The 49,389-nt window shown below is 70.7% G+C and carries 42 protein-coding genes and 1 riboswitch (1 of these 43 cut by a window edge); of the genes, 25 read left to right on the top strand and 17 right to left on the bottom strand.

Features of this window, described 5'->3' with window-relative positions; genetic code table 11:
* The 3 genes from ACVCAG_RS37840 to mgrA form a co-directional block, all read left to right on the top strand.
* The coding region (locus ACVCAG_RS37840; protein ID WP_440087804.1) for a hypothetical protein at positions 1-205 on the top strand (205 nt) is incomplete at its 5' end.
* A 451-nt stretch (positions 206-656) separates the two neighbouring features.
* Positions 657-2,717: a S9 family peptidase gene (locus ACVCAG_RS37835; RefSeq protein ID WP_447191299.1), complete on the top strand. Its 2,061-nt coding sequence runs from the start codon at positions 657-659 to the stop codon at positions 2,715-2,717.
* The gene (gene mgrA, locus ACVCAG_RS37830) at positions 2,714-3,742 is read left to right on the top strand and encodes an L-glyceraldehyde 3-phosphate reductase (protein WP_440087802.1); all 1,029 of its coding nucleotides are present in this window, start codon (positions 2,714-2,716) and stop codon (positions 3,740-3,742) included. The genes ACVCAG_RS37835 and mgrA overlap by 4 nt, the downstream gene beginning before the upstream one ends.
* A gap of 123 nt (positions 3,743-3,865) precedes the next feature.
* On the opposite strand, the gene ACVCAG_RS37825 is transcribed toward mgrA, so the two are convergent.
* Positions 3,866-6,292: a flippase-like domain-containing protein gene (locus ACVCAG_RS37825; protein WP_440087801.1), complete on the bottom strand. Its 2,427-nt coding sequence runs from the start codon at positions 6,290-6,292 to the stop codon at positions 3,866-3,868.
* Positions 6,293-6,365: 73 nt separating this feature from the next.
* Between ACVCAG_RS37825 and ACVCAG_RS37820 the strand changes: the two genes are divergently transcribed.
* The 3 genes from ACVCAG_RS37820 to ACVCAG_RS37810 all read left to right on the top strand — a co-directional run bounded on the left by ACVCAG_RS37820 (position 6,366) and on the right by ACVCAG_RS37810 (position 10,855).
* Positions 6,366-6,803 (top strand): RpiB/LacA/LacB family sugar-phosphate isomerase, encoded by a 438-nt coding sequence (locus tag ACVCAG_RS37820; protein ID WP_440087800.1) that lies wholly within the window; start codon positions 6,366-6,368, stop codon positions 6,801-6,803.
* A gap of 58 nt (positions 6,804-6,861) precedes the next feature.
* On the top strand, positions 6,862-8,664 hold the full coding sequence (locus ACVCAG_RS37815) for a M28 family metallopeptidase (protein ID WP_447191298.1): 1,803 nt from the start codon (positions 6,862-6,864) through the stop codon (positions 8,662-8,664).
* Positions 8,665-8,839: 175 nt separating this feature from the next.
* The gene (locus ACVCAG_RS37810) at positions 8,840-10,855 is read left to right on the top strand and encodes a molybdopterin-containing oxidoreductase family protein (RefSeq protein ID WP_447191297.1); all 2,016 of its coding nucleotides are present in this window, start codon (positions 8,840-8,842) and stop codon (positions 10,853-10,855) included.
* Between the two features lie 70 nt (positions 10,856-10,925).
* Here ACVCAG_RS37810 and ACVCAG_RS37805 read toward each other — a convergent pair whose 3' ends face one another.
* Positions 10,926-11,375: an N-acetyltransferase family protein gene (locus ACVCAG_RS37805; RefSeq protein ID WP_447191296.1), complete on the bottom strand. Its 450-nt coding sequence runs from the start codon at positions 11,373-11,375 to the stop codon at positions 10,926-10,928.
* A 10-nt stretch (positions 11,376-11,385) separates the two neighbouring features.
* Positions 11,386-11,772 carry a pyrophosphohydrolase domain-containing protein gene (locus ACVCAG_RS37800; RefSeq protein WP_447191295.1) on the bottom strand — a complete coding sequence of 129 codons (387 nt, stop codon included), beginning with the start codon at positions 11,770-11,772 and terminating at the stop codon, positions 11,386-11,388.
* Positions 11,773-12,026: 254 nt separating this feature from the next.
* On the opposite strand from ACVCAG_RS37800, the gene ACVCAG_RS37795 reads away from it, so the two are divergent.
* Entirely contained in the window at positions 12,027-12,491 is a 465-nt protein-coding gene (locus ACVCAG_RS37795; protein ID WP_440087795.1) for a hypothetical protein, read from the top strand.
* Positions 12,492-12,637: 146 nt separating this feature from the next.
* Here ACVCAG_RS37795 and ACVCAG_RS37790 read toward each other — a convergent pair whose 3' ends face one another.
* From ACVCAG_RS37790 to ACVCAG_RS37780, 3 genes are all read right to left on the bottom strand, one after another.
* The gene (locus tag ACVCAG_RS37790) at positions 12,638-13,009 is read right to left on the bottom strand and encodes a VOC family protein (RefSeq protein WP_440087794.1); all 372 of its coding nucleotides are present in this window, start codon (positions 13,007-13,009) and stop codon (positions 12,638-12,640) included.
* 121 nt (positions 13,010-13,130) lie between these two features.
* On the bottom strand, positions 13,131-13,454 hold the full coding sequence (locus tag ACVCAG_RS37785) for an SMR family transporter (RefSeq protein WP_440087793.1): 324 nt from the start codon (positions 13,452-13,454) through the stop codon (positions 13,131-13,133).
* Between the two features lie 19 nt (positions 13,455-13,473).
* Positions 13,474-13,539, bottom strand: a riboswitch (guanidine-III (ykkC-III) riboswitch).
* Between the two features lie 20 nt (positions 13,540-13,559).
* The gene (locus ACVCAG_RS37780; protein ID WP_440087792.1) at positions 13,560-14,345 is read right to left on the bottom strand and encodes a methyltransferase domain-containing protein; all 786 of its coding nucleotides are present in this window, start codon (positions 14,343-14,345) and stop codon (positions 13,560-13,562) included.
* A gap of 180 nt (positions 14,346-14,525) precedes the next feature.
* Here ACVCAG_RS37780 and ACVCAG_RS37775 point away from each other — a divergent pair, with 180 nt between their 5' ends.
* The 6 genes from ACVCAG_RS37775 (at position 14,526) to ACVCAG_RS37750 (ending at position 21,012) form a co-directional block, all read left to right on the top strand.
* On the top strand, positions 14,526-16,355 hold the full coding sequence (locus tag ACVCAG_RS37775) for an acyl-CoA dehydrogenase (protein WP_447191294.1): 1,830 nt from the start codon (positions 14,526-14,528) through the stop codon (positions 16,353-16,355).
* 228 nt (positions 16,356-16,583) lie between these two features.
* Complete coding sequence (locus ACVCAG_RS37770) at positions 16,584-17,336, top strand: NUDIX domain-containing protein (RefSeq protein WP_440087790.1); 753 nt, start codon at positions 16,584-16,586, stop codon at positions 17,334-17,336.
* Positions 17,333-18,301, top strand: coding sequence for a lipopolysaccharide kinase InaA family protein (locus tag ACVCAG_RS37765; protein ID WP_440087789.1), 969 nt, complete (start codon positions 17,333-17,335; stop codon positions 18,299-18,301). Before ACVCAG_RS37770 ends, ACVCAG_RS37765 begins: the two co-directional genes overlap by 4 nt.
* Positions 18,302-18,357: 56 nt before the next feature.
* A complete protein-coding gene (locus ACVCAG_RS37760) occupies positions 18,358-19,314 on the top strand; it encodes a hypothetical protein (protein WP_440087788.1) in 957 nt (318 codons plus the stop codon).
* A 206-nt stretch (positions 19,315-19,520) separates the two neighbouring features.
* The gene (locus tag ACVCAG_RS37755; RefSeq protein ID WP_440087787.1) at positions 19,521-20,735 is read left to right on the top strand and encodes an adenylosuccinate synthetase; all 1,215 of its coding nucleotides are present in this window, start codon (positions 19,521-19,523) and stop codon (positions 20,733-20,735) included.
* Positions 20,736-20,787: 52 nt separating this feature from the next.
* Entirely contained in the window at positions 20,788-21,012 is a 225-nt protein-coding gene (locus ACVCAG_RS37750) for a DUF6458 family protein (protein ID WP_447191293.1), read from the top strand.
* Positions 21,013-21,040: 28 nt separating this feature from the next.
* Here the strand turns inward: ACVCAG_RS37750 and ACVCAG_RS37745 are convergent, their stop codons facing one another.
* The 5 genes from ACVCAG_RS37745 to pdhA form a co-directional block, all read right to left on the bottom strand.
* Positions 21,041-21,334 carry a Dabb family protein gene (locus tag ACVCAG_RS37745; protein WP_447191292.1) on the bottom strand — a complete coding sequence of 98 codons (294 nt, stop codon included), beginning with the start codon at positions 21,332-21,334 and terminating at the stop codon, positions 21,041-21,043.
* 189 nt (positions 21,335-21,523) lie between these two features.
* Entirely contained in the window at positions 21,524-23,266 is a 1,743-nt protein-coding gene (locus tag ACVCAG_RS37740) for an ABC transporter ATP-binding protein (protein ID WP_447191291.1), read from the bottom strand.
* A gap of 675 nt (positions 23,267-23,941) precedes the next feature.
* Positions 23,942-25,468, bottom strand: a complete 1,527-nt coding sequence (locus ACVCAG_RS37735; protein WP_447191290.1) for a dihydrolipoamide acetyltransferase family protein — start codon at positions 25,466-25,468, stop codon at positions 23,942-23,944.
* 13 nt (positions 25,469-25,481) lie between these two features.
* Entirely contained in the window at positions 25,482-26,459 is a 978-nt protein-coding gene (locus ACVCAG_RS37730; protein ID WP_447191289.1) for an alpha-ketoacid dehydrogenase subunit beta, read from the bottom strand.
* Positions 26,456-27,547: a pyruvate dehydrogenase (acetyl-transferring) E1 component subunit alpha gene (gene pdhA / locus ACVCAG_RS37725; RefSeq protein WP_362695714.1), complete on the bottom strand. Its 1,092-nt coding sequence runs from the start codon at positions 27,545-27,547 to the stop codon at positions 26,456-26,458. The genes ACVCAG_RS37730 and pdhA overlap by 4 nt, the downstream gene beginning before the upstream one ends.
* A gap of 395 nt (positions 27,548-27,942) precedes the next feature.
* Between pdhA and purS the strand changes: the two genes are divergently transcribed.
* The 4 genes from purS (at position 27,943) to purL (ending at position 32,037) form a co-directional block, all read left to right on the top strand.
* Positions 27,943-28,188 (top strand): phosphoribosylformylglycinamidine synthase subunit PurS, encoded by a 246-nt coding sequence (gene purS, locus ACVCAG_RS37720; protein WP_440087781.1) that lies wholly within the window; start codon positions 27,943-27,945, stop codon positions 28,186-28,188.
* 175 nt (positions 28,189-28,363) lie between these two features.
* The gene (locus tag ACVCAG_RS37715) at positions 28,364-28,798 is read left to right on the top strand and encodes an ATP-binding protein (RefSeq protein WP_440087780.1); all 435 of its coding nucleotides are present in this window, start codon (positions 28,364-28,366) and stop codon (positions 28,796-28,798) included.
* A gap of 303 nt (positions 28,799-29,101) precedes the next feature.
* Positions 29,102-29,785 carry a phosphoribosylformylglycinamidine synthase subunit PurQ gene (purQ, locus tag ACVCAG_RS37710; protein ID WP_440087779.1) on the top strand — a complete coding sequence of 228 codons (684 nt, stop codon included), beginning with the start codon at positions 29,102-29,104 and terminating at the stop codon, positions 29,783-29,785.
* Positions 29,782-32,037, top strand: a complete 2,256-nt coding sequence (gene purL, locus ACVCAG_RS37705) for a phosphoribosylformylglycinamidine synthase subunit PurL (RefSeq protein WP_440087778.1) — start codon at positions 29,782-29,784, stop codon at positions 32,035-32,037. The genes purQ and purL overlap by 4 nt, the downstream gene beginning before the upstream one ends.
* A 299-nt stretch (positions 32,038-32,336) precedes the next feature.
* Here purL and ACVCAG_RS37700 read toward each other — a convergent pair whose 3' ends face one another.
* A complete protein-coding gene (locus tag ACVCAG_RS37700; RefSeq protein ID WP_440087777.1) occupies positions 32,337-33,230 on the bottom strand; it encodes a hypothetical protein in 894 nt (297 codons plus the stop codon).
* A gap of 242 nt (positions 33,231-33,472) precedes the next feature.
* Between ACVCAG_RS37700 and ACVCAG_RS37695 the strand changes: the two genes are divergently transcribed.
* The 3 genes from ACVCAG_RS37695 (at position 33,473) to ACVCAG_RS37685 (ending at position 37,882) form a co-directional block, all read left to right on the top strand.
* The gene (locus ACVCAG_RS37695) at positions 33,473-35,521 is read left to right on the top strand and encodes an adenylate/guanylate cyclase domain-containing protein (RefSeq protein ID WP_440087776.1); all 2,049 of its coding nucleotides are present in this window, start codon (positions 33,473-33,475) and stop codon (positions 35,519-35,521) included.
* Between the two features lie 57 nt (positions 35,522-35,578).
* Positions 35,579-36,247: a Crp/Fnr family transcriptional regulator gene (locus ACVCAG_RS37690; RefSeq protein ID WP_362844439.1), complete on the top strand. Its 669-nt coding sequence runs from the start codon at positions 35,579-35,581 to the stop codon at positions 36,245-36,247.
* Positions 36,248-36,400: 153 nt separating this feature from the next.
* Entirely contained in the window at positions 36,401-37,882 is a 1,482-nt protein-coding gene (locus ACVCAG_RS37685) for an MFS transporter (protein WP_440087775.1), read from the top strand.
* A gap of 1 nt (position 37,883) precedes the next feature.
* Here the strand turns inward: ACVCAG_RS37685 and ACVCAG_RS37680 are convergent, their stop codons facing one another.
* Complete coding sequence (locus ACVCAG_RS37680; RefSeq protein ID WP_440087807.1) at positions 37,884-38,549, bottom strand: TetR family transcriptional regulator; 666 nt, start codon at positions 38,547-38,549, stop codon at positions 37,884-37,886.
* Positions 38,550-38,631: 82 nt separating this feature from the next.
* Between ACVCAG_RS37680 and ACVCAG_RS37675 the strand changes: the two genes are divergently transcribed.
* Complete coding sequence (locus tag ACVCAG_RS37675) at positions 38,632-40,068, top strand: MFS transporter (RefSeq protein ID WP_447191288.1); 1,437 nt, start codon at positions 38,632-38,634, stop codon at positions 40,066-40,068.
* 194 nt (positions 40,069-40,262) lie between these two features.
* Here ACVCAG_RS37675 and ACVCAG_RS37670 read toward each other — a convergent pair whose 3' ends face one another.
* The gene (locus tag ACVCAG_RS37670; protein ID WP_447191300.1) at positions 40,263-42,341 is read right to left on the bottom strand and encodes a PhoX family protein; all 2,079 of its coding nucleotides are present in this window, start codon (positions 42,339-42,341) and stop codon (positions 40,263-40,265) included.
* A 159-nt stretch (positions 42,342-42,500) separates the two neighbouring features.
* Between ACVCAG_RS37670 and ACVCAG_RS37665 the strand changes: the two genes are divergently transcribed.
* A complete protein-coding gene (locus ACVCAG_RS37665; protein ID WP_440087773.1) occupies positions 42,501-42,956 on the top strand; it encodes a sterol carrier family protein in 456 nt (151 codons plus the stop codon).
* Positions 42,957-43,049: 93 nt separating this feature from the next.
* Here the strand turns inward: ACVCAG_RS37665 and ACVCAG_RS37660 are convergent, their stop codons facing one another.
* The gene (locus ACVCAG_RS37660; protein WP_447191287.1) at positions 43,050-43,847 is read right to left on the bottom strand and encodes a hypothetical protein; all 798 of its coding nucleotides are present in this window, start codon (positions 43,845-43,847) and stop codon (positions 43,050-43,052) included.
* 931 nt (positions 43,848-44,778) lie between these two features.
* Here ACVCAG_RS37660 and purF point away from each other — a divergent pair.
* Positions 44,779-46,224, top strand: coding sequence for an amidophosphoribosyltransferase (purF, locus tag ACVCAG_RS37655; RefSeq protein WP_362844424.1), 1,446 nt, complete (start codon positions 44,779-44,781; stop codon positions 46,222-46,224).
* A 28-nt stretch (positions 46,225-46,252) separates the two neighbouring features.
* Positions 46,253-47,278, top strand: coding sequence for a phosphoribosylformylglycinamidine cyclo-ligase (gene purM / locus ACVCAG_RS37650; RefSeq protein WP_440087771.1), 1,026 nt, complete (start codon positions 46,253-46,255; stop codon positions 47,276-47,278).
* Between the two features lie 257 nt (positions 47,279-47,535).
* Here purM and ACVCAG_RS37645 read toward each other — a convergent pair whose 3' ends face one another.
* Together ACVCAG_RS37645 and ACVCAG_RS37640 are read right to left on the bottom strand one after the other, a co-directional pair.
* Positions 47,536-47,769, bottom strand: a complete 234-nt coding sequence (locus tag ACVCAG_RS37645; protein ID WP_344747622.1) for a DUF3073 domain-containing protein — start codon at positions 47,767-47,769, stop codon at positions 47,536-47,538.
* A 149-nt stretch (positions 47,770-47,918) separates the two neighbouring features.
* Complete coding sequence (locus tag ACVCAG_RS37640) at positions 47,919-49,025, bottom strand: Glu/Leu/Phe/Val dehydrogenase dimerization domain-containing protein (RefSeq protein WP_440087770.1); 1,107 nt, start codon at positions 49,023-49,025, stop codon at positions 47,919-47,921.
* A 179-nt stretch (positions 49,026-49,204) separates the two neighbouring features.
* Between ACVCAG_RS37640 and ACVCAG_RS37635 the strand changes: the two genes are divergently transcribed.
* Positions 49,205-49,389, top strand: partial view of a hypothetical protein gene (locus ACVCAG_RS37635; protein WP_440087769.1) — the start only. Its footprint extends 673 nt past the window's final position; 185 of the gene's 858 nt are visible here — the first part of the coding sequence; the start codon lies at positions 49,205-49,207; its stop codon lies off the right edge, out of view.

Raw genomic sequence — 49,389 nt, 5'->3', positions numbered from 1 at the left:
GCTTCATGCACTGGCTTTTAACACACTGTTGAGTTCTCAAGAAACGGACGCGTACACCATCACCCTGACCCGACCAACCGGTCCGGCAGAACTCCGGGGCGTTCGTTCTGTTTTATTCTGTTCTTTCGTTGTGCCTTTATTCTTTCAGGTCCGCTTTTTCGTGTCAAACCGGCTTGTTTTGATCCGGTTGATTCGATCTGGCTGACCCTGCTGGAATTCCGGCGGCTCTGTTTCCAGAGCAACCCCTCTAACTTACCAGCCCTTGAGCGGCTCTGCGAACCGATCTTCGAGACCGTTGGTTTCAAAGGGGTTGTCGGAAAACACGACACAAGCCATACGGAAGTCACCGAAGTGATTGGAGTGGTTTGCGCCGGACCTTGCCGACGTCAAAAGATTAGCAGCCCCCGAAGACCGCTCGAGACGTAACGGCGAACCCCGCGGACGGGAAGCGGGAGGTGGGAAGCAGAAGGTGCCCCGGTCCGCGAGCGAAGCGAGCCGAACCGCCCAACCGTCCGATCCCACCGAGCCGGCCGAGCCGGGCAAGCGAGCGAACCGAACCGGCCGAAGCAACCGAGGCCGGCGGGCCGAACGAGCCGACCGCACCGGCCGAGCGGGTGGATCCGAACAGGCACCGGCGGAAACATAGACTCGGCGGAGTGAGCAGCCAGACGCCGCCGACGGCGAAGAAGGTTCCCAGCGAGCGCGTGCACCACGGGGACACCGTGGTCGATGACTACGCGTGGCTGACGGTCAAGGACGACCCGGATGTGGTGGCCTACCTGGAGGCGGAGAACGCCTACACGCAGGAGGCGACCGCCCACCTCAAGCCCCTGCAGGAGACGCTCTTCCAGGAGATCAAGGGACGCACCCTGGAGACCGATCTCTCGGTCCCCACCCGCAAGGGCGACTGGTGGTACTACTCGCGGACGGAGGAGGGCAAGCAGTACGGCCTCCAGTGCCGGGTGGCGGCGAACGGCGAGACGCCGCCCGAGGTGAAGGCCGGGGAGTCGCTTCCCGGCGAGGAGGTCCTGCTCGACGGCAACGAGCTCGCCGGAGACTCCGACTTCTTCTCGATCGGTACCAGCTCGGTCAGCCCCGACGGCACCCTGCTGGCCTACTCCACCGACTTCACCGGCGACGAGCGCTTCACCCTGAAGGTGAAGAACCTCGCCACCGGCGAGACCCTCCCCGACGAGATTCCCGGCATCTTCTACGGCGGCGCCTGGTCCGCCGACGGCACGACGTTCTTCTACACGACGGTCGACGAGGCCTGGCGGCCCAACCAGGTCCACCGGCACACGATCGGGAGCCCGGCCGAGGACGACGTGCTCGTGCACGAGGAGTCCGACGAGCGGTTCTGGGTCGGCGTCGGGCTCAGCCGCAGCGAGCGCTACCTGGTCCTCTCCGCCGGAAGCAAGATCACCAGCGAGGTGCGCGTCCTGGAGGCCGACGACCCCACCGGCGAGTTCCGGGTCGTCAGACCCAGGGAGACCGGTGTCGAGTACGGCGTCGACCACGCGGGTGACCACTTCCTGATCCTGCACAACCGGAACGCGGAGAACTTCGAGCTCGCCACCGCGCCCCTCGACGACCCCGGCAGCTGGACGCCGATCATCGAGCACCGCGCCGACACCCGGCTGCTCGACATCGACGCCTTCGAGGGCCACACCGTCGTGCACTTCCGCAGGGACGGCCTCACCGGCATCCGCATCCTGCCCCGCGACGGGGAGGCGTACGAGATCTCCTTCCCCGAGCCGATCTACGACGTGGCCCCGTCGGGCAACCCGGAGTTCGTCACCGGACGGCTGCGGCTCGGCTACACCAGCATGATCACTCCGCCGTCGGTCTACGACTACGACCTCGGCGCGGGCGAGCTGATCCTGCTGAAGCAGAAGGTGGTGCTGGGCGGTTACGACCCGGCCGACTACGAGCAGTTCCGCGAGTGGGCGACCGCCTCGGACGGCACCCGCGTGCCGATCTCGATCGTGGTCAAGAAGGGCACGGAGCGGCCCGCCCCCACCGTGCTGTACGGCTACGGAAGCTACGAGACCTCGATCGACCCGTCGTTCTCCATCGCGAGGCTCAGCCTGCTCGACCGGGGTTTCGTGTTCGCCGTCGCGCACGTCAGGGGTGGCGGTGAGATGGGTCGCCGCTGGTACGAGGAGGGCAAGTTCCAGCGGAAGAAGAACACCTTCACCGACTTCGTCGCCGCCGCCGAGCACCTCTCCGCCGCGAACTGGTCGAGCGCGATCGTCGCCAGGGGCGGGTCGGCGGGCGGGCTGCTGATGGGCGCGGTCGCCAACCTCGCGCCGGAGACCTTCGCGGGCGTGGTCGCGGAGGTGCCGTTCGTGGACGCGCTGAACACGATCCTCGACCCGTCGCTGCCGCTGACCGTGATCGAATGGGACGAGTGGGGCGATCCGCTGCACGATCCCGAGGTGTACGCGTACATGAAGTCGTACACGCCCTACGAGAACGTGGACGGCCGGGTCTACCCGCCGATTCTGGCGATCACCAGCCTCAACGACACGAGGGTTTTCTACCACGAGCCCGCCAAGTGGATCGCGAAGCTCCGCGACGTCGCGCGCGGCGGGCCTTTCCTGCTCAAGACGGAGATGGGCGCCGGACACGGCGGCCGCAGCGGCAGGTACGACTCCTGGCGCGAAGAGGCCTTCACCCTCTCCTGGATTCTCGACACTACAAAGGTGGCTCAGTGACATATATCGCGGCGAACGACAGGTACGACGATCGTCAGCCGTACAACCGGGTCGGCAAGAGCGGGCTCAAGCTGCCCGCCGTCTCCCTGGGGCTCTGGCACAACTTCGGTGACGACAAGCCCTTCGAGGTCCAGCGGGACATCCTCAGGAGGGCCTTCGACCTGGGGGTGACCCACTTCGACCTGGCCAACAACTACGGCCCGCCGCCCGGGACCGCGGAGACCAACTTCGGACGGCATTTCCGCGAGGACTTCGCGCCGTACCGGGACGAGCTGGTCATCTCCACCAAGGCGGGCTACGACATGTGGCCGGGCCCGTACGGCGAGTGGGGGTCGCGCAAGTACCTGCTGTCCAGCCTGGACCGGTCTCTGGAGCGGATGGGGATCGACTACGTCGACATCTTCTACAGCCACCGGTTCGACCCGGACACCCCGCTCGAGGAGACGATGGGCGCGCTGGACCACGCGGTCCGGTCGGGCAAGGCGCTGTACGCGGGCATCTCGTCCTACTCGCCCGAGCACACCAAGGAGGCCGCGCGGATCCTGCGGGAGATGGGTACCCCGCTGCTGATCCACCAGCCTTCGTACTCGATGTTGAACCGGTGGATCGAGGGCGGGCTGCTCGACGTCCTGGAGGAGGAGGGCGCGGGCTGCATCGCGTTCTCGCCGCTGGCGCAGGGCATGCTGACCGATCGGTACCTGAACGGGATCCCGGAGGGGTCGCGGGCCTCGCAGGGGCGTTTCCTCACCCCGGACATGCTCACCGACGAGACGATGCGGCACATCCGCACCCTGAACGAGATCGCGGGCCGGCGCGGCCAGTCGCTGGCGCAGATGGCACTGGCCTGGGCGCTGCGCGACAGGCGCGTCACCTCGGTGCTGATCGGCGCGAGCAGCGTCGCGCAGCTGGAGAACAGCCTCGCGGCGGTGGAGAAGCCCTCGTTCGACGCCGAGGAGCTGGAGGCGATCGACAAGGACGCGGTCGACGCGGGCATCAACATCTGGGCCAGGTCCAGCGAGGCCTGATCTCCCCGCCCATCCGCTCTCACGGACGGAGGCCGCCGGTCCAGGTGACCGGCGGCCTCCGTCCGTGAAAGGCCCGGGAAAACGCGAGAAGACGAGCCGAAGCCGGGCGGGAGCCGGACGGGGTCAGAGCGCCTCGTGCCTCTGCAGGTACGTGAACGAGGCCCAGCCCGGCAGGACCGGCAGCCAGAAGGTCAGCAGCCGGAACAGCAGCACGGCCGAGGCCGCCACCTCACGCGGCACGCCCGCCAGGGTGAGCCCGGCCGTGAGGGAGACCTCGACGGCGCCGAGCCCGCCGGGGGTCGGGGCGGCCGAGCCGATGGCGTTTCCCGCGAGGAAGACGATGGCGACGGCGGCGAAGTTGATGGAGCCGCCGAAGGCGCGGACACAGGCGTCCAGGCAGACCACGAAGAACAGGGTGAGCATCAGGGTGCCGCCGAAGCCCTCGACGATCTTCCGGGGTGACTGGAGGATGTCGAGCAGGCGCGGCATGACGCCGGAGAACAGCGGGCGGAGCCGCGAGATGATCATGCGGCGCAGGCGTGGCACGCTCACGACGACCAGGATCAGCACGGCCACGGCGAGCAGCGTGATCACGAGGGTGCGCGACGGGGTGAACGACGAGGCGGTGTTGGAACCGGTGATGTAGGCGAACAGCAGCAGCAGGGCGACGTGGCAGGCCAGCCCGATGAGCTGGGAGGCGCCCACGCTGGCCACCGCCTGGCCCGGGGGGATGCCGCGTTTCTGCAGGTAACGGGTGTTGACCGCGACCCCGCTCACCGCGGCGGGCGCGACGAGCTTGACGAACGACCCGGCGAACTGCGCGAGCACCGTACGGCCGAGGGGCAGCTTCTCCGGCACGAACCCCATCAGCATGAGGGCGGCGGCGACGTAGCTCAGCATCGCGGCGACCAGCGCCACCCCGGTCCAGCTCCACTTGGCCGACGTGATCATGTTGAGGTTGATCTGGGTCAGGTAGTAGACCAGGAAGTACGCGGCGAACGCGGTGCCGATGATGGTGATCAGGGTCCGGGGACGGAAGCGCTCCAGGCGCACCTCCTCGGCCTCGGTCCTCGGCTTGAGCTCGACGATCCGATCGCGGATCTCGGTGAGCAGTTCCTTGTTCCTGGTGAGCGCGGCCCTGGTCTCCCGGGTCAGCGCGATCCGCTGGAGCAGGGGAAGCGCGTCGGCGAGCACGCCGGACCCGGCCACGGCCGCGGCGGCGGCGACCGCCCGCTCGGCACCGACGCGCAGGCTGAGGTAGGTGAGCAGCTGGGCGATGTCGAGACGGAGCAGCAGGTCACCGGCGGCGATCTCACCGCTGCGGGCGTCCATCAGGATGACCCGGCCCTCGCCGTCGACGTGGATGCTGTCACCGGTCAGCCGCCGGTGGGCGAGCCGCTGGACCTGCAGCAACAGGACCTGCTCCCAGATCTGGGCGAGCAGGTTGTCGTCGATCTCGTTGTCGGGGATGCTGTCGAGCGCGCGGGTGGGGGTGTGCTCGTAGGCGAGCAGCGCGGCCTCGGTGCCGATCTCGCTGGTGCCGACGAGCCTGGGGGTGCTCGCTCCGGCCGCCTGCGCGGCGTACGCCATCAGGGCCTCGCGCTCCAGCTCGGCGCGGAGCGAGCGGATGGCCTTGCGGCGGGTCTCGGAGTTGAGGCGGATGCGCCGCCAGAGGCGGTAGAGCACCCCGGCGACCTGGCGGTCACGGTCGAGGACGGTGACGTCGAGGCGGCTGCCGTCCTTGAGGTCGACGGCGTAGCGGCGGCTGCTCTGGTGGTCGTCGTCGAGCCTGCGGGCCTTGACGGGGACGAAGCCCAGCTTGCGGAGCGCCGCGACGACCGCGCTGCCCGGCGGGCGGGTGTTGGGGCTGCCCACGCCGTACAGGGTGGCGTAGCCGACGGCCAGCCCGACCAGGATGGAGACGACGATGCCGAGGATGGTGGCGGCGAGCCCGGCGAACAGGGCGACGGCGTTGAGCGCGACCGCGCTCCACAGGGCCGCCCGCCAGGTGGGGCGGCGGGATATCCGCACCGCGGTGACGTAGGCGATGATCGGGGTGAGCAGGGTGTTGATCGGCTCGACCCCGGCCCGCCCGCCGGTCAGCAGGACCCGCAGGTCCTCGGGGCCGGCGCTGAGGATCCACTCGCCGAGAGCGAAGGAGAACACCATCGCGGCGATGGCCGCGAAGAGTCCCTCGGCCACCCGGAGGCCGTCGCGGTGGAGCACCCGCTCGATGGCGAAGGCGACGGGCACGCCGAGCATGGCCGAGGCGCTCAGCACCCCGGCCAGGCCGCTGAGCAGGAACGGCGCCCGGCTGGTGCCGTCGGCGACATCGCCCTCCAGGCCGTTCAGGGTCTTCTGCGCGACGAAGGCGAGCATGACCACGGCCACGAGCGCGAGCAGGGTCGCCAGGAACCGCAACAGGTCGGAGGGGCGGCGGATCCGCTGCGGGAGCAGCGGTTCGACGACGTGCACGGTGAGATCGTCGCCCGTCGTCGGCCCTGTGCCGTCGACGGACGTCGTTTCGTCCAGTTCCCCGATTTTCGTCACCGCCTGCGATTCTGCACGTTCCGCATTACAGGTGCGTCACCGATCTTCTCCTTGAGTGTCCACAATCAGAGTCATGCGTATCTCAGTGGCCTCCGACAGTCTTGACGGTGTGGCTTCCATCTTGGTCTCCGCGATCGAAAAAAGAGGCCACACGGTGATACCTCGTGGTGCTTTGGCCGAGGAACGGGCCGACTGGGCGTGGTGCTGCGCGCGTGCCGCCGGGGACGTGGCCTCGGGGGCCGCCGATCAGGCGATCGTGTGCTGCTGGACCGGGACGGGCGCGTCGATCGCGGCGAACAAGGTGCCCGGGGTGCGGGCGGCGCTGTGCGCGGACGCGGCCACGGCGGACGGGGCACGTCGCTGGAACGACGCCAACGTGCTGGCGATCAGCCTCCGATTGACCTCCGCCCCGCTGCTCGGGGAGATCCTGGACGCCTGGTTCGCGGGGAGCCCCAGCCTCGACGAGGGGGACCGGGCGAACATAGCGTACCTGTCCGAGATGGAGAATTGACTGTTCTACCTGCGGGAACAATCGATTTGATGGGTGACGGCCTGAAAAACTGACCATCATGTTCCGTCACCCGTCCGCGTCCCTTCGAGCCGCGCCCGAGGGCCGGGAAGCCCCTTCCGTCGCTCCGAGGAAGTTGCTGGCCGCGATCACCATGGCCTCGGTCATGTCCCTGGCCGTCGTGTCCGCCGTGTCCACCCCCCCGGCCGGCGCGACACCCGCACCCGGGGGTGGCGCGGCACCCGTTCCCGGAGGGCGCGACCCCGGGCAGGCCGGCGCGACGCCCGCCCCCGGAGAAAGCGACTCCGGACCGCCGGCCGAGAACCCTCTCCCCGCGGGCGCGGAGGCGTTCGGGGCCTCGGTCAAGCTCGCGTCCCTCAAGGGGCACCTGGAGAGGCTCCAGAAGATCGCCGACGCCAACGGCGGCACCCGGGCGGCGGCCACACCGGGCTACGACGCCTCGCTCGCCTACGTCGCCGGCAGGCTCCGTGCCGCCGGATACCAGGTCACCTCGCAGGAGTTCAAGATCTCCTTCTTCCGCGAGGTCACGGCCCCCGTGCTCAAACGGATCCGGCCCGCGGCCAAGACGTACGTGCCCGGTACCGACTTCAGGACCATGACGTACTCCGGCTCGGGAGACGCGACGGCCCCGGTGCAGGGGATCGACCTGGTCCTGCCGCCGAAGCAGGGGGTGGAATCCACCTCGGGGTGCGAGGCGAGCGACTTCTCCACATTCGTCCGGGGCAACATCGCGCTGGTCCAGCGCGGCACCTGCAGCTTCCAGACCAAGGCGGAGCAGGCCCAGGCCGCCGGCGCGTCCGGCTTGATCATCTTCAACGAGGGTCAGGCGGGCAAGGGGAACGCCGACCGCCGGGCCCTGTTCGGCGGCTCGGTCAACACCTCCACCATGCGCATCCCGGTCGTCAGCACCGGCTTCGCGACCGGTGAGGAACTGGCCGCGCCGGGAACGAAGGCGACGCTCGTCGTGGACGCCGAGAGCGCTCCCGACCGCAGGACGCGCAACCTCATCGCCGAGAGCCGCTGGGGTGACCCGGACAGGATCGTCATGCTCGGCGCCCACCTGGACAGCGTCATGATGGGCCCCGGCATCAACGACAACGGCTCGGGCACCGCGGGCATCCTGGAGACGGCGCTGGCGGCGAAGTCGCTGCGGACGAAGAACAGGCTGCGCTTCGCCTTCTGGGGCGCCGAGGAACTGGGCCTGCTCGGTTCGAAGCACTACGTGGCCGCCCTGCCCCCGAGGGAGCGGGCGAAGATCAAGCTCTACCTGAACTTCGACATGATCGCCTCACCGAACCACGTTTTCGGGATCTACGACGGCGACTCGTCCGGCGCGGTCGCCGGCGCGACTCCGCCCCCCGGATCGGGCCCGATCGAAAAGCTCTTCCAGGCGTACTTCGAGGCGGTGGGCGAGCCGTACCAGGACGCCGAGTTCAGCGGCCGCTCCGACTACGGCCCCTTCATCGCGATCGGCGTCCCCTCGGGCGGGCTGTTCACCGGCGCCGAGCGCCTCAAGACCGCCGAGGAGGCCGAGAAGTTCGGCGGCAGCGCCGGGGTGGCGTACGACAAGTGCTACCACCAGGCGTGCGACACCATCGCCAACATCAACGACAAGGCGCTGGAAGTGAACGCCGGCGCGATCGCGGCGGCGGCGTTCGTCTACGGGTACGCCCGCGACCTTCCCGGTCCCGGCACTCTCGGGGCTCCCAGCGGCTCCGGTGCCTCCGAGGGGCCCGGCAAGGGTGCCGTCGCACCCGGCACGCCGGACACCGCCGGGCCGGGAACCGGCGCGGGCGGCCTGGAGTCCGGCCACGACCACGAGCACGGCGGCCTTCTCAGGTGAGGCGCCTTCCCCGATGACACCGGAGCCGCGCGGCGCATCGCGTGGCGAGAGCCGGACGGTGCGCGGCGGGCGCGCCGCCGGGAGGACCTGAGGGGCCGGCGCCGGAAGGGGGCGGCGGGGGCCTGAAGGGGAACGCGCGTGCGTTCCGGCCTGGGGGCGCGGCTACAGTCGGGGCATGTCGTCAGGCGAATTGCGAGTGCTGGGGGCGTGCCCGCTGGACTGCCCCGACACCTGCTCCTGGGTGGTGACCGTCCAGGACGGCAGCGCCGTCAAGATGCGCGGCAACCCGGACCATCCGTACACCCGGGGCGCGCTCTGCGTGAAGGTCAACCGCTACCTGGAGCACACCCGGGCGGCCGACCGCATCCTGCACCCGATGCGGCGGGTCGGCCCCAAGGGGTCCGGCCGGTTCGAGCGGATCAGCTGGGACGAGGCCCTGGAGGAGATCTCCGTACGGCTGCGGGGCATCGTCGACGAGTACGGCGGCGAGGCGATCTGGCCCTATCTGGGCACCGGCACGCTGGGATACGTCCAGGGGTCGGAGGGGATCGCCGGGAGGCGGTTCTGGAACGTCCTGGGGGCGTCGAGGCACTTCCTGAACATCTGCTCCTCGGCCGGGAACTCCGGGCTGCGGCAGGTCTACGGCACGCCGGGTGGCATGGACCCCGAGACGTTCGCCCTGTCCAGGCTCATCCTGCTGTGGGGGACGAACACGCTGACGTCCGGGCACCACCTGTGGAAGTTCATCCAGGACGCCCGCGCGGCCGGGGCGCACGTGGTGGCGATCGACCCGATCCGCACCCGCACCGCCGAGCAGGCCGACGAGCACCTGCCGATCCGGCCCGGCACGGACGCGGCCCTCGCCCTGGGGCTGATGAACGTCGTCCTCGCCGAGGGCGCCGAGGACCGCGACTACCTGGAGAACCACACGAGCGGCTGGGAGCACCTCCGCGAGGAGATCCTGCGCCACCCCCCGGCGCGCGTGGCGGAGATCACCGGATTGCCCGAGGCCGACATCCGGGCCCTGGGGACACGCCTGGCGCGTACGCGGCCCACCGGCATCCGGGCCACCATGGGCGTGCAGCGGCACGCGGGCGGCGGCACCGCGATGCGGACGATCGCCTCCATCCCCGGCGTGACGGGCGACTGGCGCCATCCGGGCGGCGGGATCGTGTACTCCACCAGCGGGCACGTCCACCTGAACATCGACACCCGCGACGATCTGCTCCCCGGGCCGGTCCGCACGCTGACCATGACGCGGCTGGCCGACGAACTGGACGAGTCGGTCAAGTGCCTGTGGGTGTACGCGGCGAACCCGATGGGGTCCACCTCCGGCCAGAACCGGGTCCGCGAGAGGCTGCTGCGCGAGGACCTGTTCACCGTCGTGATGGAGCAGTTCCCGACCGACACCGTCGACTACGCCGACATCGTCCTTCCCGCCACCATGCAGATCGAGCACGCCGACCTGCACGCGGGCTACGGGCACATGTACCTGATGTGGAACGAGCCCGCCGTCGAGCCGCCGGGCGAGTGCCTGTCCACCACCGAGACGTTCCGCCGCCTGGCGCGGCACATGGGGCTCACCGAGCCGTCCCTGTACGACTCCGACCTGGAACTGGCCGAGGAACTGCTCACCTCGGGGCATCCCTCCCTGGAGGGGATCACGCTCGACCGGCTGCGCAAGGAGGGCTGGGTCCGTCTCAGCGTCCCCCAGCCGTTCGTGCCGTTCACCGACGGCTTCCCGACGCCCTCCGGCCGGATGGAGTTCGGCTCGGGACCGGCCTACGTCCCGTCGCACACGGCCTCGGCCGCTCCCGGACCGTACCCGCTGGCGCTCATCACGCCCGCCTCCCACACCTTCCTGAACACCACCTTCGGCAACAACCCCGAGCTGCTGAAGCGCTCGAAGGGCCCGCGGATCCTGGTCAACCCCGAGGACGCCTCGCGAAGGGGGCTGAGCGAGGGGCAGCGGGCCCGGGTGTTCAACGACGACGGCGAGTTCGAGGCCGTGGTGGAGATCAGCGAGAGGGTACGGCCCGGCGTGGTCGCGTCCACCAAGGGGCACTGGCGCAAGCTCAGCCCGGGGGGCGCGACGGCGAACGCCGTGGTGGCCGCCCGCGACGCCGACCTGGGCCGCGGCGCCGTCTACCACGACAACCTGGTCGAGCTCGCCCCCTGCGCCACCGAGTGACCGGCGAACCCCAGCGGGGAGGTCCGGTCCTCGCGAACCCTTGGCATGTCGCCGCGGACCCACCCGACGATCAGGTCAGCGCGAGCTTGTACCCCTCGTGGGACGCGACGAAGCCGAGGGAGTCGTAGAAGCGGTGGGCGTCCGCGCGGGACTTGTCCGTGGTCAGCTGGACCAGGGCGCATCCCCGGGCCCGCCCGCGGTCGAGGGCCCACTCCATCATCGTGCGGCCCAGCCCCCGCCCTCGCAGGCCGGAGGCGATCCGCACCGCCTCGATCTGCATCCGGAGCGCGCCACGACGGGAGATGCCGGGGATGTAGGTGAGCTGCATGGTGCCCACCACCTCGCCGCCCAGCTCCGCGACGATCAGCTCGTTGCCGGGGTCGGCGTCGACGGCCTCGAAGGCGGCGCGGTGCTCGTCGCCGAAGGCCCCCTGGCGCGAGGCCGCGACGGCGTCGTCGGCGAGCATGGCCACGATGAGCGGGACGTCCTCGGCACGGGCGATACGGAATTCCACCGGCATGACGGCCAACCTATCCGGTCTGTCCGGAACCGCTGATTCCCCCCGCCAGCACCCCGGCCACGTCGGCGGGCGTGAACCCCGGCCCCTTGGCGGCCTTGCCGTTCTCGGTGCCGGACTTCGTCATGTTGGCCCGGTGCACCTCGGCGAGCACCCGGTCCAGGTCGATCCCGTACGTCAGGGCGGTGCCGTACGCGACGTAGACCACGTCGGCCAGCTCGTGCGCGACACCGGCCAGATCGCCCGCCTCGGCGGCCTGTGCCACCTCGGCCACCTCCTCGTCGAGGAACCTCTGCCGCAGGCGGGCCAGCTCCACGGAGGGCAGGCCGGGGGCGTCGGAGAGGGGAAGCCCGATCTTCTCGTGAAACTCTCGGACCAGGCGCGCCGGTGATTCGTCCATGCACGTCAGCGTAGGCCTTGTCCCCACCCGGAAAGACGGCGCGAACGACCGCGAGCACCGAAGACCTTCCAACCCACATCACGCCGCGAGCTGCCCGGGCCTCGCCCTCGGGAGGCGTCGGGAGGCGTCGGGAGGCGTCGTCGGGAGGCGTCTCTCACCACCGGCGCGAACAGCGTCCCCGATGTGGCGACTCCGGGGACAGTCAGGGTCGCTCCCCGATGTGGGCAAGGGGGCGCGGGAGGCACTCTGGTGCCATGAACGACGAACTGACTCGACGTGACGAGATGTCCCTCGCCGGAGCGGCGCTGCGCGGTGCTCCCTGGAAGGCCGCGGCGGTGACCGGCGGCGCGGTGGCGGCCACCAGTCTGGGGCTGGGCCTGCTTTCCGGAAGCCTGGATCTTGCGTGGGCGACGATGGTCGGTATCGGCCTGTTCTCGCTCGTCGCGGCCATCGGCTCGATCAGCAAGCCCACCATCGGCGACCGGGTGACACGGCAGGCCCGGCTCTGGGCGCTGCGCCACCCCTGGAGGTTCTCCCTCTATCCCGCGCTCGGCTCGGCGATCCTGCTGTATCCGGTGCAGCTCGTCCTCGACAACGAGGGCGTCCTCGGGGCGGCACTGGACGCGCTGCAGGGGGGTGTCGTGATCTACCTGATCACGGCGATCGTGGCCCTCGCCCTCAAGGGACGCGGCCAGACCTCGCTTCCCGGCGGCCACTGAACCTCGCGGCCCGGTGGCCACCGAACCTCGCGGCCCGGCTGGGCGCGGCCCTGCCAGGCCTCGGTGGCCGCCCGCTCCCACAAGACCGCCGGTCTCGCGGCCCGGCCGAGCCTTTCGGCGGACCGGGCCGGGACCGTCCGGAGACGCTAGACCCTCTCGTATTCGGCGCGGCAGACGCAGAACTCGTTGCCCTCGGGGTCGAGCATCGTGACCCAGCCGCTTCCGTCGGGATTGCGGTGGTCCTCGAAGATCGTGGCGCCGAGCGCGGCGAGGCGCTCGACCTCCTCGTCGCGGGTGGTGCCCGCCGAACCGGTGATGTCCAGGTGGACCCGGTTCTTGACCGCCTTGTCCTCGGGGACCTTGATGAACAGCAGATCGACCCGGCCGCCCTGGAGAAGGACCTCCTCGTCGTTCTTCTCCGTGTCCGGGTGGAGCTCCCCGCCGGAGGCGTCGCGCCAGAAGGTCGCCAGCTCGTACGGCTGGGCGCAGTCGAAGGTCACGCAGTGAACGTCAATCATGCCCCCCACCCAACCCGACACCACCAAAGCCGTCAAGCTGGTTTCGGGCGAGCCGTTTCGCGGTCCGCGAGGCGCTGCCGGATGTGTCCCGTACGGCCCGCCGGAACGTCCGGGCGCGCGGTCAGTGGCCGCCTCCGGCGAGGTTGAGCCCGACGACGCCCGCGATGATGAGCAGGATCGAGGCGATCTTGAGGGCCGACGCGTCCTCGCCGAGCGCGACGATGCCGAGCGCGGCGGTGCCGACGGCTCCGATGCCCGTCCAGACGGCGTAGGCCGTACCGACCTCCAGGGTTTTCAGCCCTAGGGCGAGCAGGCCGAAACTGAGCACGCTGAAGACCACGAAACCGACGCTCGGCAGCGGGGCGGAGAACCCGTCGCTCAGCTTGAGCGAGTAGGCCATCGCGACTTCGAACAGACCGGCGACCACGATGAAGACCCAGGCCATGACAGCTCCCCCTTGATCAGGAGCGTCGTCTTCGCCCACCGGGTACGGCGCGTCTCGTCCGGGAACACCTCTTCTGAGGGTCGGCTCATGGAACGCGGCCGGATCTCACTTTGATTCCCACCAGAGTGTGAACCACCGGTCGCGGGGCACCGGCCACATGTCCAGCTCGACCACCGCGGCGATCACCTCGTCGGTCCGCTCCGGTCCGAGGCAGAGCCTCCGGCAGGCGCTCTCGGCGAGGTCCTCGAGCCGGGTGAAGCGGGGCAGCGGGGCCACCCGCCACTCGTGGCGGACCTCGTGGCCGAGTCTCTCGGCGACGGCGATCACGTCGTGGGCGGTGGGCCTGCCGGGGCGGGTGATGCCGTGAAAGTGCTGCCAGAGGGGGTTGAGCCAGCTCATCGGGTGCCGTCCGGTGAGTTCCAGGACGACCCGGGCGCGGGCGTGGCGGGTGAGCTCGGCGAGGAACTCGGCCAGATCGGGCACGTCGTAGACGACGTGGGCGGAGACCGCGACGTCCGCGACCGGGGTCCGGGCCGCGACGCCGGGCCAGCGGCCGTTGACGATCCGGGCGGGGACGCCGAGCGCCGCGGCCCTGGAGGCCAGCTCGGCGAGCATGGCGTCGGAGGCGTCGACCGCGATCAGCTCCCCCAGGTCCCGGCCCAGCGGCAGGGAGGCCGCCCCGGCGCCGGCGCCGACGTCCAGCAGGCTCCCGCCGGGCGGGAGGGCCTCGGCGATCCGCGCCAGGGTCGGCCCCTCGGGAACCGCGAGGGCGAGGTCGGTGCGCTCGGCGAACCGCGCCGGGGAGTGGCCCCAGGGATTGACCGGCGCCCTGGCCGCGATCTCCTCGGGGATGCCCCACATCCCGAGGTCGGCCCGCCACTGCTCGTCCATGGGACGAGCCTAGGAGAGCTTCCCCCGCCCGTCGATCGGCCACCCTGGGGCGTCTCCGGGCAGCGTGACGAACGTCCCAGCCGAGGTTGTTTTCTAGGGGTTACTCGCGGGTAGCATTACAGGTAACGTTACTGGCGAGTATGGAAAGTTCCGGACCCCCGGTTTCAAGGAGCAGACCCCATGGGCCACTACAAGAGCAATGTCCGTGACCTGGAGTTCAACCTCTTCGAGGTCTTCGGGCGTCGGGACATCCTGGGCACCGGCCTCTACGCCGATCTGGACGAGGACGTGGTGCGGAGCGTCCTGGAGGAGGTCAACCGTCTCGCCACGGGCGTGCTCGCCGACTCCTTCGAGGAGGGTGACCGCACCCCGCCGGTGTTCGACCCCGCCACCGGGACGGTGACGATGCCGGAGGGCTTCAAGAAGTCCTTCGCCGCCTACCGCGACGCGGGCTGGACCAACCTCGGCCTTCCCACCGAGATGGGCGGTCCCGGCCTGCCGAGCAGCGTCAGCTGGGCCCTGGCCGAGCTCGTCCTCGGTTCCAACCCCGCCATCTGGATGTACTCCAGCGGCCCGGCGTTCGCCCACATCCTCCACATGATCGGCACCGAGGACCAGCGGCGCTACGCCGAGCTGGCCATCGAGAAGCAGTGGGGCGCCACCATGGTGCTCACCGAGCCGGACGCCGGCTCCGACGTCGGCGCGGGCCGCGCGAAGGCCGTCAAGCAGGACGACGGCACCTGGCACATCGAGGGCGTGAAGCGCTTCATCACCAGCGCCGAGCACGACCTGTCCGACAACATCTTCCACCTGGTGCTGGCCCGCCCCGAGGGGCACGGCGTCGGCACCAAGGGCCTGTCGATGTTCCTGGTCTCGAAGTACCAGGTGGACCTGGAGACCGGCGAGCTCGGCGAGCGCAACGGCGTCTACGTCACCAACGTCGAGAAGAAGATGGGCCTCAAGGTCTCCACGACCTGCGAGGTCACCTTCGGCGGCGAGCACCCTGCCGTGGGCACGCTGATCGGCGAGGTGCACGAGGGCATCAAGCAGATGTTCATGATCATCGAGCACGCCCGGATGATGGTCGGCTCGAAGGCGATCGCCACGCTCTCCACCGGCTACCTCAACGCCCTCGCCTACGCCAAGCAGCGGGTGCAGGGCGCCGACCTCACCCAGATGGCCGACAAGTCGGCCCCCCGCGTGACGATCACCCACCACCCGGACGTACGCCGGGAGCTGATGCTCCAGAAGTCGTACGCCGAGGGCATGCGGGCCCTGGTCATGCTCACCGCCACCTACCAGGACGACGTGCTGATCGCCGAGCACGAGGGCCGCAGGAACGAGCACGCCGAGGCGATGAACGACCTGCTGCTGCCGCTCGTCAAGGGCGTCGGCTCCGAGCGCTCGTACGAGCTGCTCGCCCGTTCGCTGCAGACCCTGGGCGGCTCCGGATACCTGCAGGACTACCCGATCGAGCAGTACATCAGGGACGCGAAGATCGACTCCCTGTACGAGGGCACCACCGCGATCCAGGGCATGGACCTGTTCTTCCGCAAGGTCCTGCGCAACCAGGGGGCCGCTCTCGGCTCGCTGTACGCCGACGTGAAGGCCTTCGCCGCCTCCGAGGCGGGCAACGGGCGGCTGAAGGAGGGGCGCAAGCTCCTGGGTGAGGCCGCGGACGACGTCAAGGCCATGGCCGACACCATGGCAGGCTGGGCACTCGGCTCGCTGGAGACCCCGCAGGAGGTCTACAAGGTCGGCCTGAACACCACCCGGTTCCTGCTCGCCCTGGGCGACGTGGTGATCGGCTGGCTGCTGCTGCGCCAGGCCGAGGTGGCCCTGGCGGCGCTGGGGTCGGCCACCGGAGGGAGCGACCACGCCTTCTACGCCGGCAAGGTCTCGGCTGCCTCGTTCTTCGCCCAGACCGTCCTGCCCCGCATCGCCGCCGAGCGCCGCACGCTCGAAGCCACCGACCAGGACCTGATGGAACTGCCGGAAGAGGCCTTCTGATCCGGCCCGGCCCGGCCTGAACCCCACTGGTTCAGGCCGGAGGACCACCTGCTCCCGCGGCAGGCACGATGAGGGACCGGCCCCGTTCTCAGGGGCCGGTCCCTCATCCGTTGTCCGGCCTCTCGCATTGCGACTCGCCGCGAAGAAGGATGGATCGCCGCAAAGTCATTGACATCGATCCCTTGTTATTCTCATACTGAGATTGTCTCAATCTGAGAAGGACATGTGATGGATGAATCCGAGTTCCTGGCCGGATACGACCCGCGGGCATACCCGGCGGTGGCGGTGACGGTCGACGTGGTGGCGCTCACCATTCGCGGGGGCGGGTTGCGCGTTCTGCTGATCAGGCGGGCCGAGCAACCCCATGCGGGGCTGTGGGCGTTGCCCGGGGGGTTCATCCGGCCGGGAGAGGATCTGCCACAGGCCGCGGCGCGGGAGCTGGCCGAGGAGACGGGGCTGTCAGGGCCGTCTGAATCGTCGGGCCGGATCCACATCGAGCAGCTCGCCAGTTACGGGGCGCCCGAGCGTGATCCGCGGATGAGGGTCGTGTCGATCTCCTACCTGGCGTTCGCCCCCGGCCTGCCCGACCCCCGGGCGGGCTCGGACGCGGCCGACGCCTCCTGGCACCCGGTCGACAAGCTGCCGGAGCTCGCGTTCGACCACGACCGCATCCTGGCGCACGGGCTGGAGCGGGCCCGCGGCAAGCTGGAGTACACCCCGCTGGCCACCGCGTTCGCCGGTGAGAGATTCACGATCTCCGAGTTGCGCGGCGTCTACGAGACGGTCTGGGGCGTGCCGCTGCACGCGGGCAACTTCCACCGCAAGATCCTGTCGGTGCCCGGCTTCGTGGAGAGCACCGGCGAGACCACCGAGAGCGGCGGGGCCAGGGGCGGGCCGCGCGCCAAGCTCTACCGGGCCGGCGACGCCCGGCTCCTGCACCCCGCCCTGCTGCGGCCGGCCAGGGAGGAGCAGATCAGATGACCACCACGGCCGAGGCGATCGCGCTGGTGACCGCCGCCCGCACGCCCGGCGACCTGTTCGGCGGGGACTTCCCGCACCGGACGTACCGGAGGCTGGCGAGGCTGCTCCACCCCGACCTCGCGCCGGGAGCGGAGGCCGCCGAGGCGTTCACCCGGCTGGCGAGGCTGTGGGCGGCCCGCGAAGGGGCCCCGGAGCGGGCCAAGGAGACGGTGATCACCACCAGGCGGGGCACCTACCGGATCGGCGGCGTCTTCCGCCGGGGCGCGTCGGCCGTGCTCTACGAGAGCGGCCCCGACACGCTGCTCAAGCTTCCGCGCAGCCATGCGGACAACGACCTCATGCGCCGCGAGGCGGAGTCGCTGGAGACGATCGCGCGCGACGGCGACCCGTTGCTCCTGCCGTACGTGCCTCGCCTGGTGGAGTCGTTCCGGCACCGCTCGGAAGGGGTCGAGCGGCAGGCCAACGTGATCAGCCGGGTGCCTGACGGGTTCCTGAGCCTGGACGAGGTCAGGCGGCGGCGGCCGGTGCTCGACGTACGGGACGCGGCGTGGATCTGGCGGCGGCTGCTGGTGGCCGTCGGCGCGGCCCACCGGGCGGGGATCGTGCACGGCGCGGTGTTCGGGCAGCACGTCCTCGTCCACCCGATCGACCACGGCCTGGTGCTCGTCGACTGGAGCCAGTCGGTCCCGCTCGGCACCCCGCTCACCGCCCTCGTGTCCAGGCACCGCGACGACTACCCGCCCTCGGTCCTGGCCAGGAAGCCCGCGACCCCGGCCACCGACATCCACCTCGCCACCCGCTGCGTGGCCGCCCTCATGGGCGATCCCGTCCCCACCCCGGTCAGGCACTTCGTCCGGGGCAGCCTGCTCAGCCCGCCGGACGACGCGTGGCGGCTGCTGGGAGAGCTCGACGACCTGCTCGACGACCTGTACGGGCCGAGGAAATACCGGCCGCTCCATCTCTGACCCCGACCTTCACGATTTTCATAGAACGTTCCACCCCTGATCCGAGGAGATCACCCGTGGGAAGCGGAAACTGGTCCACCGACGTCTACTCCGCCGCCGCGAGCTACCGCGCGGCCAAGGGTTCGAGCGCCTTCGCCTACAGCGACAGCGGCGCCCGCTCCGCTCACCCCGACCTCGACCCGCACGGGGTGACGCTCCGCGAGAGCCGCGACTCCGCCGAGCACCCCAACTCCCTGGCCGTGGCCGTCCTGTTCGACGTGACCGGTTCGATGGGCGGGGTGCCCCGCACCCTCCAGACCAAGCTGCCCGACCTGCTCGGGCTGCTGCTGCGCAAGGGGTACGCCACCGACCCGCAGATCCTCTTCGGCGCGATCGGCGACGCCACCTGCGACCGGGCCCCGCTGCAGGTCGGCCAGTTCGAGTCCGACAACCGGATGGACGAGCACCTGGGCAAGATCCTGCTCGAGGGCGGGGGCGGCGGCCAGATGACCGAGTCGTACGAGCTGGCGATGTACTTCATGGCCAGGCACACCTCGATCGACTGTTTCGAGAAGCGGGGCCGCCGGGGCTACCTGTTCATCATCGGCGACGAGCTTCCCTACCCGCAGGTCAAGCGGCGCGAGGTCGAGAAGGTCGTCGGCGAACGGCTCAGGCACGACATCCCGACCAAGGACATGGTCGCCGAGCTGACCAGGATCTACGACGTCTACTACATCCTCCCCGCCGGAGCGAGCCACGCCGGTGACGGCCGGGTGCTGGCCGCCTGGCGCGAGCTGCTTGGCCAGAACGTGCTGGAGCTGGACGACCTGGACGCGGTCTGCGAGACCATCGCGCTCACCGTCGGCCTCGGCGAGGACGCCATCGACCTGCGGGAAGGGCTCGACGACCTCGACGAGCTCGGCTCGAACGCCGGAACCGCCGTGGGCAAGGCCCTCGCCAAGCTCGACCGGGGCACCCTCGTGGTGGCCGACGGGCTCGACCTGGGCGGCGACAGCGGCGTGATGCGGCTCTGAAGACCTCCCCGCCGTGCGGCGGCCACCGCGAAAGCGGCGGGGAGTGCCACCACGAAGGGAGACGGTCCCTCCCCGGCGGGAACAACGCCCCGCCGGGGAGGGACCGCCGGTGGAGAGGCCGGCGGTGACCGGCTCGCCGGGACAAGAGGACCGGCTCGCCGGAGAAAAACGGGAAGGGGAGGAGACGAGGGTGAACGGGTGGCCGCATGCGTGAGCACGTGATCGTGACCGACCTCGGGTACGGCGACGCGGGGAAGGGCACCGTCGTCGACTGGCTCTGCGCCCGCGAGCCCGTCCAGGCCGTCGTCAGGTTCAACGGGGGCGGGCAGGCGGGTCACAACGTCGTCCTGCCCGACGGGAGACAGCACACGTTCGCGCAGTTCGGGTCGGGCACGTTCAGGGGCGTGCCGACCCATCTGTCCAGGTTCATGGTCGTGGATCCGCTGTCGCTGGCCAGGGAGGCCGACCACCTGGTCGAGCTGGGCGTCGCCGACCCGTTCTGCCTGCTCACCGTGGACCGGGACGCCCTGCTCGCCACGCCGTACCACGTGGCGGCGGGGCGGGCCAGGGAGCTGGCGCGCGGTGCGGACCGGCACGGGTCGTGCGGGATGGGCGTCGGCGAGACCATGGCCTACGCCCTGGAGCACCCCGACCTCGCGCCGGTCGCGGGCGACTGCGAGGAGCCGGTCCGGCTCGCCCGCAAGCTGCGCGCGCTCCGCGAGGCCCTCGGGGTGACCGGGCCGCCCGTGGAGGACTGCGTCGACGCCTACCGGGCGTTCGCCGAGCGGGTGATCCTGGTCGGCTCATCGTTCATGACCGCGCTGCTGCGCAGGCGGCCCGTGGTCTTCGAGGGGGCGCAGGGCGTGCTGCTCGATGAGTGGCACGGTTTCCACCCGTACACCACCTGGAGTACGACGACCTTCGCCAACGCGCTGGAGCTGCTCGACGGGGTGCCCGCCACGCGGCTGGGCGTGCTGCGGACCTACACCCCCCGCCACGGCCCGGGACCGCTGGTCACCGAGGACGCGGCGCTCGCGCTGCCCGAGGCCCACAACGGGACCGGCCCCTGGCAGGGGCCCTTCCGCACCGGCCACTTCGACGCGGTGGCCCACCGCTACGCGCTGGCGGTCTCCGGCGGGGCCGACGCCCTCGCGCTCACCCACCTGGACGCGCCGGTGTCGCGGATGTGCGTGTCGTACGACATCGGCGAGCTTCCGGTGGGCGCGGCGGGAGACCTCGACGGGCAGGCCGAGCTGACGGAACGGCTGCGAGAGGCCGGGCCGCGCTACGCCGACGGGATCGACGACTGGCCCGCGGCGGTGGCGGAGGCCCTCGGGGTGCCGGTGTGGCTGGGCTCGTCGGGGCCCACCGCCGCGGACAAGGTCCTTCTCGGTGGTGTGATCATGCCAGAGAGGGTATGACCAACCTCAGACTTTCTCTTTACCTGGCGGACAGCCTTACCCGGAGGAACTCATGGGTGTCGGGGTCAGCATCTTCTTTCTCACGCTCGGTGCCATCCTCCGCTTCGCCATCGAACCCGACGTCCTCGGCGAGGCCGTGCACATCGACGTGATCGGCCTGATCTTCATGATCGTCGGTGCGGTCGGAGTCGTGCTGAGCATCGTGATGGCTCCCAGGCGCGGGTACACGTCCGAGGAGCGCCTGATGCACCGCGAGAACCACCCGCCGGACGTCTAGACCTCCCCGGACCCGGGAGCGCGCCGCCCTAGACCTCGTACTGCGCCGCCGCCCGCGAGGCCACGATCGGCTTGATGTACTCGGCGATCGCCGCCTGGTGCAGCGGGTGGTCGCGGTAGACGAGGAAGTCCTCGACGCTGTCGAAGTCCGCCACGACGGCGAACTGGTGGTTGCCCGGGTTCACGCCCGCGTCGGGGCCGAGGGTGTAGGAGCGGATCTCCGAGATGGCCTCGGGCAGCTTGGCGAGCTCCGTGGCGACCCTGGCCCGCTGCTCCTCGGTGGCCTCTTCCGTCCAGGTGAACAGCACGACATGCCGGAACATGATCTTCCCTTCGTTCGGGTGCCCAAGGTGTCCTGAGTGCCCGGCAAGCGTACGGCCAGGCGCGCCACGACCCGGCGGCGCCCCCGGCCGGATTCCGGCCGTATCCCGGCCCTATCCCGGCGGCTTCCCTGCAGCTTCCCTGCGATACGGAACGGCGCCGATCCGCCGGTCCTGTACGGGAACCCGCTCTCACGCCGGGCGCAGTGCGGACCCGTGGCGCCCGGCGGACTTGATCCTTATCTGGCTGGAGCGTCTCGGCACGGCTTCGAGCACGATCTTGTGGGCCGCCTCGGGGATGAACCGGAGGTCGTGGGTGATCAGGATGGTGGTGCGCCCGGCCATCAACCGCTTGAGCGGTTCCATGATCCGTGCCGCGGTGGGCGCGTCGAGGCCCGTCATCGGCTCGTCGAGGACGAGCACGGGCGCGTCACGCAGGATGGCCCTGGCGATGGCGATCCGCTGACGCTGCCCGCCCGACATCAGCCGGCCGCGCTGCCCGATCGGCGTGTCGTACCCGAGGGGAAGCGTGGTGACGAAGTCGTGGACGTCCGCCATCACGGCGGCCCTGACGACGGCGTCCAGGTCCGCGCCGGGACTTCCGTAGGCGATGTTCTCGCGTACGGTCCCGGAGAAGAGCAGGTTCTCCTGCTGCAGGATGGTGATGTTGTCACGCAGCGACTCACGTGACAGCTCCCGGATGTCCATCCCGTCGAGAAGGACGCGCCCGGCCGTGGGGTCGTAGAAGCGCAGCAGGAGCTTCGCGATCGTGGACTTGCCCACGCCGCTGGGTCCGGTGCACACGACCAGTTCGCCCGGCTCGACGGCGAAGGACAGGTCCCGCAGCGTGGGCCTCCTCCTGTTCGGATAGGTGAAGCCGATCCCCTGGAACTCGATGTGGCCTCGCCCGCGTCCCAGGTGGACGGCGTCGTCGCGATCGGTGACGGTCGGCCGGGTCGTCAGGATCTCGATGACGCGGTCGGAGCCCGCCGCCGCCTCGGAGACGGTGAGGGCGATCTGCCCCAGGTTCTGCACCGCCGGATAGAGGTAGGCGAGGTAGGCGGCGAAGGCGAGCAGGCCGCCGATGGTGAGGCGTCCCGAGGAGATCTCCCACGCGCCGAACCCGAGAATGGTGATCAGGCAGATGGTCTCGATGACCTGCAGGACGGGCCCGTACAGGGAGGAGAGCCACGCCTGCGCCACGTTGGCCCGCATCCAGGTGCTCGCCTCTCCGTGCAGCCGCTCGGCCTCGACGCCCTGACGGTTGTAGGACTGGACGAGCGACTGGTTGGACAGCCCCTCCTCGATGACGCTGTTCATGATCCCGTTGCTGAGCCGCTCGCGCGCCGACACGGTCCTGAACCTGCTCGCGAAGATCTTGGCGACCAGCAGGAAGGCCGGGACCAGCAGGAACGTCAGCAGCGCCAGGTCCCACCTGATGTAGAAGGCGGCACCGGCGAAGAAGACGACGCTGATGAGCGTGGTGAAGAGCTTGACCAGGCCGGAGCCGATGAGTTCCTCGATGGCCTCGATGTCGTCGGTGAGCCTGGCCATCAGGTCACCCAGGCGGCGGTTGTCGAAGAAGTCGGGCGTGAGCGTCTGGATGTGCTCGAACACCCTGTCGCGCAGCCGCAGCAGGAAGCGCTCACCGCCGAGGGCGGTGAGGTAGGAGCCCACGAAGGAGACCAGCCCCGCGGTCGCCGCGAGGCCCAGCCAGGCGGCGGCGGGAAGCCAGAAGGCCCCCAGGTTCTGCTTGCTGAGGACCTCGTCCGTGATGTGGCCGAACAGGCCGATCGCGGCGACCTCGCAGACGGCCGCGACGATGGCGAGCGTGCCACCGGCCACGAGCAGATGGCGGATGCCGCGGGTGTACGGCCAGAATTCCCGGAAGGTCCTGCGAATGGAGACCGTCGGCGCCAGCGGGGGACGGCGCACCGCGGCCCTCGCCCCGTGAGGCGAGAGCGACTTTGAGAATGAGAGCCGACGGTTGACCCGCCGGCTCTCATTTGTTTCTGCTAGCACCGGATCTGGCTTACCACCACCACCCGCCGCCCCCGCCGCATCCGCAGCGGCGCCGGCGTCGGCAGCATCCCCACTCCAAGAACCGGCCTGTCGGGAAGAGCTGCTTGAAAGTCATGGCTTCCCCCTTCGTGCTGAGCTTGTCGCGCTTACCAACCACGACACTAGCACCCATACCCTGACAAATCACCAAATTCAGCACGCATTAAAGATGTTTTAACAAGCCATTCGTGGAAGCCATAAAACGTATTGAGGGTAAAGGCTGACAAAAGTTCCAAGCGTCGCCCCGCAACCTCGCCCGAGCTGCGGATACGCACCTTAAAGCTTGATCCACAGGAGCCAAAAAGAGGTTTCTCATTACCGCCCGACTGGCGGCCGGTACGGCGTCCCGGCGGCCGGGTGAGACCGTTCGAAGCCCTCGCGGTTTTCCCGTCGCGGCAATTGACGCGCGAAGCCGGAAAATGTCATGCAGGCACTTCGGGGTATATCGGAAGGCCCTGCCCCTGACCTGCGGGCCGTCCACGGGGCCACTCCTGCGAACGGTCCGCGGGTCCGCCCCCGGGAGGGGGCGGACCCGCCGGTGTCGTGGGGTCAGCCCCAGGCGAGCATGCGGAGCGGGTCCTCGAGCATGGCGCCGACGTCGCGGAGGAACAGCGAGCCCAGCTCTCCGTCCACCACCCGGTGGTCGAACGAGAGGGCGAGCGTGCAGACCCTGCGCGGCACGACCTGACCGTCCACCACCCACGGCATGTCCCTGACCTGGCCGAAGGCCAGGATCGCCGACTCGCCCGGGTTGAGGATCGGGGTACCCGCGTCCACCCCGAAGACGCCCACGTTGGTGATCGTGATCGTGCCCCCCGCCATGTCGGCGGGCTGGGTGCGGCCCGCCCTGGCGGTCTCGGCGAGGGCTCCGAGGGCACCGGCCAGGTCGGGCAGCGACAGGCGGTGGGCGTCCTTGACGTTGGGGACGAGCAGGCCGCGGGGGGTGGCCGCGGCGATCCCCAGGTTGACGCGGTGCTTGACCACGATCTCCTGGCGGGCCTCGTCCCAGGCAGAGTTGATCATCGGGTGGCGGCGGGCGGCGACGAGCACCGCCTTGGCGACCAGGAGCAGCGGGGAGACCTTGACCCCGGCGAAGTCGGGCAGCCCGCGGAGGCGCTGGACCGCGTCCATGGTCGCCGTCACGTCCACCTGGAGGAACTCCGTCACGTGCGGCGCGGTGAACGCGGACGCCACCATGGCCTGCGCGGTCGCCCTCCTGACCCCCTTTACCGGGATCCGCTCCTCGTCCTCGCCCTCCCACGTCACGGCCGGTACCCGCGGCCGGGCGGGGGCGGCCTGGACGTCGCTCTCCCGGGCGGGGGCGGCGAGCGCGGCCTGTACGTCGTCCCTGGTGATCGACCCGTGCGGACCGGTCCCCAGGAGGGAGGCCAGGTCGACCCCCAGGTCCTTGGCGAGCTTCCGCACCGGGGGCTTCGCCAGGACCGCGTCCCTCCCCGTCCCCGGCGGGGAAACCGTGGAAGAGGCCGCGGACGGGGCCGCAGGCGAGGCCGTGACCGCACCGGGCCCGTTCACGCCGGACCGCACCGTCTCGGGAGCCCGCGTCGCGGACACCGTTCCCGCAAGCGCGCCAGGCGTCGCTCCGGAAGGCGTACCGGACGTAGACGTACCGGCCGCGGCAGATGTACCGGACGCGCCTTCGGGGGAGGACGGTTTGCGGGGGCGGCGCTTGGCCGCGCCCGGCTTGACGCCGTAGCCCACCAGCACCGGCTGCCGCACCTCGGCCGGCGGGGTCGGCACCATGTCGTCGGCCAGGGCTTCCGCCCGGTCGGCCGGCTCCTCCCCCGCCCGCTCATCGGGAACGGGGACCGGAGGGGGACCCGTGCCGTCGTCCACCGAGATGATCGGCCTGCCGACGTCCACGACCTCGCCCTCGTCCGCCATCAGCGCGGCCACCACGCCCTCGAACGGGCAGGGAAGCTCGACGACCGCCTTGGCGGTCTCGATCTCCACGATGATCTGGTTGACCTTGACCGGGTCCCCCGCCTTCACGTGCCAGCGGACGATCTCCGCCTCGGTCAGGCCCTCTCCCACGTCGGGGAGCTTGAACTCCTTCATCTCCAGCCCCTCCTCAGAACGCGAACGCGCGGTCGACTGCGTGCAGGACCCGGTCCAGGTCGGGCAGGTAGTGGTCCTCGAGCCGCGAGGGCGGGTAGGGGGTCGAGGGTCCTCCGGCCCTCAGGACCGGGGCCTCCAGGTGGTAGAAGCACTCCTCGGTGACGCGGGCGGTGACCTCGGCGCCGAAGCCGTTGAAGACCGGCGCCTCGTGCACCACGACGCATCGCCCGGTCTTGCGCACCGACTCCACGACCCTCACGGTGTCGAGCGGGTTGAGCGAGCGCAGGTCCACGACCTCCAGGGAGCGGCCGTCCTCCTCGGCCGCCTTCGCGGCCTCCAGGCAGGTCTTCACCATCGGCCCGTACGCGAGCAGGGTGAGGTCCGTCCCCGGCCGCACCACCTTGGCCTCGTCGAAGGGGGTCCAGCCGGAGGGGTCGACGTCCACCTCGGCCTTCTCCCAGTAGCGCCGCTTGGGCTCGAAGAAGATCACCGGGTCGTCGCAGCGGATCGCCTGCTGGATCATGGTGTAGGCGTCGGCCGGGTTGGAGCAGGCCACGACGCGCAGACCCGCCGTGTGGGTGAAGTAGGCCTCGGGCGACTCGCTGTGGTGCTCCACCGCGCCGATGCCGCCGCCGCACGGGATCCGTATGACGACCGGCAGTCTCAGCTTGCCCAGCGAGCGCAGCGGCATCTTGGCGAGCTGCGTGATGATCTGGTCGGCCGCGGGGAAGACGAACCCGTCGAACTGGATCTCGCAGACCGGCCGGTAGCCGCGCAGCGCCAGGCCGATGGCCGTCCCGACGATGCCCGACTCGGCGAGCGGGGTGTCGATGACCCGCTGCTCTCCGAAGTCCTTCTGCAGGCCGTCCGTCACCCGGAACACCCCGCCGAGCTTGCCGACGTCCTCACCCATGACGAGGACCTTGGGGTCGTCCTCCATGGCCTTGCGCATGCCCTCGTTGAGCGCCTTGGCCATCGTGAGAATGCTCATGCCTCGAACCCCTCCAGGTAGGTGGCGAACTCGGCACGCTCGGCGTCGATCAGGGAGTGCCGCTCGGCGTAGACGTTGTCGAAGATGGCCAGCGGCTCGGGGTCGGGCAGTTCGAGGCAGCGCTTGCGGACGTCCCGTCCCAGCTCGTCCGCCTCGGCCTCGACCGCGTCGAAGAACTCCTGGTCGGCGATCTGGTTCTTGAACATGTAGGCCCTGACCCGCTCGATCGGGTCCTTGAGCTTCCACGCCTCCAGCTCGGCGGCCACCCGGTAGCGGGTCGGGTCGTCGGAGGTGGTGTGGGCGCCCATCCGGTAGGTGAAGGCCTCGATCAACATGGGCCCCTGCCCGGACCTGGCGTCGGCCAGCGCCTTGCGGGTGACGGCCAGGCAGGCGAAGACGTCGTTGCCGTCGACCCGGACGCCGGGGAACCCGAACCCGCTGGCCCTGCGGTACAGCGGGATGCGCGACTGCTTCTCCAGCGGCTCGGAGATGGCCCACTGGTTGTTCTGGCAGAAGAACACCACCGGCGCGTTGAACACCGACGCCCAGATGAACGACTCGTTCACGTCGCCCTGGGAGGTGGCGCCGTCGCCGAAGTAGACGATGCTCGCGGCCTCGGCGCCGTCGCGCTGGATGCCCATGGCGTAGCCGACCGCGTGCAGGGTCTGGCTGCCGATCACGATGGTGTAGAGGTGGAAGTTGTGCTCGGCGGGGTCCCAGCCTCCGTGGTTGACGCCGCGGAACAGGCCGAGGAGGTTGACCGGGTCGACCCCTCTGCACCAGGCCACGCCGTGCTCGCGGTAGGTCGGGAACGCCATGTCGGCCTCGGTCAGCGCCCGGCCTGAGCCGATCTGCGCGGCCTCCTGCCCGAGCAGCGAGGCCCACAGACCCAGCTCGCCCTGGCGTTGCAGGGCCACGGCCTCCAGGTCGACGCGTCGGACCATGACCAGGTCCCGGTAGAGCCCGCGGATCTCCTCGGGCGTCAGGTCTATGTCGTAGTCGGGGTGCTCGACCCGTTCTCCTTCGGGGGTCAGCAGCTGGATGAGCTCCGGAGGTGCTTCCGCACCACGAGAGGCGTCGGCTGTCACGTGCCACTCCTGTGTGCTCGGGGCCGTCTGGATGGGTTCTCCACCGTGGTCCGGCCGATTCGCGACGCGTTCGACCCGTCTGGTGGTGGTTCGCCCGCGCTTGTGGCCATCGTGGCAGAGGTCACATACATGTGCGCAAGACCTGCCTCGGCGTCCATATGCTCCCCGTTCCCCGCGCGTTCCCTTTCACCCGCCCGTTTCGTCCGCGTGGCGCGGAGCGGCCCCGGCCCTCTCGCGCGTACGACCCGGGCCTCGGGCTGCCGTCATCTTCGCGCGTACGGCGCGGGGTTCCTCGCGCGGGATCCGGATCCGGATCGGCCCCCGCGCCGGAGCGCGGCCGGAGCCGGTTACTCTTGAGGCGCCGGACCGTCCCCGTCACAACCAGGAGGAACACCGTGGCGCGCGTCATCGTCGACGTCATGCTGAAGCCCGAGATTCTCGACGCGCAGGGGCAGGCGATCGCCCGCGCACTGCCGCGGCTCGGCTTCTCCGGTGTCTCAGCGGTACGGCAGGGAAAGCGGTTCGAGGTGGAGCTCGAAGGGCCCGCCGACGAGGCGGCACTTTCGGACGTCCGAAAAATGGCCGAGACCCTGCTCGCCAACACGGTGATCGAGGATTACACCGTCACCGTCGAGTCCTAGGCCTTCACTCCCCGCAGATCAACCGCCCAGATCCGGCTATATCCGGCTTTATGGGCGGAGCAATCCCACGGCTTGACCACCAGTCAATAACATTACGGTTATTTTGCGGTTAGCCCGGATTCTGCAGGGAAGCCTTCACGAGGTGACGTCTGACCCCGGGAGGAAACCGGTGGACATGGAGTTCTCGCTGGCTCTGCCGCGACAGGCCGTCGGTATTCCGATGGTCCGCAGAGCGCTCGGTGACTCCCTGCGCTCGCTCGGAGTCACGGAAGACTGCATCGCCGACATCCTGCTGGCGGTGACCGAGGCGTGCGCCAACGCCGTACGGCACGGGGGTCCGGCCAACCGCTACGAGGTCGACACCGCCGTCGGCCACGGCCGTTGCGACGTCCGCATCATCGACCGGGGCCAGGGCCTCGTCCGGGTGCCGGAGCACTACCCGCCGACCGACGCCGAGAACGGCAGGGGCCTTCTCATCATGCAGGCCGTGGTGGACGAGATCTCCTTCGACATCACCCCCGGCCGGGGCACCGTCGTGCACCTGCGCAAGCACCTCGACTGGGACGACGACGCCACCTACCCTCGTGGCCGGGTGCTCGCCGCCGTATAAGACCGCACAGACCCGGCCGGTCCCGGCAGCCCCGGGAAACAGGGCCCTCCGGACCGGCGCGGAGCCGATGGACCCGGCCGTCGCGGCCCCGCCCGGCCGGATCGGCCCCCGCCCTCGCCGCGTGCCGAGGCGAGGTGTGCCCGCCACCCCCGCACACCCGGCCGCCCTCCGCTGAGCTGTGCGATCGGACACTCCGCGCCTGACCGCTCGCCGGGAGCGGATAGCCTGGGAGCACCGCCGCAGACCGACGTCCGAGTGTGTGAGACGCCGGCGCGGCGCTCGTTTGTGGAGGGGAACGCTGTCATGAGTGCTGCCCGCGTGGGCGTGGTCACTTTTCCCGGAACTCTTGACGATCAGGACGCGGCTCGCGCCGTGCGCCACGCGGGCGGCGAAGCCGTCCCGCTGTGGCACGCGGACCCCGATCTCAAGGGGGTGGACGCGGTCTTCCTGCCGGGCGGGTTCTCCTACGGAGATTACCTGCGCTGCGGGGCCATCTCCAGGTTCGCGCCGCTGATGGAGGAGCTGATCCCCGCCGCCGGAGCCGGGCTGCCGGTGCTCGGCACCTGCAACGGCTTCCAGATCCTCTGCGAGGCCCACCTGCTGCCCGGGGCGCTGATGCGCAACGCCGGGCTGCACTACATCTGCCGCGACCAGGGCATCCGGGTCGAGAACACCACCACCCCCTGGACCACGGACTTCACCGAGGGCCAGGAGATCGTGCTGCCGGTCAAGCACGGCGAGGGCCGCTACGTCGCCGACGAGGCGACCCTGGGCGCGCTGGAGGCGGGCGGCCAGGTCGTCTTCCGGTACACGGGCGGCAACCCCAACGGCTCCCTGAACGACATCGCGGGCATCCGCAACGAGGCCGGCAACGTCGTCGGCCTCATGCCGCACCCCGAGCACGCCGTCGAGGACCTCACCGGCGCCCCGAGCACGGACGGGCGCGCCTTCTTCTCCTCGATCCTGAAGAAGCTGGTGAACGCATGAGTCTCGACACCGTCAAGCGGGCCGAGGACACCCCCGACGAGCGCCAGCCGTACGCCGAGCTGGGCATGAAGATCGACGAGTACGAGCGGGTCCGCCAGATCCTCGGCCGCCGGCCCACCGGCTCCGAGCTGGCCATCTACAGCGTCATGTGGAGCGAGCACTGCTCCTACAAGTCGTCCAAGGTGCACCTGCGCCAGTTCGGCACCAAGGCCCCCGAGTCGGCGGCGCTGCTCGTCGGCATGGGGGAGAACGCCGGGGTCGTGGACATCGGCGACGGCTGGGCCGCCACCTTCAAGATCGAGTCGCACAACCACCCGTCCTACGTCGAGCCCCACCAGGGCGCGGCGACCGGCGTCGGCGGCATCGTCCGCGACATCATGTCGATGGGCGCCCGGCCGATCGCAGTGATGGACGCGCTCCGCTTCGGCGCGGCCGACGCCCCCGACACCCGGCGGGTGCTGCCCGGCGTGGTCGAGGGCATCAGCCACTACGGCAACTGCCTGGGGCTGCCCAACATCGGCGGCGAGGTCGTCTTCGACCCCTGCTACATCGGCAACCCGCTGGTCAACGCCCTGTGCGTGGGCCTGCTGCGCAAGGACCAGATCAAGCTCGCGGTGGCCCCGGGACCGGGCAACAAGGTCGTCCTGTTCGGCGCGCTCACCGGCCCCGACGGCATCGGCGGCGCCTCCGTGCTGGCCTCGGCCACGTTCGAGGACGAGTCACAGGCCAAGCGCCCCAGCGTCCAGGTCGGCGACCCCTTCATGGAGAAGCTGCTGATCGAGTGCTGCCTGGAGCTGTACCAGGCGGACGTGGTCGTCGGCATCCAGGACCTCGGCGCCGCCGGAGTCTCCTGCGCGACCACCGAGCTGGCGGCCAAGGGCACCGGCGGCATGGACGTCAGGCTCGACCTCGTCCCGCTGCGCGATCCGTCGCTGCGGCCCGAGGAGATCCTGATGAGCGAGTCGCAGGAGCGCATGATGGCGGTCGTCGCCCCCGACGACATCGACGCCTTCATGGCGATCTGCGCGAAGTGGGACATCCCCGCGACCGTGATCGGCGAGGTCACCGACTCCAACCGCCTCGTGATGACCTGGCACGGCGAGACCATCGTCGACATCCCGCCGGGCACCGCGGCCGACGAGGGCCCGGTCTACGAGCGGCCGTTCCACGAGCCCGCCGGCCAGGCCGCGCTGAACGGCGACGACCCCGGCCGCCTCGACCGCCCCGCCGACCTGCGCGCGGCGCTGCTGGAGCTCCTCGGCTCGCCGAACCTGGCGTCCAAGGAGTGGGTCACCTCCCAGTACGACCGGTACGTCCGCGGCAACACCGTGCTGGCCCAGCCCGCCGACGCGGGCGTGCTGCGCGTCAGCGAGGCCATGCCCGGTGCCGAGGAGACGACCAGGGGAATCGCGCTGGCCACCGACGGCAACGGCCGCTACGCCCGCCTCGACCCGTACGCGGGGGCCCAGCTCGCCCTCGCCGAGGCGTACCGGAACGTGGCCGTGACCGGTGCGACGCCGCTGGCGGTGACCAACTGCCTCAACTTCGGCTCCCCCGAGGATCCCGAGGTCATGTGGCAGTTCTCCGAGGCCGTGCGCGGCCTCGCCGACGCCTGCAAGACCCTCGGCGTCCCGGTGACCGGCGGCAACGTCTCGTTCTACAACCAGACGGGATCCGTCCCGATCCACCCGACGCCGGTCGTCGGCGTGCTGGGCGTCATCGACGACGTGGCCACGCGCGTGCGGAGCGGCTTCACCGGCGACGGCGACAGGATCGTCCTGCTCGGCGAGACCGACGAGGAGTTCGGCGGCTCGGAGTGGGCGCACGTGGCTCACGGCCACCTCGGCGGCCTGCCGCCCGTGGCGCGGCTGGAGTCGGAGCGCGACCTGGCCCTCGTGCTGGCCGAGGCCGCCTCGCGGGGGCTGCTGACCGGTTCCCACGACCTGTCGGACGGCGGGCTGGCCATCGCCCTCGCCGAGGCCTGCATCGCCCAGGGCGTGGGCTGCCAGGTCTCCCTGACGGGTGACGACGCGTTCGTCGACCTGTTCAGCGAGTCGTCGGCCCGCGCGCTGGTGACCGTCGCGCCGGAGTCGTTCGACGCCTTCGCGGAGCTGTGCGCGGCCCGCGAGGTGCCCTGCTACGGCCTGGGCACCACCGGCGGCGACTCCCTGAACGTGGCGGGCGTCCTGGACATCCCGGTCACCGAGCTGAGAGAGACCCACACGTCCACCCTGCCGGGCATCTTCGGCTGATCGTCTCCCGGATGAGGCACTTTCGTGGGCCAGGTCCCTCACCGTCACATGACGGTGAGGGGCCTGGCCCGTTTATATGGATCACACGGTCGGCGCCGGGGGGCGGCGCGCCGGGGACGAAAGGTCCCCGGCGCGCCGCCCGCCCGCCGCGCTCCCGCGAACGGGTCGGACGATCAGGCGGCCGCGCAGATCACGTACACGACGCCCTGGGTCTTGTCGTTGCCCCCACCCCCGTGACCGGCGGGAACGCCTTCCCTCGATCTCGTGTTCGGCGTTCCGCGCCCGATCCGGGGTCAGGACTACATGCAGATCGCGTAGACGGTGCCGCTGCTGTTCTTGCCGCTCACGGTCCAGCCGGTGGGCGTGGAGCCGGTGGGCGCGCTCGTGTAGATCTGGCCGGAAGCGCTGCCGCTGCTGCTGAAGCCGCCGCCCGTGGCGACCTTGCCCGAACCACAGCTCACGCTCTGGCTGCCGCCCTGGCCACCGAAGTCGAACTGCGTGCTGACGGTGGTGACGGTGGGGGTTCCGCCGCCGCCACCCGATCCCGGCGTACCGGGGTCGCCCTTGGGGCCCTTCAGCGACGCGATGAACTCCGCCTTGGACTTGCCCCTGTTACCCGGCAGTTCGAGCCAGACCTCGTAGGCGCTCTTACCGTCGTCGCCGTCCCTGCCGTTCCGGCCGTTCCGCCCGTCGTCACCGTCCCTGCCGGGCTTGCCGTCGGCACCCTTGGGACCGGGGGCGCCCGGCTTGCCGTCGTCGCCCTTCGGCCCCTGCGGGCCCGGCGCGCCGTCGGCGCCCTTCGGCCCCTGCGGGCCGATCTCCCCCTTTGGCCCCTGCGGGCCGGCTTCGCCCTTGACTCCCTGCGGGCCGGTGGCACCCTTGAGGCCCTGCGGGCCCTGCGGTCCGGTGTCGCCCTTGGGGCCCTGCGCGCCTCGCGGGCCCTGCGGCCCGGCGGTGGCGACACCCTGCTGGCCCTGGGTCGTCTGCCCCCACCTGATCCGGACCTCGGTCGGCCTGCATTTGGCCGTCGCGTTGACGATCCGGGTGTAGCGCGTCTGCTTGTGGACGCACGCGTGAATCTCCGCCGCCGCCGACGAGGCGACGGCGCTGCCGTTCGCGGTGAACAACGTTCCAACGAGCACGCCAACGGTCACTACGGCGAGCGAGCGTCCGCCCGGCAACGTGATAGCCACTGGGCTTCCTTTCTGCGACACCAGAGCATGGTGTGATGGGAGAGGTACACGTAGTACACGTTTCGACCGTTCCAACGGTTGCCACCGGAAACATCACACTTCGGTGTCGGAAGCCCGGCGATTAACTCGCCTGCCGACACCGCCCCCGTACGGGATAATCGGATCGTTCGGGGGAACCCGCCCGCTGGGCGTGGACGAACAAGACAGGGAACCCGCGGGGTTCCCCAGACGCGGAGGCCACCGTGCCGACCATCAACCCGACAGACGCGGTCACGGAAGACCGGGCCCGACGGGAACCGTACCTACCACCGGCGACCCAGCCGATCCGCACCGTGGTGTGGGCGCTGCATCTGGCGCTGCCGATGCTCGGGCTCTGGCTGCTGCTCGCCGAGCCCGACCTGAACATCGTGCTGCAGGACAACCCCAGTCATTTCTGGCTGATCATCACCGTGGCCGGGATCAATCTGGTCCTGGGTCTCATGGTCGGCGAGGCGTCGGCTCGGCGGGCGGACGCCCGCCTGCTGCTGGTCTCGCTCGTCTTCCTGAGCGGCGCGGGATCGTTCCTGGTGCACGGGCTGACCACGCCAGGGGTCATCCTGGACAAAATAAGCTACGGCTTCGACCTCTCGCACCCGGTCGGTCTCCTCGTGGCCTCGGTGTTCGCGTTCGCCTCGGCGCTGCCCCTGGGCGAGCGGGCGGCCGCGGCCGTGCTGAGGAACCAGATGTGGCTGCGTGGCGGCCTCGCCCTCCTGATCACCCTGTGGGGGGTGGCCTGCCTGGTGCCGCGTCTGACCCCGCTCAGCGGCTCACCTCCTGAGGGGATCGGCCTTGGCGGCCTGGAGTGGATCGGGGTGGCCCTGTTCGCGGCGGCGGCGGCGATGATGTTCCAGCTGCACCGCGGGCGCCCGGCGGTCGTGCTGATCAGCCTGGTCACCGCGTACGCCCTGCTCGCCGAGGCGCTGGTCGCGGGATTGTCCCACCGCAACTGGCACCTGTCGTGGTGGCTGTGGCACGCGCTGCTGACCACGGCGTTCGTCTTCGTCGCCTACAGCGCCTACCTGCAGTTCCGGCGGGAGGGCACGAGCGCGGGGCTGTTCGACTCGGTGGCGCTGTCGGCGACGGTCAACAGGATCAGGGCCGACTACGAGGCCGCCCTGGAGGAGCTCGTCGGTCACCTGCGGCGCAGGGAGGAGAGCAGGGTCCCGATCGCGAACAGGCTGGCGGGCAAGTTCGGGCTCACCGACGCGCAGGTGGCGGTGCTCGACCGGGCGGGCGAGGCGCTGGCCAACGAGCGGGAGCTGAGCGACCGGCTCGCGGCGCTGGCCGACATCGGCAGGCAGGCCCGCGTGGGCCTGCCAGAGAAGGAGATGCTCGCCCAGGGTCTCGACCGCGTGCGGCAGGCGTACGGGGACGTCCGGATCAAGCTCGTCGACAACGGCCGGGTCACCGTGAACTCCAAGGAGTACGGCCAGCGGGACTTCCCCGAGGACCGGCCGATCCGGCTGGAGGGGAAGCTCCTGCACCCGCTGACGGTGAAGGGCAGGCTCGCCGGGGCGCTGGAGGTGCCGATCGGCAGGACCCCGCAGGACGAGGCGCTCGCCGCCACGCTGGCCGGCCAGATGTCCATCTCCCTGGAGAACGCCCGGCTCTACAGCGAGCTGGAGACCCTCTTCCGGCAGTACATGTCGCCGGACGTGGCCCAGTCGCTGCTCGCCGACCCGCAGACGGCGGCGCTGGGCGGCGAGCTGGTGGAGCTGACCGCGCTCTTCGCCGACCTCAAGGGCTTCACGAGCTTCTCCGAGCGGGTGGCTCCCGGCGAGATCGTCGAGATGCTGAACCGGTACCACACCGCGGCCGTGCCCATCGTGCTCGGCAACGGCGGCACGATCGTGCAGTTCGTGGGCGACGCGCTGCTCGCGCTGTTCAACGCCCCCGCCCGGCAGGAGGACCACGCCCTCGCCGCGGTGCGGGCGGGTCTGGCGATGCAGGAGGCGGCCGAGGAGATCGCGGCGGGGATGCCTGGATATCCTCGGTTCAGGATCGGTATCAACACCGGTGAGGCGCTCGTCGGAAACATCGGCAGCCCCGAGTTGCGCGGGTTCAACGCGATGGGCGACTGCGTCAACGTGGCCGCCCGGCTCGAGGGGATCGCGGAGCCCGGCAGCGTCGTGATCGGTCAGACCACCCTCGACCTGATCGGCCCCCGGGCCAAGACCCAGTCCCTGGGCTGGCTCAACCTCAAGGGCAGGGAACAACCCGTCCATGCCTACGTGCTGTCTGGGCTCTCGTAAAAGTACCTTTCGCCGCGAGAGCCGTACGAACACAATCGAGATCGCCAGGAGGTGGTTATGACTTCTTCCCCCGAACCGGGCGAATTCATCACATTGCTCACGGAAGACGAGGTAAAGGCCCTGTACGCCGCCGGGCGACCCCGGCGCTGGGACAGGGGCGCGACGATATGCACCGAGGGCGACGTGAGCGACTGGGTGCTCATCCTGACCTCCGGCCGCGTCAAGGTGTCCTCGCACACCGCGGTCGGCAGCGAGGTGGTCCTCGCGGTGCGAGGGCCCGGGGCGCTGCTCGGCGAGTTCGCGGCGATCGACGGGCTCCCCAGGTCCGCCACGGTCACCGCCCTCGAACCCGTGGAGGGGATCACGGTCCGCGACTTCTCCTCGTACCTGCAAGCTCATGGGAGAGTCGCCGTACTGCTGATGCAGATGGTGACCGGCAAGATGCGCGACTCCGACCGCAAGCGCATCGAGTACGGCGCGTTCGACACCACCGGCCGCGTGGCCACCCGGCTGGTCGAGCTGGCCGAGCGGTACGGCGAGCCGGACAACGGCGGGGTGCGGGTGGCGCTGCCCCTCTCCCAGGACGAGCTGGCCGGCTGGACCGGGGCCTCCCGCGAGGCGGTCAGCAAGGCGCTGCGCTCCCTGCGCGATCGCGGGCTGATCGAGACAGGCCGGCGTCGCGTGATCATCCACGACATGGAGGGCCTGCGCAAACGGGCCCGCTGAGGGCACGCCGTCCCGAAAAGGGCCGTACGGATCAGCGGAGGGGCGTGCCCGCCCTGGAGAGGAAGGGCACGCCCTCGGCACGCGAAAGCCGGGGCGCGCTTCGGGGTGAGACCGGATCACGGTCGACGTACAACGTACGTCAGACTGGGAGCCATGGTCGCAATTCCCCAAGACCTGCCTGGATCCCCCGAATACCTATCAAAACTCCGCTACGCGTGGCGGGTCTGCTCGGTCACCAGCCTCGGCCTGGTCATGATCGGCATCTCCGGCAGCACCCTGAACGTGGCGCTTCCCACCGTGGTCAGGCACTTCCACGCGGACGCGTTCTCCGCGGGCTGGGTCCTGCTCGCCTTCCTGCTCGTCAACACCGCGACGCTGGTGTTCTTCGGCCGGGTGGCCGACCTGCTCGGCCGCCGGGAGATCTACCTGGCGGGGTTCGTCCTGTTCACCGCCGGATCGTTGCTGGCCGGGCTCTCGCCGGGCATCTGGTTCCTGATCGCGATGCGCGCGGTGCAGGCGGTCGGCGCCGCGATGATCCTCGCCAACGGCACAGTGATCATCACCGACGCCTTCCCTCCCGACCGGCTCAGCCAGGGCATGGGCGTCTACATCGGCACCCTCTCGGTCGCCCAGCTCGCCGGCCCCACCCTGGGCGGCCTCGTCGCCGAGACCGCCGGCTGGCAGTGGATCTTCTGGATGAACGTGCCCGCCGGGTTGATCGCCCTCACCTGGGGGGCGTTCACGCTGCGCCGCGTCTCGCGGGGAGAGCGCCGGCCGGTGGACGCGCTCGGCAACCTGATCGTGTTCGCCGCCCTCTCCGCCGCCCTGATCGCGCTGTCCGAGGCGGGGTCGCGCGGCCTGTCGAGCCCCGTGGTGATCGTCGGCGCGGCGATCGCGGCGGTGCTGGTGCCGGTACTGGTCGTGGTGGAGCGCCGGGCCTCGCATCCCGTGCTCGACCTGCGGCTGTTCGGCGAGCGCATGCTGGCCTTCGCCAACCTCGCCTCCTTCTGCAACGCGCTGGCGCGCTCGGCGCTGATCCTGCTGGTCGCCCTCTACTTCCAGGCCGCCAGGGGCGTCGACGCCGTCACCGCGGCCCTGGGCGTGCTCCCCGTCCCGATCGGCATGGCCCTCGCCTCCCCCGTCGCCGGCGCCCTCGGCCGCCGCGTCAGGCCGTACGCGCTGTCGGTGGGCGGCGCCCTGATGAGCGCGACCGGGCTGGGCATCCTGCTCCTGAACACCGACCCCGCCACGCCGTACTGGATCATCGCGGTGGGCCTGTTCCTGTGCGGCTGCGGCAGCGGCACCTTCCTGACCGGCAACACGACCCAGGTCATGTCCGCCCTGCCCGCCGGGAGCCTGGGCGTGGTGAACGGCTTCCGGCTCATGATCATGAACGTCGGGATCGTGCTGAGCGTCGCCCTCACGCTCAGCGTCCTGACCAGCTCGGTCAGCGCCGAGCTGCGCGGGCAGGTGTACGCGGGCACGCTGTCGCGCGTCTCCCCCGTCGCCGTCGAGCACCTGATGACCGGTTTCCAGCGGACCTACGCCGTCCTGTTCGCCGTCGCGCTCACGGGCGCCCTGACGGCCGCCCTCGCCCGTCCCCGCCGCTCCGGTCGCGCGAGGTCGCCCTCCTGAGTCAGTGCCCTCCTGAGCGGGCGGAGAGCGCCTCGATGCCGGCCATGAGGAGGTCGACGCCGAAGGTGTCGTAGAGATCGGGGGCACTGCCCTCGGAGAGGGGCACGGCCATCTCCACGATGTGGGGGTAGACGTCCGGCGGCAGCGACTGGAGCCTGAGCCGCTTAAGGCGCGTCCGCTCGGCCGCCTCCTGCTCGGAGAGGCCGGGAGGGCAGTTCCGCCCCGGACCCGCCGCCAGCGCGATCGCGCCGCTGAGCAGGTACCGGGAGATCATGCAGCTCTCGTCGGAGGAGAACCCGCCGCGCTTGGCGAGGCCGAGGGCGGTGTCCCAGACCGCCAGGTAGGCGGGCACCTCTATGTGGTCCACCGCACCCAGCACGTCCGCCGCGCACGGGTGGCGCCGGAGCACCCTGACCAGGCCCGCGACGAGCTCGCGGAGCCCCTCCTGCCACGGGCCCGTGTAGCCCCCCTCGATCACGAAGCCCTCGATCAGGTGGCCCGCCATACCGGCGGTCAGCTGCTCCTTGTTCTTGAAGTGCCAGTAGAGCGCCATCGGGGTGACGCCCAGCTCCTGGGCGAGCCTCCGGATGGTCACCGCCGCCAGTCCCTCGGCGTCGCCGATCTCCAGCGCCTGCTCGACGACCGCCTCGCGGGTCAGTTTCCCCATCACGCTTGACAACTATACGCCGTACGGGTTCCACTGTGCACCGTACATGTACGACGTATAAGTACAACGTAGAGGACGGGGAATGACGGATACCCGCAGGTGGTGGGCGCTGGGAGCGATCTCGCTGGCCACCTTCATGACATATCTCGACAACAACGTGGTGAACGTGGCGCTGCCCACGATCCAGCGGGACCTCGGGCTGAGCATCTCCGGGCTGGAATGGATCGTGAGCGGCTACATCCTGGTGTTCGCCGGGCTGATGCTCGTCGGCGGGCGCCTGGCCGACGTCTTCGGGCGGCGGCGTGTCTTCCTGATCGGCCTCGTCGTGTTCACCGCGGCGTCGTTCGCGGCCGGGATGGCCACCGACGGCGGCGCGCTGATCGCCACCCGGGCGGTGCAGGGCGTGGGGGCGGCGTTCCTCACCCCCACGGCGCTGGCCCTGCTCACCTCGATCTTCCCCGACACCAGGGAACGCGCGACGGCGGTCGGCCTGTGGAGCGCGGTCGGCGCGCTCGCCCTCGCCCTCGGCCCGCTGACCGGCGGGTTGATCAGCGAGCGCTGGCACTGGGGCTGGATCTACCTGATCAACGTGCCCATCGGGATCGTGACGCTCGGCCTCGCGCTCTGGGCGATCAGGACGGCCCCCCGGGAGACGGTACGGCGCGGCCTCGACGTCCCGGGCCTGGTGACGTCGAGCCTGACGCTGTTCGCGCTGACGTACGCGCTCATCGAGGGTGCGGGGGCCGGATGGACCTCCCCGGAGATCCTGGGCGCCTTCGGGATCGCGGCCGTGTCGGCGCTCGCCTTCGTCACGATCGAGCGCCGCGGCCGGGAGCCGATGATCGACCTGTCGCTGTTCCGGTCGCGGGTGTTCAGCGGGGGCACGCTGTCGATGGGCCTGTGGTCCTTCGGGGTGTTCGGCATCTACTTCTTCACCGCGCTGTACCTGCAGAACGCGCTGGGCTTCTCGCCGATCGAGGCCGGGGCGGCGTTCGTGCCGATGGCGCTGGTGATGGCCGTCACCGCCGCCCTCGCCCCGAGGCTCGACCGGGCCCTGGGCACCGCGCGGACCGTGGCTGCCGGGCTCCTGCTGATGGCCGTGTCGGTGTTCGGGATCTCGTTCGTCGGGGAGGGCGGGTCGTTCGGCGACCTGCTGCCGTGGTTCCTGGTCTACGGGGTGGGCGGCGGCATGCTGGTGCCGCTCACCACCGCGATCCTCGGCGCGCTTCCGGCGGGCAGGACGGGGGTCGCCTCGGGCGTGCTGAACGTCTCGCGCGAGATCTTCGGCCTGCTCGGCATCACGGTCCTGGGGGCGATCCTCGGCGCGCGGCAGTCCTCGCTCCTGGCGGAGGGCGCCGGGCAGCCGGCCGCCTTCCTGGACGCCTACCGGTACACGCTGGTCGTCGCCGCGGCCATCGTGCTGGTGGGCGTGCCGGTGAGCCTGCTGTCGCTGCGGGCCTCCCGGGCCGCACGCCCGCCGGTGGCCACCGAGGAACGTCCCGCCGTACCGGTGGGTTAGGGCCCCGGACACGCGGAAGGGCACCGGCCCGCATCCCCGGGGTGGGACGCGGGCCGGTGCCGGAAGCGGTGCGAGCCGGCGGCCGGATCAGGAGCCGGTCCACGTCCCCCCGAGCGGGCGCGGGCCGGTGTCCGGACGGAGCCGGTGCCGGGACGCGAACCGCGGGCGGACGCGGGTGCGAACCGGCGGCCGGATCAGGAGCCGATCTTGCCGCCCTTCGCGTGCCAGGCGACCACGACGGACGGGCGGGGCTGGGAGGTACCGCCGTCAGGCCAGTGGCTGCTGGGGGTCTCGGGGGTGGCGCCGTCGGTCTCACCGGGGTGCTGCACAGCCACGAAGACGCTGCGCTGGTCCGCGCTGACCAGCGGGCCGCAGGTCTCCGCGCCGACCGGCACGCTCAGGAACTGCTTCAGGTGACCGCGCTCGGGGCCGCGGACCGGCATGGCGAACAGGCCGTCGTTGGCGCCGAGCTGGTTGCCGTCGGTGGAGATCCAGAGGTTGCCGTCGGCGTCGAAGGCGACGTTGTCCGGGCAGGAGATCGGCGAGACCTTGGTCTTGTCGAACCCGGCGAAGTAGGTCGCCGGGTCGTTCGGGTCGCCGCAGACCAGGGGCAGGGACCAGGCGAAGGTCGTGGCCCCGGCGTCGTTGCGCCGCTCGACGATCTCCAGGACGTGGCCGTGCTTGTTCGCCGGACGCGGGTTGGCCTCGTCCACCTGGGCCGGGGTCCGGTTGCTGTTGTTGGTCAGGGCCACGTAGACGCCGCCGGTGACGGGGTTGCGCTCCACGTCCTCGGGACGGTCCATCTTGGTCGCGCCGACCTTGTCGGCCGCCGTACGGGTGTAGACGAGCACCTCCGCGGCCGTCATCCCGGGAACGTGCGAGACCTTGCCGGTGACCAGCGGGATCCACTCGCCCGAGCCGTCGAACCGCCCGTCGGCGGGGAGCTTGCCGGTGCCGTCGATCTCGGTGGCCGGGCTGTTACCGGTGAACTTCGCCACGTACAGCGTGCCGTCGTCCAGCAGGGTCCGGTTGTGCCGGTCGAAGCCCCGGATGTAACGCTCCCGGGAGACGAACTTGTAGACGTACTCGAACCGGGAGTCGTCGCCCATGTAGGCCACCACCCGGCCGTCGGCGGCCAGGGAGGTGGTGGCGCCCTCGTGGGCCAGCCTGCCCAGGGCGGTTCGCTTGATCGGGGTGGAGTCGGGGTCGAACGGGTCGATCTCCACGATCCAGCCGGTGCGGTTGACCTCGTTCGGGTGCTTGGCCAGGTCGAAACGCTCCTCGACCCTGTCGAACCTGCGGTTGCCGCTCGGGACGCCCGTCGTGATGTTCACCCCGTACCGGGCGAGGTACGGCTTCTGCGCCTCGGGCACGCCGTTGCCGTTGACGAAGTACTGGTTGAAGTTCTCCTCGCCGCTGAGCACCGTTCCCCACGGCGTGGTGCCGCCCGCGCAGTTGTTCAGCATGCCGACCGGCGTGGTGCCCTTGGGGTCGGCGGCGGTCCTCAGCAGGGCGCTGCCGGCCGCAGGGCCGGTGAACTTCATGGGGGTGTGCACGGTGACGCGGCGGTTGTAGCGGCGGGAGCCCCGGGTGACCAGCTTCCACTGGCCGGACCCGCCCACCCGCTCGATCTCGACCACCGAGCCGCCGTGCGCGGCCATCCCGATCCTGATCTGCTCCTCCGTCGCGGAGGTGCCGTCCGTGTAACCGCGGAACATCAGGCTCTCGTCGCTGTACTCGTGGTTGACCCAGAGCAGGCCCCGGTGCTGCCCCATCGGGAAGAGGGTGACGTAGTCGCAGTTGTAGCCGAACTGCTTGGCCTGCGCGGCTGCCGTCTGGTTCTCGAAGTCGAACGCGGGGGCGCCGGGCAGAACCGGGTCGCCCCAGCGCACCACGGCCGCCGACAGGTAGCCCGAGGGGACCGTCACCTTGTCGTCGGTGTTCGGTGCGATCGCGGTGAAGCGGAGACCGCTCTTCTGGCCGTGGTCGTGACCGTGGCCCCCGCCGAAGGTGCTCGCGTCCACGTCCGGGTCGGCGAGGGCGGGGAGCGCCGTGCCGATCCCGACCCCGGCGACGACGGCGCCCAGGGCACCGGCCCGCAGCATGGCGCGACGGGTCATCGCCTCGGCGACCACGTCGCCGAAGTAGCTGTTGTCGCTGGTGTTCGTCACATCGTGGGCGCACTGGTCACCGCAGCGGAACCGGCAGGTGAGCGCGCTGCGTCCACCCTTGTGCGGGCTCGTGAGCAGGGGGAGCAGTCGGCGCGGCGACATGTTCGCCACAGGGTCCTCCAAAAAGGGGCGAGGTCTTTCGGCCCGGAGGCTACGCGGGCCGGCCGAACCCGAGGTGAACGACGTCGACCGGGATGATGAACCGTTTGCCGGGACGAGCCGTCCGGGGCGCTGTCCCGGGACGCGGCTCCGGCGGGCATCATGGATCACGTGCCACCTCACAAGCCCGACGCGGCCAAGGTCCGCGCCGCCCTCGACACCCAGCTGAGCGCTCTCGACGAGCCGCCCTACGACGGACCAGGAGGGCTCGCGGCGCTGCTGGGCGCCTGCGTGAGCGTGGTGATGAGAGCCTTCGAGCGGGGAATCCGCCCGGAACGGGAGATCACTCGCTTCGCCGTACGGCACCTGCTGGACGAGCTGGCGACGGCCGCGCCGGGCCGGACCGTCGAGGTCCGGGTCCCGCCCTACGCGGCGGTGCAGTGCGTCGAGGGTCCCCGTCACACCCGGGGCACCCCGCCCAACGTGGTGGAGACCGACGCGCGCACCTGGCTGGAACTCGCCACCGGCGGCCTGACCTGGTCCGAGGCGATGGCCGCCGGAAAGATCGCGGCGAGCGGGGCCCGCGCCGACCTGTCCGGCCACCTCCCTCTCCGATAGCCGCCCCGGGCAGGCTGTGACCCCCGTCGACCCCCGTCGACCCCCGTCGACCCCCGTCGACCCCCGTCGACCCCCGTCGACCCCCGTCCGCCGTTACGGGGCGGTCGGCACCTGGACGCCGAACCTGTCCTCGATGCAGCGCCGCTGCAGCTCCGGCGGCAGGTTGACGCAGTCGCCGACCTTGCTGTAGAGCCAGCTCATGAACACCGCGGCGATCACCAGGGTGAGAAGGCTCAGCGCGATCCCCACCCAGGCCCGGCCCGGCCTGGACTTCTTGACGAGCGCGACGATGCCGACGATCAGACCGACGATCGCCACCAGCACGCCGAGGCCGCAGACGACGAGCGACACGATCGCGACGATCCCGAGCACGAGCGCGGCGGTGCCCAGCCCGCCGCCGGGCTTGCGCCCCTCGTCCGGGTACGCCGGATAGGGCGTGGCGTACGGATAGCCGGGCGCGCCCGGAGGGGCCGGGTACGGTGTGCCGCCCTGGAGCGGCTGGGAGGGACCGGTCGCGGGTGACGGCTGCGCACCGGGACCGCCGTAGGGCTGCCCGGCCTGCTGCGCCTCCCCGTACGTGGGCTGCTCCCCGTAGCCATACCGGCCCGTTTGCTGTGGATGGCCCGGCTGGGGCGCTCCCGGGGCGCCGGGAACGGGCGGCCGGTCCGCCTGGAAGCCACCGGCGGGCTCGGCGGGCCGCTGCGGGGCCTCAGGTTCCCCGGAGGACGCCGGTTGCTCGTAGCGCGACGGCGGGGTGGGGGCTGCCGGTGTCCCGGGGTGGTCCGTCCCCCCGGGTCGGCCGGACTCGCCGGAGGTCTCCGAGGCGCTCTCCCAGCCGGGGTAGGCGGACGGCGTGGTGCCCGGCACCGTGTAGGGCTGCCCCTCGGGCACCGCCCCCTCACGAGTCCCTTCGGGCACCCCCTCACGGGTGCCCCCGGGCGCGCCCTCCCGCGCTTCCTCGGCCCTGCCCTCGGATGCCCCCCCGGACTCCGGCGTCCCGTACCCCGAAGACCCCGAGTCCTCCGAAGCCCAGGATGGGCCGGGAGTCCCGGACTGCCCCAGGTACCCCGGCGCGGCGTACGGGCCGCCCGCCTGGTCGGGCGGCGGCACCTCCGGCGCGGTCGGCGTGTCCGGATGCGGCGGAACCCGTGGTTCGGCGGGAATCGCGGCCGGCGGCCAGGTCGGGGCCTCATTGGGATCGGGCACGGGTGTCTCGGGATCCGGCTCCTCCCACGGCTCCGGCGTCGGGGGCGTCGACGGCGTCGACGCCCCCGACCCCCACACGGAACCCTCGCCGGGCTCCCGGCCCTGGGGCTCGGCCCGGCCGGGGATCTCCGTCCACCCGGTCGGCTCGGCCCTGCCGGAAGGTTCGGCGGAACCGGCCTGGCCTGGAGACTCGGCGGAGCCTGAGGGATCGGCCCACCCGGTGGACTCGCCCGCCGGGGCGGGGGGTTGCCGCCACGTGGGCGGCTCATTCGAGGGAGGGACGGGCCAGGCGGTCGTCTCCGGGACGGCGGGCTCGTGCTCGCCGGGCACGGCCGCCTCCTCGGAGGTGTCCTGTGGCTCCTCCGAGCCGGACCCTTCCTGTCCTTCCTGCTCTGGGCGCCTGTCCCGCGGCACTCGCCGCGGGTCGGGCTGGTTCGGGTCCACAGGTGTTGTCACGTCTCTTCTCCCGACGCTCGGGCATGCCGGATATCTCACACTCCCCTGTCAGCCACCGGCGAAACAGGCTGACACGGCAAAACACCGATGATCGTTCGGTCAGGGTGCTACATGCCGCGGAACGGACCCTGGGTGCGAGCAGGGAAGAAGCCGACCTAGAATGAAGCATGTGCTGAAGGGCGACGGCCATCTGAGCCATGACCTTGATCCTCACGACCGGCCTCCGAAGGACGCATGTGGCGTCTTCGGGGTGTGGGCCCCTGGGGAGGAAGTCTCCAAACTCACCTACTACGGGCTGTACGCGTTGCAGCACCGCGGCCAGGAGTCCGCGGGCATCGCGGTCAGCGAGGGCAGCAGGATCCTCGTCTACAAGGACATGGGCCTGGTGGCCCAGGTCTTCGACGAGTCCGTGCTCGGGACCCTCCGCGGCCACCTGGCGATCGGCCACTGCCGCTACTCGACGACCGGGTCGAGCGTCTGGGAGAACGCGCAGCCGACGCTGAGCTCGACCGAGTCCGGCGGGCTCGCGCTCGCCCACAACGGCAACCTGATCAACACCCCGGAGCTGGCCAGGCGCCTGGCCCCCGGATCCACCAGGGCGACCACCGACACCGAGGTGCTGACGACGCTGCTGGCCCAGGACCGCAGCCAGTCCATCGACGACGCGGCGGCCGAGCTGCTTCCGCAGGTCAGGGGCGCCTACTCGCTCGTCTTCATGGACGAGAAGACTCTCTACGCGGCCCGCGACCCGCAGGGCGTCCGCCCGCTGGTCCTCGGGCGCCTGGAGCGCGGCTGGGTGGTCGCCTCGGAGACCGCGGCGCTGGACATCGTGGGCGCCACGTTCGTCCGCGAGATCGAGCCGGGCGAGCTGATCACCATCGACGAGCGCGGCGTGCGCTCGCGCAGGTTCGCGCTCGCCGAGCCCAAGGGCTGCCTGTTCGAGTACGTCTACCTGGCCCGCCCGGACACCACGATCGCCGGGCGCGGCGTGCAGACCACGCGCGTCGAGGTCGGCCGCGTGCTGGCCCGCGAGCACCCGGTCGAGGCCGACCTGGTCATCCCGACCCCCGAGTCGGGCACTCCCGCCGCCGTCGGCTACGCCGAGGAGAGCGGGATCCCCTACGGTCAAGGTCTGGTCAAGAATTCCTACGTGGGCCGGACCTTCATCCAGCCGTCCCAGACGATCCGCCAGCTGGGCATCCGGCTGAAGCTCAACCCGCTGAAAGAGGTCGTCGCGGGCAAGCGCCTGGTGGTCGTGGACGACTCGATCGTGCGGGGCAACACGCAGCGGGCGATCGTCAAGATGCTGCGCGAGGCGGGCGCCACGGAGGTGCACGTCCGGATCTCCTCCCCGCCGGTCAGCTGGCCGTGCTTCTACGGCATCGACTTCGCCACCCGGGCCGAGCTGATCGCCGGTTCGCTGAGCGTGGAGGAGATCCGCGCCTCGCTCGGCGCCGACTCGCTCGGATACATCTCGCTGGAGGGCCTGACCGCGGCCACCACGATCCCCGCCGACCGGCTCTGCCGTGCCTGCTTCGACGGCGAGTACCCCATCCCGATCGACCAGGACAACGTGGGCAAGTACGTGCTGGAGGCCAAGCGTTGAGCGGGCCGGGCGCGCAGAGAGAGGCTTCATGACCAGCTACGCGGCCGCCGGAGTGGACATCGACGCGGGCGAGCGCGCCGTCGAGCTGATGAAGTCGAAGGTCGCGCGGGCGCGCAGGCCCGAGGTCGTGGACGACGCCAGCGGTTTCGCCGGCCTCTTCGACGCCTCGGCCCTGCTGTCGTACCGGCGGCCGCTGCTCACCACGTCGACCGACGGCGTCGGAACCAAGGTCATGCTGGCCCAGCGGCTCGACAAGCACGACACGATCGGGATCGACCTGGTCGGCATGGTCGTCGACGACCTGGTCGTCTGCGGCGCCGAGCCGCTGTTCATGACCGACTACATCGCCTGCGGCAAGGTGGTCCCCGAGCGGATCGCCGAGATCGTGGGCGGTGTCGCCGAGGGCTGCCGCCTGGCGGGCTGCGCTCTCGTCGGCGGGGAGACCGCCGAGCACCCCGGCGCCATGGAGGCCGGCGAGTACGACCTCGCGGGTGCCGCCACCGGGGTGGTTGAGGCCGACAGGATGCTCGGCCGCGACAGGGTCCGCGCGGGCGACGTGGTCCTCGCGCTGGCCTCCTCGGGCGTGCACTCCAACGGTTACTCGCTGGTCAGGCACATCATCGACCGGGCCGGGCTGTCCCTGGAGGCCGAGCTGCCCGAGCTGGGGCGGACGCTGGGCGAGGAGCTGCTGGAGCCGACCAGGATCTACTCCCTCGACTGCCTGGAGCTGGCCCGCGCGGTCGACGTCCACGCGTACGCCCACATCACGGGCGGCGGCCTGGCGGGCAACCTGTCCCGCTCGCTGCCCCCCGGTCTGGACGCGCTGCTCGACCGCTCGTCATGGACCCCGCCCGCCGTCTTCGAGGTGCTCGCGGGGCACGGCGGGGTGGCTCAGGCCGACATGGACCGGACGTTCAACCTGGGTGTGGGCATGGCCGCGGTCGTCCCCGCCGAGGCCGTGGAACCGGCCCTGGCGCTGCTCGGGGAGCGGAACCTCCCCGCCTGGGTGCTCGGCGAGATCGTCGAGGGCTCGGGCCAGGCGCGTTTCCGCTGATCCGCCCGCCTTCCCGGCGAAGGCGACCCCGCGGCTCCCGTGTCCCTCCCGGCCGGTGTCACCGGCCGGGAGGGGACGCGCCGGATCCTGTCACCGGTCCGAAGAGCCGGAAAGGGATGCGCCGGATCCCCGGCGGGTACGGCGAAAAGCGCTCCGGACCACCGGAGCGCCGCATATTGTCGACTCGTAGCGAGAAGAACACCCGGTGGCCTGTGCTCACCACCGGGTGTCCTGCTCACCGTCAACCTGAAATCCGCCTAGCGGCGGCCGGATGTCCCGTCGTCGCGGTCATCTCCGGAGCCGAAGTCATCGGCGTAATCGGCGTACCGATCCGCCAGCTCGTCGTAGGCGTCGTTGGAGTCGTCATTGTGGTTGGAGTCGTCTCTGACTCCGAGCTCGTCGCGCAGACGCTCAAGATCAGTGCCACCGCTGTTGTACTTCAGCTGGCGAGCAACCTTGACCTGCTTGGCCTTTGCTCGGCCGCGCCCCATTGGCTCGACCCCCTCGTGTGGGGTCGTGCCCGACCCCTCGTCGCTAACGCACCACGCACTGACGCCACCTGACTTAGGCGTCAGCTCTCGTTCGCCTACAACCGTACCCGTTTTACGCCCGGCTCGGTACGTCGTATGGGCGTGTGGGGCTAGTGGCCCAGCCAAATGCCCCTAATTCGCCCGACTTCCGACATTCTGCGCTCAGCCAGCCTATCGGCTGCGACGGCCGGAGGGACGCCATCCTCCGCCGCACTAGAGAAGATCTTGAGAGTCGTGTCGTAGATCTGGGTGGCCTTTGCCTGGGCCCGCTCCATGTTGAATCCCCTGATCTCGTCCGCGACCTGGATGACGCCGCCGGAATTGACCACGTAGTCGGGCGCGTAGAGGATCCCGCGGTCGGCGAGCTGCTTCTCCACGCCGGGGTGGGCCAGCTGGTTGTTGGCCCCGCCGCAGACGATCGCGGCGCGCAGACGGGCCACCGTCTCGTCGTCCAGCGCCCCGCCGAGGGCGCACGGCGCGTAGACGTCGACGTCGGCGGCGGTGAGCTCCAGCCGGTCGGCGACGACCTCGACCTGGGGGTGGATCCGCCGCAGCCGTTCCACGGCCCCCTCGCTCACGTCGCAGACCACGACCTCCGCGCCGTCCTCGATCAGATGGCCGACCAGGCGGTGGCCGACCTTGCCCACACCCTCGACGCCGACGCGCCTGCCGCGCAGCGTCGGCGTCCCGTACGTGTGCTCGGCGGCGGCGCGCATGCCCTGGAACACGCCGAGGGCGGTCAGGATCGACGAGTCGCCGGCCCCGCCGTTGGCCAGCGTGCGGCCGGTCACGTAGGAGCACTCGCGGGCCACGATGTCCATGTCCTCGCTGTAGGTGCCCACGTCGCACGCCGTGTAGTAGCGGCCCCCGAGCGACTGGACGAACCTGCCGTAGGCGCGCAGCAGCGCCTCGCTCTTGTCCGTCGCCGGGTCGCCGATGATGACGGCCTTGCCGCCACCGAGGTCGAGCCCCGCCAGGGCGTTCTTGTAGGCCATCGCCCGCGAGAGGTTGAGCACGTCGGCCAGCGCGGCCTGCTCGCTCTCGTAGGGATAGAACCTGGTGCCGCCCAGGCCGGGGCCCAGGGCGGTGTTGTGGATGGCGATGATCGCGTGAAGGCCGCTGCGCTCGTCGGAGCAGAAAACGACCTGCTCGTGCCTCGCCTGGCCGCCGGTTGCCGGGCCCGCGTCCTTGTGGGACAGCCCGAAGACGTCGGTCACTGTGGTGACTCCCAGTCGTTCGTTACCGCCGCACCGTCGCGGCGGAGATCACCCTCAGCGTAACCACATGTCCGTAAAGGCACGACGTGCACGAACGTCCCATCTCAATGGCCGAGACGACCACCGCGGAAGCCGGTCCGCTGCGGACAACGGCCGGTCCTTCGTGACACGATGCGGTCGTGCTGCCCTATGCCGCGTACCTCCGCGTCTACGAACCGCTGGTCGCGTTCGCCCCGGCGGAGCGCGTCTCGTGGGCCGCCTACGCCGAGGCGGCCGACCGACCGCGCCGAGCGAGCGCCCTCCACGCCGAGCACGGCGAGGCGATGCGACGCCTTCTGGGGGTGCCACCGGCTCCGGCACCCGC

This window comes from Streptosporangium sp. G12 (genome assembly GCF_052983175.1).
Note: the sequence above shows the minus strand (reverse complement) of the source record. Positions and strands in the feature narration are given on the sequence as shown.

Bases quoted from the DNA above. Each gene is read 5' to 3' on its own strand.
- ACVCAG_RS37820 (WP_440087800.1), top strand. From the start codon at position 6,366: ATGCGTATCTCAGTGGCCTCCGACAGTCTTGACGGTGTGGCTTCCATC.
- ACVCAG_RS37815 (WP_447191298.1), top strand. From the start codon at position 6,862: ATGTTCCGTCACCCGTCCGCGTCCCTTCGAGCCGCGCCCGAGGGCCGG.
- ACVCAG_RS37810 (WP_447191297.1), top strand. From the start codon at position 8,840: ATGTCGTCAGGCGAATTGCGAGTGCTGGGGGCGTGCCCGCTGGACTGC.
- ACVCAG_RS37805 (WP_447191296.1), bottom strand. From the start codon at position 11,375: ATGCCGGTGGAATTCCGTATCGCCCGTGCCGAGGACGTCCCGCTCATC.
- ACVCAG_RS37800 (WP_447191295.1), bottom strand. From the start codon at position 11,772: ATGGACGAATCACCGGCGCGCCTGGTCCGAGAGTTTCACGAGAAGATC.
- ACVCAG_RS37795 (WP_440087795.1), top strand. From the start codon at position 12,027: ATGAACGACGAACTGACTCGACGTGACGAGATGTCCCTCGCCGGAGCG.
- ACVCAG_RS37790 (WP_440087794.1), bottom strand. From the start codon at position 13,009: ATGATTGACGTTCACTGCGTGACCTTCGACTGCGCCCAGCCGTACGAG.
- ACVCAG_RS37785 (WP_440087793.1), bottom strand. From the start codon at position 13,454: ATGGCCTGGGTCTTCATCGTGGTCGCCGGTCTGTTCGAAGTCGCGATG.
- ACVCAG_RS37780 (WP_440087792.1), bottom strand. From the start codon at position 14,345: ATGGACGAGCAGTGGCGGGCCGACCTCGGGATGTGGGGCATCCCCGAG.
- ACVCAG_RS37775 (WP_447191294.1), top strand. From the start codon at position 14,526: ATGGGCCACTACAAGAGCAATGTCCGTGACCTGGAGTTCAACCTCTTC.
- ACVCAG_RS37770 (WP_440087790.1), top strand. From the start codon at position 16,584: ATGGATGAATCCGAGTTCCTGGCCGGATACGACCCGCGGGCATACCCG.
- ACVCAG_RS37765 (WP_440087789.1), top strand. From the start codon at position 17,333: ATGACCACCACGGCCGAGGCGATCGCGCTGGTGACCGCCGCCCGCACG.
- ACVCAG_RS37755 (WP_440087787.1), top strand. From the start codon at position 19,521: ATGCGTGAGCACGTGATCGTGACCGACCTCGGGTACGGCGACGCGGGG.
- ACVCAG_RS37750 (WP_447191293.1), top strand. From the start codon at position 20,788: ATGGGTGTCGGGGTCAGCATCTTCTTTCTCACGCTCGGTGCCATCCTC.
- ACVCAG_RS37745 (WP_447191292.1), bottom strand. From the start codon at position 21,334: ATGTTCCGGCATGTCGTGCTGTTCACCTGGACGGAAGAGGCCACCGAG.
- ACVCAG_RS37735 (WP_447191290.1), bottom strand. From the start codon at position 25,468: ATGAAGGAGTTCAAGCTCCCCGACGTGGGAGAGGGCCTGACCGAGGCG.
- ACVCAG_RS37730 (WP_447191289.1), bottom strand. From the start codon at position 26,459: ATGAGCATTCTCACGATGGCCAAGGCGCTCAACGAGGGCATGCGCAAG.
- ACVCAG_RS37715 (WP_440087780.1), top strand. From the start codon at position 28,364: ATGGAGTTCTCGCTGGCTCTGCCGCGACAGGCCGTCGGTATTCCGATG.
- purQ (WP_440087779.1), top strand. From the start codon at position 29,102: ATGAGTGCTGCCCGCGTGGGCGTGGTCACTTTTCCCGGAACTCTTGAC.
- purL (WP_440087778.1), top strand. From the start codon at position 29,782: ATGAGTCTCGACACCGTCAAGCGGGCCGAGGACACCCCCGACGAGCGC.
- ACVCAG_RS37690 (WP_362844439.1), top strand. From the start codon at position 35,579: ATGACTTCTTCCCCCGAACCGGGCGAATTCATCACATTGCTCACGGAA.
- ACVCAG_RS37685 (WP_440087775.1), top strand. From the start codon at position 36,401: ATGGTCGCAATTCCCCAAGACCTGCCTGGATCCCCCGAATACCTATCA.
- ACVCAG_RS37680 (WP_440087807.1), bottom strand. From the start codon at position 38,549: ATGGGGAAACTGACCCGCGAGGCGGTCGTCGAGCAGGCGCTGGAGATC.
- ACVCAG_RS37675 (WP_447191288.1), top strand. From the start codon at position 38,632: ATGACGGATACCCGCAGGTGGTGGGCGCTGGGAGCGATCTCGCTGGCC.
- ACVCAG_RS37670 (WP_447191300.1), bottom strand. From the start codon at position 42,341: ATGTCGCCGCGCCGACTGCTCCCCCTGCTCACGAGCCCGCACAAGGGT.
- ACVCAG_RS37665 (WP_440087773.1), top strand. From the start codon at position 42,501: ATGGATCACGTGCCACCTCACAAGCCCGACGCGGCCAAGGTCCGCGCC.
- purF (WP_362844424.1), top strand. From the start codon at position 44,779: ATGAAGCATGTGCTGAAGGGCGACGGCCATCTGAGCCATGACCTTGAT.
- purM (WP_440087771.1), top strand. From the start codon at position 46,253: ATGACCAGCTACGCGGCCGCCGGAGTGGACATCGACGCGGGCGAGCGC.
- ACVCAG_RS37645 (WP_344747622.1), bottom strand. From the start codon at position 47,769: ATGGGGCGCGGCCGAGCAAAGGCCAAGCAGGTCAAGGTTGCTCGCCAG.